The 54717-nt window shown below is 66.3% G+C and carries 60 protein-coding genes, 4 tRNA genes and 1 pseudogene (1 of these 65 only partly in view); 34 read left to right on the top strand and 31 right to left on the bottom strand.

The window, feature by feature from the left end:
* Positions 1 to 58 carry the start of a response regulator transcription factor gene (locus AB0C28_RS49150; protein WP_357861915.1) on the bottom strand. The gene continues 593 nt to the left of window position 1, outside the view, so only the first 58 of its 651 coding nucleotides appear in the window; the start codon lies at positions 56 to 58; its stop codon lies beyond the left edge, outside the window.
* Positions 59 to 77: 19 nt separating this feature from the next.
* Between AB0C28_RS49150 and AB0C28_RS49145 the strand changes: the two genes are divergently transcribed.
* Both AB0C28_RS49145 and lpdA read left to right on the top strand, forming a co-directional pair.
* Positions 78 to 452: a tautomerase family protein gene (locus AB0C28_RS49145; RefSeq protein WP_357861917.1), complete on the top strand. Its 375-nt coding sequence runs from the start codon at positions 78 to 80 to the stop codon at positions 450 to 452.
* Positions 453 to 491: 39 nt separating this feature from the next.
* Positions 492 to 1871 carry a dihydrolipoyl dehydrogenase gene (lpdA, locus tag AB0C28_RS49140; protein WP_358083362.1) on the top strand — a complete coding sequence of 460 codons (1380 nt, stop codon included), beginning with the start codon at positions 492 to 494 and terminating at the stop codon, positions 1869 to 1871.
* 61 nt (positions 1872 to 1932) lie between these two features.
* Here the strand turns inward: lpdA and AB0C28_RS49135 are convergent, their stop codons facing one another.
* Entirely contained in the window at positions 1933 to 3135 is a 1203-nt protein-coding gene (locus AB0C28_RS49135; protein WP_358083359.1) for a tyrosine-type recombinase/integrase, read from the bottom strand.
* A 2-nt stretch (positions 3136 to 3137) separates the two neighbouring features.
* On the bottom strand, positions 3138 to 3773 hold the full coding sequence (locus AB0C28_RS49130; protein ID WP_358083356.1) for a hypothetical protein: 636 nt from the start codon (positions 3771 to 3773) through the stop codon (positions 3138 to 3140).
* A 131-nt stretch (positions 3774 to 3904) separates the two neighbouring features.
* On the opposite strand from AB0C28_RS49130, the gene AB0C28_RS49125 reads away from it, so the two are divergent.
* The 9 genes from AB0C28_RS49125 to AB0C28_RS49085 all read left to right on the top strand — a co-directional run bounded on the left by AB0C28_RS49125 (position 3905) and on the right by AB0C28_RS49085 (position 12657).
* On the top strand, positions 3905 to 4060 hold the full coding sequence (locus tag AB0C28_RS49125) for a helix-turn-helix domain-containing protein (protein WP_358083429.1): 156 nt from the start codon (positions 3905 to 3907) through the stop codon (positions 4058 to 4060).
* 42 nt (positions 4061 to 4102) lie between these two features.
* Complete coding sequence (locus AB0C28_RS49120; protein ID WP_358083353.1) at positions 4103 to 4333, top strand: hypothetical protein; 231 nt, start codon at positions 4103 to 4105, stop codon at positions 4331 to 4333.
* Positions 4330 to 5868 (top strand): MarR family transcriptional regulator, encoded by a 1539-nt coding sequence (locus AB0C28_RS49115; RefSeq protein WP_358083350.1) that lies wholly within the window; start codon positions 4330 to 4332, stop codon positions 5866 to 5868. The genes AB0C28_RS49120 and AB0C28_RS49115 overlap by 4 nt, the downstream gene beginning before the upstream one ends.
* Positions 5869 to 6535: 667 nt before the next feature.
* Positions 6536 to 7693 carry an ISAs1 family transposase gene (locus AB0C28_RS49110; protein WP_358083346.1) on the top strand — a complete coding sequence of 386 codons (1158 nt, stop codon included), beginning with the start codon at positions 6536 to 6538 and terminating at the stop codon, positions 7691 to 7693.
* A gap of 209 nt (positions 7694 to 7902) precedes the next feature.
* Entirely contained in the window at positions 7903 to 8130 is a 228-nt protein-coding gene (locus tag AB0C28_RS49105; protein WP_358083342.1) for a hypothetical protein, read from the top strand.
* A gap of 61 nt (positions 8131 to 8191) precedes the next feature.
* Positions 8192 to 8695, top strand: a complete 504-nt coding sequence (locus tag AB0C28_RS49100) for a hypothetical protein (RefSeq protein ID WP_358083340.1) — start codon at positions 8192 to 8194, stop codon at positions 8693 to 8695.
* Positions 8696 to 8784: 89 nt separating this feature from the next.
* Positions 8785 to 9651: a hypothetical protein gene (locus AB0C28_RS49095; RefSeq protein WP_358083337.1), complete on the top strand. Its 867-nt coding sequence runs from the start codon at positions 8785 to 8787 to the stop codon at positions 9649 to 9651.
* A 373-nt stretch (positions 9652 to 10024) separates the two neighbouring features.
* Positions 10025 to 10492: a hypothetical protein gene (locus tag AB0C28_RS49090; RefSeq protein WP_358083334.1), complete on the top strand. Its 468-nt coding sequence runs from the start codon at positions 10025 to 10027 to the stop codon at positions 10490 to 10492.
* Positions 10493 to 10926: 434 nt separating this feature from the next.
* A complete protein-coding gene (locus tag AB0C28_RS49085) occupies positions 10927 to 12657 on the top strand; it encodes a DUF3987 domain-containing protein (protein ID WP_358083331.1) in 1731 nt (576 codons plus the stop codon).
* Between the two features lie 534 nt (positions 12658 to 13191).
* Here the strand turns inward: AB0C28_RS49085 and AB0C28_RS49080 are convergent.
* The gene (locus AB0C28_RS49080; protein ID WP_358083328.1) at positions 13192 to 13467 is read right to left on the bottom strand and encodes a hypothetical protein; all 276 of its coding nucleotides are present in this window, start codon (positions 13465 to 13467) and stop codon (positions 13192 to 13194) included.
* A gap of 119 nt (positions 13468 to 13586) precedes the next feature.
* The gene (locus AB0C28_RS49075; RefSeq protein WP_358083325.1) at positions 13587 to 13742 is read right to left on the bottom strand and encodes a hypothetical protein; all 156 of its coding nucleotides are present in this window, start codon (positions 13740 to 13742) and stop codon (positions 13587 to 13589) included.
* Positions 13743 to 13837: 95 nt separating this feature from the next.
* On the opposite strand from AB0C28_RS49075, the gene AB0C28_RS49070 reads away from it, so the two are divergent.
* The gene (locus AB0C28_RS49070) at positions 13838 to 14083 is read left to right on the top strand and encodes a winged helix-turn-helix domain-containing protein (protein WP_358083322.1); all 246 of its coding nucleotides are present in this window, start codon (positions 13838 to 13840) and stop codon (positions 14081 to 14083) included.
* Positions 14084 to 14129: 46 nt separating this feature from the next.
* On the opposite strand, the gene AB0C28_RS49065 is transcribed toward AB0C28_RS49070, so the two are convergent.
* The 3 genes from AB0C28_RS49065 to AB0C28_RS49055 all read right to left on the bottom strand — a co-directional run bounded on the left by AB0C28_RS49065 (position 14130) and on the right by AB0C28_RS49055 (position 16183).
* Positions 14130 to 14318 (bottom strand): helix-turn-helix domain-containing protein, encoded by a 189-nt coding sequence (locus tag AB0C28_RS49065; RefSeq protein WP_358083319.1) that lies wholly within the window; start codon positions 14316 to 14318, stop codon positions 14130 to 14132.
* A gap of 352 nt (positions 14319 to 14670) precedes the next feature.
* Positions 14671 to 15477, bottom strand: coding sequence for a hypothetical protein (locus AB0C28_RS49060; protein WP_358083317.1), 807 nt, complete (start codon positions 15475 to 15477; stop codon positions 14671 to 14673).
* Entirely contained in the window at positions 15461 to 16183 is a 723-nt protein-coding gene (locus AB0C28_RS49055) for a methyltransferase (protein WP_358083314.1), read from the bottom strand. Before AB0C28_RS49055 ends, AB0C28_RS49060 begins: the two co-directional genes overlap by 17 nt.
* A gap of 250 nt (positions 16184 to 16433) precedes the next feature.
* Between AB0C28_RS49055 and AB0C28_RS49050 the strand changes: the two genes are divergently transcribed.
* From AB0C28_RS49050 to AB0C28_RS49040, 3 genes are all read left to right on the top strand, one after another.
* Positions 16434 to 16928 carry a hypothetical protein gene (locus AB0C28_RS49050; RefSeq protein WP_357861925.1) on the top strand — a complete coding sequence of 165 codons (495 nt, stop codon included), beginning with the start codon at positions 16434 to 16436 and terminating at the stop codon, positions 16926 to 16928.
* Between the two features lie 169 nt (positions 16929 to 17097).
* Positions 17098 to 17889 carry a hypothetical protein gene (locus tag AB0C28_RS49045; RefSeq protein WP_358083312.1) on the top strand — a complete coding sequence of 264 codons (792 nt, stop codon included), beginning with the start codon at positions 17098 to 17100 and terminating at the stop codon, positions 17887 to 17889.
* Positions 17890 to 18011: 122 nt separating this feature from the next.
* Positions 18012 to 21614 carry a S8 family peptidase gene (locus tag AB0C28_RS49040; protein ID WP_358083309.1) on the top strand — a complete coding sequence of 1201 codons (3603 nt, stop codon included), beginning with the start codon at positions 18012 to 18014 and terminating at the stop codon, positions 21612 to 21614.
* Between the two features lie 9 nt (positions 21615 to 21623).
* Here the strand turns inward: AB0C28_RS49040 and AB0C28_RS49035 are convergent, their stop codons facing one another.
* Positions 21624 to 22601, bottom strand: coding sequence for a helix-turn-helix domain-containing protein (locus AB0C28_RS49035; RefSeq protein WP_357861931.1), 978 nt, complete (start codon positions 22599 to 22601; stop codon positions 21624 to 21626).
* 142 nt (positions 22602 to 22743) lie between these two features.
* Between AB0C28_RS49035 and AB0C28_RS49030 the strand changes: the two genes are divergently transcribed.
* From AB0C28_RS49030 to AB0C28_RS49015, 4 genes are all read left to right on the top strand, one after another.
* On the top strand, positions 22744 to 24771 hold the full coding sequence (locus AB0C28_RS49030; RefSeq protein ID WP_358083306.1) for a cellulose binding domain-containing protein: 2028 nt from the start codon (positions 22744 to 22746) through the stop codon (positions 24769 to 24771).
* Between the two features lie 101 nt (positions 24772 to 24872).
* Positions 24873 to 25091, top strand: coding sequence for a type II toxin-antitoxin system VapB family antitoxin (locus AB0C28_RS49025; RefSeq protein WP_358083303.1), 219 nt, complete (start codon positions 24873 to 24875; stop codon positions 25089 to 25091).
* A 191-nt stretch (positions 25092 to 25282) separates the two neighbouring features.
* On the top strand, positions 25283 to 26434 hold the full coding sequence (locus AB0C28_RS49020) for a sensor histidine kinase (RefSeq protein ID WP_357861936.1): 1152 nt from the start codon (positions 25283 to 25285) through the stop codon (positions 26432 to 26434).
* Between the two features lie 41 nt (positions 26435 to 26475).
* Positions 26476 to 27114 (top strand): response regulator transcription factor, encoded by a 639-nt coding sequence (locus AB0C28_RS49015; RefSeq protein ID WP_357861938.1) that lies wholly within the window; start codon positions 26476 to 26478, stop codon positions 27112 to 27114.
* A gap of 15 nt (positions 27115 to 27129) precedes the next feature.
* Here the strand turns inward: AB0C28_RS49015 and AB0C28_RS49010 are convergent, their stop codons facing one another.
* On the bottom strand, positions 27130 to 27702 hold the full coding sequence (locus AB0C28_RS49010) for a helix-turn-helix domain-containing protein (protein WP_358083300.1): 573 nt from the start codon (positions 27700 to 27702) through the stop codon (positions 27130 to 27132).
* Between the two features lie 93 nt (positions 27703 to 27795).
* Between AB0C28_RS49010 and AB0C28_RS49005 the strand changes: the two genes are divergently transcribed.
* The 3 genes from AB0C28_RS49005 to AB0C28_RS48995 all read left to right on the top strand — a co-directional run bounded on the left by AB0C28_RS49005 (position 27796) and on the right by AB0C28_RS48995 (position 30245).
* Positions 27796 to 28737, top strand: a complete 942-nt coding sequence (locus AB0C28_RS49005) for an SDR family NAD(P)-dependent oxidoreductase (RefSeq protein WP_358083297.1) — start codon at positions 27796 to 27798, stop codon at positions 28735 to 28737.
* A gap of 593 nt (positions 28738 to 29330) precedes the next feature.
* The gene (locus AB0C28_RS49000) at positions 29331 to 29501 is read left to right on the top strand and encodes a hypothetical protein (RefSeq protein ID WP_358083295.1); all 171 of its coding nucleotides are present in this window, start codon (positions 29331 to 29333) and stop codon (positions 29499 to 29501) included.
* A 78-nt stretch (positions 29502 to 29579) separates the two neighbouring features.
* Complete coding sequence (locus AB0C28_RS48995) at positions 29580 to 30245, top strand: DUF6000 family protein (RefSeq protein WP_358083293.1); 666 nt, start codon at positions 29580 to 29582, stop codon at positions 30243 to 30245.
* A gap of 214 nt (positions 30246 to 30459) precedes the next feature.
* On the opposite strand, the gene AB0C28_RS48990 is transcribed toward AB0C28_RS48995, so the two are convergent.
* Positions 30460 to 30888: a hypothetical protein gene (locus AB0C28_RS48990; protein ID WP_358083291.1), complete on the bottom strand. Its 429-nt coding sequence runs from the start codon at positions 30886 to 30888 to the stop codon at positions 30460 to 30462.
* Between the two features lie 331 nt (positions 30889 to 31219).
* Between AB0C28_RS48990 and AB0C28_RS48985 the strand changes: the two genes are divergently transcribed.
* The gene (locus tag AB0C28_RS48985; RefSeq protein WP_358083288.1) at positions 31220 to 31729 is read left to right on the top strand and encodes a hypothetical protein; all 510 of its coding nucleotides are present in this window, start codon (positions 31220 to 31222) and stop codon (positions 31727 to 31729) included.
* Between the two features lie 128 nt (positions 31730 to 31857).
* On the opposite strand, the gene AB0C28_RS48980 is transcribed toward AB0C28_RS48985, so the two are convergent.
* The 4 genes from AB0C28_RS48980 to AB0C28_RS48965 all read right to left on the bottom strand — a co-directional run bounded on the left by AB0C28_RS48980 (position 31858) and on the right by AB0C28_RS48965 (position 34186).
* On the bottom strand, positions 31858 to 32265 hold the full coding sequence (locus tag AB0C28_RS48980) for a PIN domain-containing protein (RefSeq protein WP_358083285.1): 408 nt from the start codon (positions 32263 to 32265) through the stop codon (positions 31858 to 31860).
* Positions 32250 to 32501 (bottom strand): type II toxin-antitoxin system prevent-host-death family antitoxin, encoded by a 252-nt coding sequence (locus AB0C28_RS48975; RefSeq protein WP_357862018.1) that lies wholly within the window; start codon positions 32499 to 32501, stop codon positions 32250 to 32252. Before AB0C28_RS48975 ends, AB0C28_RS48980 begins: the two co-directional genes overlap by 16 nt.
* Positions 32502 to 33290: 789 nt before the next feature.
* Entirely contained in the window at positions 33291 to 33602 is a 312-nt protein-coding gene (locus tag AB0C28_RS48970; protein ID WP_358083282.1) for an ankyrin repeat domain-containing protein, read from the bottom strand.
* A gap of 302 nt (positions 33603 to 33904) precedes the next feature.
* The gene (locus AB0C28_RS48965; protein WP_357861950.1) at positions 33905 to 34186 is read right to left on the bottom strand and encodes a hypothetical protein; all 282 of its coding nucleotides are present in this window, start codon (positions 34184 to 34186) and stop codon (positions 33905 to 33907) included.
* 645 nt (positions 34187 to 34831) lie between these two features.
* Between AB0C28_RS48965 and AB0C28_RS48960 the strand changes: the two genes are divergently transcribed.
* On the top strand, positions 34832 to 35374 hold the full coding sequence (locus AB0C28_RS48960; protein WP_219532519.1) for a hypothetical protein: 543 nt from the start codon (positions 34832 to 34834) through the stop codon (positions 35372 to 35374).
* Between the two features lie 789 nt (positions 35375 to 36163).
* On the opposite strand, the gene AB0C28_RS48955 is transcribed toward AB0C28_RS48960, so the two are convergent.
* The 4 genes from AB0C28_RS48955 to AB0C28_RS48940 all read right to left on the bottom strand — a co-directional run bounded on the left by AB0C28_RS48955 (position 36164) and on the right by AB0C28_RS48940 (position 37989).
* Positions 36164 to 36237, bottom strand: a tRNA-Phe gene (locus AB0C28_RS48955).
* Positions 36238 to 36242: 5 nt separating this feature from the next.
* Positions 36243 to 36317 (bottom strand) — tRNA-Asp (locus AB0C28_RS48950).
* A 99-nt stretch (positions 36318 to 36416) separates the two neighbouring features.
* Positions 36417 to 36489 (bottom strand) — tRNA-Glu (locus AB0C28_RS48945).
* Positions 36490 to 37989: a metallophosphoesterase gene (locus AB0C28_RS48940; RefSeq protein ID WP_358083279.1), complete on the bottom strand. Its 1500-nt coding sequence runs from the start codon at positions 37987 to 37989 to the stop codon at positions 36490 to 36492. It abuts the tRNA gene before it with no gap.
* Positions 37990 to 38103: 114 nt separating this feature from the next.
* On the opposite strand from AB0C28_RS48940, the gene AB0C28_RS48935 reads away from it, so the two are divergent.
* Together AB0C28_RS48935 and AB0C28_RS48930 are read left to right on the top strand one after the other, a co-directional pair.
* Positions 38104 to 38445 carry a metallopeptidase family protein gene (locus AB0C28_RS48935; RefSeq protein WP_346105549.1) on the top strand — a complete coding sequence of 114 codons (342 nt, stop codon included), beginning with the start codon at positions 38104 to 38106 and terminating at the stop codon, positions 38443 to 38445.
* Positions 38446 to 38554: 109 nt separating this feature from the next.
* Positions 38555 to 39838, top strand: a complete 1284-nt coding sequence (locus AB0C28_RS48930) for an MFS transporter (RefSeq protein WP_358083276.1) — start codon at positions 38555 to 38557, stop codon at positions 39836 to 39838.
* Here AB0C28_RS48930 and AB0C28_RS48925 read toward each other — a convergent pair whose 3' ends face one another.
* On the bottom strand, positions 39839 to 40126 hold the full coding sequence (locus tag AB0C28_RS48925) for a PspC domain-containing protein (protein ID WP_357861956.1): 288 nt from the start codon (positions 40124 to 40126) through the stop codon (positions 39839 to 39841). It abuts the gene before it with no gap.
* Between the two features lie 94 nt (positions 40127 to 40220).
* On the opposite strand from AB0C28_RS48925, the gene AB0C28_RS48920 reads away from it, so the two are divergent.
* The 4 genes and pseudogenes from AB0C28_RS48920 (at position 40221) to AB0C28_RS48905 (ending at position 44347) form a co-directional block, all read left to right on the top strand.
* Complete coding sequence (locus tag AB0C28_RS48920; RefSeq protein ID WP_357861958.1) at positions 40221 to 41375, top strand: acyl-CoA dehydrogenase family protein; 1155 nt, start codon at positions 40221 to 40223, stop codon at positions 41373 to 41375.
* A 49-nt stretch (positions 41376 to 41424) separates the two neighbouring features.
* Positions 41425 to 41500: transfer RNA gene (locus tag AB0C28_RS48915), tRNA-Lys, on the top strand.
* Positions 41501 to 41928: 428 nt separating this feature from the next.
* Positions 41929 to 42843, top strand: a pseudogene (locus AB0C28_RS48910) (DUF5996 family protein); the annotation flags it as partial.
* Between the two features lie 337 nt (positions 42844 to 43180).
* Positions 43181 to 44347: a low temperature requirement protein A gene (locus AB0C28_RS48905; protein WP_358083274.1), complete on the top strand. Its 1167-nt coding sequence runs from the start codon at positions 43181 to 43183 to the stop codon at positions 44345 to 44347.
* 241 nt (positions 44348 to 44588) lie between these two features.
* Here AB0C28_RS48905 and AB0C28_RS48900 read toward each other — a convergent pair whose 3' ends face one another.
* From AB0C28_RS48900 to AB0C28_RS48885, 4 genes are all read right to left on the bottom strand, one after another.
* On the bottom strand, positions 44589 to 44888 hold the full coding sequence (locus AB0C28_RS48900) for a GNAT family N-acetyltransferase (protein WP_358083271.1): 300 nt from the start codon (positions 44886 to 44888) through the stop codon (positions 44589 to 44591).
* 348 nt (positions 44889 to 45236) lie between these two features.
* Entirely contained in the window at positions 45237 to 46079 is an 843-nt protein-coding gene (locus tag AB0C28_RS48895; protein WP_357861978.1) for an alpha/beta hydrolase, read from the bottom strand.
* A gap of 379 nt (positions 46080 to 46458) precedes the next feature.
* Positions 46459 to 47226: a pirin family protein gene (locus tag AB0C28_RS48890; protein ID WP_357861980.1), complete on the bottom strand. Its 768-nt coding sequence runs from the start codon at positions 47224 to 47226 to the stop codon at positions 46459 to 46461.
* Positions 47227 to 47265: 39 nt separating this feature from the next.
* Positions 47266 to 47472 carry a YceI family protein gene (locus AB0C28_RS48885; protein ID WP_358083426.1) on the bottom strand — a complete coding sequence of 69 codons (207 nt, stop codon included), beginning with the start codon at positions 47470 to 47472 and terminating at the stop codon, positions 47266 to 47268.
* 326 nt (positions 47473 to 47798) lie between these two features.
* Between AB0C28_RS48885 and AB0C28_RS48880 the strand changes: the two genes are divergently transcribed.
* A complete protein-coding gene (locus AB0C28_RS48880) occupies positions 47799 to 48320 on the top strand; it encodes a MarR family transcriptional regulator (protein ID WP_358083268.1) in 522 nt (173 codons plus the stop codon).
* Here the strand turns inward: AB0C28_RS48880 and AB0C28_RS48875 are convergent.
* The 3 genes from AB0C28_RS48875 to AB0C28_RS48865 all read right to left on the bottom strand — a co-directional run bounded on the left by AB0C28_RS48875 (position 48317) and on the right by AB0C28_RS48865 (position 50368).
* Positions 48317 to 48781, bottom strand: a complete 465-nt coding sequence (locus AB0C28_RS48875) for a hypothetical protein (RefSeq protein WP_358083265.1) — start codon at positions 48779 to 48781, stop codon at positions 48317 to 48319. The genes AB0C28_RS48880 and AB0C28_RS48875 overlap by 4 nt on opposite strands.
* Positions 48782 to 48958: 177 nt before the next feature.
* Positions 48959 to 49741, bottom strand: coding sequence for an IS21-like element helper ATPase IstB (istB, locus tag AB0C28_RS48870; protein WP_358083261.1), 783 nt, complete (start codon positions 49739 to 49741; stop codon positions 48959 to 48961).
* A gap of 54 nt (positions 49742 to 49795) precedes the next feature.
* Complete coding sequence (locus AB0C28_RS48865; protein WP_357861989.1) at positions 49796 to 50368, bottom strand: hypothetical protein; 573 nt, start codon at positions 50366 to 50368, stop codon at positions 49796 to 49798.
* Here AB0C28_RS48865 and AB0C28_RS48860 point away from each other — a divergent pair.
* The gene (locus tag AB0C28_RS48860) at positions 50337 to 50693 is read left to right on the top strand and encodes a hypothetical protein (protein WP_358083258.1); all 357 of its coding nucleotides are present in this window, start codon (positions 50337 to 50339) and stop codon (positions 50691 to 50693) included. The genes AB0C28_RS48865 and AB0C28_RS48860 overlap by 32 nt on opposite strands.
* Here AB0C28_RS48860 and AB0C28_RS48855 read toward each other — a convergent pair.
* From AB0C28_RS48855 to AB0C28_RS48840, 4 genes are all read right to left on the bottom strand, one after another.
* Entirely contained in the window at positions 50665 to 51219 is a 555-nt protein-coding gene (locus AB0C28_RS48855) for a hypothetical protein (protein ID WP_358083255.1), read from the bottom strand. The genes AB0C28_RS48860 and AB0C28_RS48855 overlap by 29 nt on opposite strands.
* 655 nt (positions 51220 to 51874) lie before the next feature.
* Complete coding sequence (locus AB0C28_RS48850) at positions 51875 to 52111, bottom strand: alpha/beta hydrolase (RefSeq protein ID WP_357861994.1); 237 nt, start codon at positions 52109 to 52111, stop codon at positions 51875 to 51877.
* Positions 52108 to 52506, bottom strand: a complete 399-nt coding sequence (locus tag AB0C28_RS48845; protein ID WP_357861996.1) for a hypothetical protein — start codon at positions 52504 to 52506, stop codon at positions 52108 to 52110. Before AB0C28_RS48845 ends, AB0C28_RS48850 begins: the two co-directional genes overlap by 4 nt.
* Positions 52507 to 52769: 263 nt before the next feature.
* A complete protein-coding gene (locus AB0C28_RS48840) occupies positions 52770 to 53222 on the bottom strand; it encodes a VOC family protein (RefSeq protein ID WP_346114098.1) in 453 nt (150 codons plus the stop codon).
* A gap of 342 nt (positions 53223 to 53564) precedes the next feature.
* Here AB0C28_RS48840 and AB0C28_RS48835 point away from each other — a divergent pair, with 342 nt between their 5' ends.
* Together AB0C28_RS48835 and AB0C28_RS48830 are read left to right on the top strand one after the other, a co-directional pair.
* Positions 53565 to 54254 (top strand): hypothetical protein, encoded by a 690-nt coding sequence (locus AB0C28_RS48835; RefSeq protein ID WP_358083252.1) that lies wholly within the window; start codon positions 53565 to 53567, stop codon positions 54252 to 54254.
* Positions 54211 to 54717: transposase (locus AB0C28_RS48830; protein ID WP_358083249.1), on the top strand; the 507-nt coding region annotated here is incomplete at its 3' end. The genes AB0C28_RS48835 and AB0C28_RS48830, both read left to right, overlap by 44 nt.

Genomic DNA, 54717 nt, shown 5'->3' with positions numbered 1-54717 from the left:
TCGCCCGGACCCCCGCTCTGATCATGGCCTCGTCGTCGGCCAGCAGTATGCGGATCACGCCCTCTATATTGGCCGACATGGCTCAGGTGAAGGTGTACGGGCGCAGGGACGTGTGGGCCGGCCGGCAGCGGGAGGTCTCCGACCTCCTCCAGTCGTGCCTGGTGAGCGCGTGGGGGCTGCCGGAGGACAAGCGGTTCCACCGGTTCCTGCTGCTGGACGCCGACGACTTCGTCTGCCCTGCGCGCAGTGAGCGCTACTTGATCATCGAGGTCATCTGCTTCACCGGCCGCACCGAGGCCGCCAAGCGGGCGCTGATCAGGGAGATCTACGCCACTTCCGGCTATGATCCCCAGGACGTCGAGATCACGATCATCGAGATGCCCCGGGTGAACTGGGGGATCAGGGGTGTCCCCGCCGACGAGCTCGACCTGTCGTACAAGGTAGAGGTCTGAGGTCGGGGTCAGGTACGGCCTGGCGGTATGGTCCGACTCATGAGCACTCACTATGACGTCGTCGTTCTCGGCGCGGGTCCGGGAGGATACACGGCCGCCGTCCGCGCCGCCCAGCTCGGACTGCGCACCGCGGTCGTCGAGGAGAAGTACTGGGGTGGCGTCTGCCTGAACGTGGGCTGCATCCCGTCCAAGGCGCTCCTGCGCAACGCCGAGCTGGCCCACATCTTCCACAGCGAGGCCAAGACCTTCGGCATCAGCGGCGAGGTCACCTTCGACTACGGCGCGGCCTTCCAGCGCAGCCGCAAGGTGGCCGACGGGCGGGTCAAGGGCGTTCACTACCTGATGAAGAAGAACGCCATCACCGAGTACGACGGCCGGGGCACCTTCCTCGACGCCAACACGCTCCAGGTGAACGGCGAGACGATCACGTTCTCCAACTGCATCATCGCCGCGGGCGCCACCACCAGGCTGATCCCGGGCACGCAGCTCTCCGAGCGGGTGGTGACGTACGAGGAGCAGATCCTCACCGAGGAACTGCCGTCCAGCATCATCATCGCGGGCGCCGGCGCGATCGGGGTCGAGTTCGCGTACGTGCTGCACAACTACGGCGTCAAGGTGACGATCGTCGAGTTCCTCGACCGGGTCGTGCCGCTGGAGGACGAGGAGGTGTCGGCCGAGCTGGCCAAGCGTTACAAGCGGCTCGGCATCGAGGTGCTGACCTCCACCCGCGTGGACGGCATCGAGGACACCGGCTCCTCCGTCAAGGTCACCGTCACCCGGGGCGACCAGACGCAGGTGCTGGAGGCCGACAAGGTCATGCAGGCCATCGGGTTCCAGCCGCGCGTCGACGGTTACGGGCTGGAGAAGACCGGCGTGGAGCTGACCGACCGGGGCGCCATCGCGGTCGACGGGCGCTGCCGTACGAGCGTGCCGCACATCTACGCCATCGGCGACGTGACGGCCAAGCTGATGCTGGCCCACGCGGCCGAGTCCATGGGCATCATCGCCGCCGAGACGATCGCCGACGCGGAGACCATGGAGCTCGACTACGTGATGATCCCGCGCGCGACGTACTGCCAGCCCCAGGTGGCCAGCTTCGGCTACACCGAGACGCAGGCGCGCGAGCTGGGCTACGACGTGAAGGTGGCGAAGTTCCCGTTCACGGCGAACGGCAAGGCGCACGGGCTGGGCGACTCGGCCGGCTTCGTCAAGATCATCAGTGACAACACGCACGGTGAGCTGCTCGGGGCCCACCTGCTCGGGCCCGAGGTCACCGAGCTGCTGCCGGAGCTGACCCTGGCGCAGCAGTGGGACCTGACGGTGCACGAGGTGGCCCGCAACGTGCACGCGCACCCGACGCTCGGCGAAGCGGTCAAGGAGGCCGTCCACGGCCTCGCCGGCCACATGATCAACATGTGATCGACGGGAGCAAAAGTCCGAGGTAGACAGGCATTTCCGAGTCTCCGTGGTCAGCACGAAGTCAGCACGCGGCTACGGCGGCTTCGGCGGTGCCTGTCTGGTAGGCGGCTTGCATCACGTCGAGCGCTCTATCCCACGCCTCGTCCACGAGGTGGCCGTACGTTCGGAATGTGATCCCGATGTCTTGGTGACCCAGCCATCGGGATACGTCCGTGATGGGGATGCCCTGAGCTAGTTGCATGGATGCGTAGGCGTGGCGGAGGCCGTGAGGTGTGAAGTCCTCGGGAAGACCCGCCGCCTTGACTGCGGCGGCGAAGGCCACTCGGAAGGTGTCGTACCGGATCCAACCGCCCCTGGCCGCCTGGAACAGGTACCCATCTGCGGTCCCGTGAGTTTCGATGTGCGCGGTGATGGCGGCGTGGACGAACGGGGGCAGTGGCATGTCTCGGTAGTCGCCTTCCTCTCTGTGCTTGAGAGGGCCTAGCAGGCGCTTCCGGGTCACCTGCTCGTGGATGCGCAGTCTCCGGCCGCCGAACATCAAGCACCCCTCGGCGACTGCAAACGCCTCGGACACTCTGAGGCCGCACCCTGCCATGAGCCATACCATCGCTGCCCATTGGGCTGGCATGGAGTCGGCGAGGTTCTTGATCTGTGTCCAGGAGGGAACCAGGAACTCCTGTTTCTGAGCCGTGCTGGGCAGTTCGATGTCCGTGCAAGGCGACTCGGGGATGAGCTTGTCCTTGACCGCTTCGCCGAAGATCGCGCTAACCACCGTGAAGGCGCTGTGAATGGTGTTTGGCGCATACCCGGTCTTGATCAGCGCCGAGACGAAGTTCTTGATCGTCTGCCGTGTGATGGCGTTGAGGCGGAGGTGCCCGAAGACTGGATTGATTTGGTTCTTCAGTGCCCCGCCATAGATCTCCAGGCTCTTACCCGACAGTCCGACGCGCCCGGTTAACCACTTGTCCGCGTAGTCGGCGAAGGCGACCGCTCCCGCCTTGGGATCGATCGTGCGGCGTAGACCGCTGACCTTGTCGGACTTGATCTCCAGGATGAACGCTTCGGCGTCGCGCTTCATGTCGTGGGGGTAGGACTGCTCCTGCTGCTTGGTGCCATGCCCACCGAGCCGATAGCGGACAACCCAGGAGTGTTGACACTTGCCCCAGAGTCGTTCGGCGGTCTTGCGGTCGTCGGCGGTCCGGAGGTTGAGCGTGCGTCCGGCCTTGTGTTCGGCGCACTCGCATTTCTTGATCAGGCTGGCCATCTTTATTTGTTTCCTTCCCGTAGCTCAGTCAGGAGGGCCGCAGCTTTGGGAGTAAGTTCGCCGCCCGGCTTACCCGGGCCGTAGGTGACGAGGAGACCCATCTCTCGGGCACGTCGGATGCGTGCGCTCATGGTGTCGCGCCCTACGCCTGCGGCTTCGGCCATGGCTTGTACGGGCTTGCGCTCTCCCCTGTGAGTGAGCTGGACGTAGGCCCCCGCCACGAGGGCGTAATCGTGCTCGCTCTCGACTCTCGACGGGATCGGCAGTGGGAGGAGTTCAGGGTAGAAGCGCTCGCGGATGCGATCACCCCATTCGCCGATGATGCGCCGTGCTTCCCCCAAGGGAACGGAGCGGAGGACTTGCACAGTGATGCCGTCTGTGTCGAGGGCGCGTTCCGCTGATTCGGTGTCGTAGGGCGTGATGTCGAGAGTGACGCGAAGCGGCCCGTTGGTGATCCAGCGGGGTTGCGCCATGAAGGTGACCTCTACGCCATCGATGAAGTAGGTGGCGCGGATCTCGGTGGGGATGCCGTCAGGGGTGTCGGCGTAGAGCGTCCAGCGCTCAGGGAGTGTCCAGCCATAGCGGCCTGGGTCGATCTGGTACGGCCCGCGCTGAGCGGGCGTGTCGGTTGATGTCATGCATTCACGGTACCACGCTGCACATGGCTTGCGCCAAGGTCTGCGTGCTGTACGGTTGAGGCACCGGCTCGAAACGAGCGACGCCAGCGACGGAGGGAGTGCTCTTGACCAGTGGAGGAAGCAACCGGCTGATGTCGGTACAAGAGGTGGCCGACCATCTGGGTGTGCCCAAGGCCACGGTGTACGACCGGTGGCGCGCATGGGGCCTGAAGGCGCACCGAGTAGGCCGAACACTCAGGTTCCGTGAACGCAACGTGGAGTCCTGGCTTGAATGCCAGGAAGCGTGACGGCGTACTGGAACAACAACATGACGAAAGCAGGAGAGCGCAATGCATGAAAACTTGATGGACACTCGCACCGTTATTTTTGATTTGGATGATGTCCAGGTTGCACGGACCGAAAATGTGAATGGGGTTCTTTGGGAATTGACGTATTCGCTAGGCGCGGGCGAGGACGTGCTCGCTCAGGCAAGGGCCTGCATGCCATCGAGAGGTGAATATCTAGAAGTCATAGTGGAAGACAGTGTGAACTACATCCGCTTCTTGGAAGTCACGCGGTGAACTCAAGTGATGTCCTGTCGCTGGCCTTGGCCGTTGCCAAGGTCGGCGGTGGGGCTCTTATTATCAACTCCGACAACGATAAGGACGGCTGGGTACGAATCCCCGATGCTGTCGAATCGGGATATGCGTTCGCGGTTGATCCCAAACCGCATATCGTCCCATTGGACTTGGACGGGTCAGAGCTTTTCGAGTTAGGGCGGAAGGTCAAAAAGTGGGCTGAGGAGCGGCTAGGGGCTCGCTGTGTGCTCACTCAGTCAGGCCGTGAGGGTCACGGGCATCTGTGGGTCGTGCTTCCCCCGGACGTATCGGCCAATGAGTTTCATGCCGAGTTGATCGCTAACTATGACTTCCCTTCGGGGAGCATCCGGAGGAGCCAGGGCACCGGACGGATCATGACCACACGGCCGCCGCTTTCTCCCCACAGGCTTGGGCTTCCCGTGGCTCTGGTTGAGCCGCAGACTGTCTCGGAAGCCCTGGAAATATTTAATTCGTACGAGAGTCGCAACGGGCTCACACCTTGGTACACCCGACTACTGCGAGAGGGAGACTTCCAGGGCCGGTATGTGATGCCTGACGGCACGCCAGCACGTCACAAGCTCGCTGCCGCTATCGCGGTCGGAGCGATCCATGGCGGCCTATCTCGGGATTCTTACGTGACCCTCATGCTCGATCCGAGAAACAAAGGAGGTGAGAAGTATCAGGAGATTGAGGAGCGACACAGCAGGGGACTGGCAGCAAGAGCGCTAGAGGACACTTACGACAACGTGCAACGGTGGATCGATGCGAACGGAGTAAAGCCGGGGTTCGATACGGAAAAAGTCGTCCTGCAACTTAGCGAATTTTTAGATGTAGCAGAATGGTTTCCGTGGCCCGGTAGAACGGGCTCATCTGACAGGGCGATACTCATGGGCCTGATTGAGATCAGCATCAGGTATACCACCATTGCCCCATTGGCCAGCATTAGAGATCTACACCTTGCCACAGGCAAGGCTAAAACCACGGTTTCCAATGCCCTCAAAAGGCTTAGAGACAATGGATGGATTGAGACGAAGTTCAAGGGCTCTCCCGAGGATGGGAGAGCTTCAATCTACTGGTTGAACCTCCAGAAGTGTAACGAGATTAGGACACACTCTTTCTGTCCCCCCAGGAATGAGTATGTCCTAGTTAACTCACGCATCTTGCAAGACCATGAGCTATTCAGGTCTAGTAAGGGCCTCTCGGGGAGGCCCAGTGAGATCTATTGGAAGTTGGAAAGGGACTGGTTGTCCATCTCCGATGCAGCCAAGGTTACGGGGCTGCCTAGACACTCGGTGAGGGCCGCCCTCAAGCGGCTGGCTGGGTTCGGCCTGGCTGAAGTTGAGAGGGGCTCCGGCCCTAAGGGCGGAGATCTGTACCGGTGTCTTGACGTTAATCGGGAGTACCTGGACCAGCTAGCCCAAGAGTTGGGCGTGTTTGTTGAGAGCGAGATTAGGCGTGAACGCGTGAAGCGTGAACGGCAAGGCTTTGTTCCGAGGTCTGGTTCGCTTGCCGCTTAAGTGACCTAAGGAAATGGGTTTGCCGGCTGCTGCTTCATCCCAGCTCAGAAGGGGGATGACCGCATGGAAGGATTTGCAGAGAAGGGGTTTTGATTGCCAATTATCACGCTCACTTGCAAGCGCTCATCATGTGGGCAAACGATCGTTTATGAGTACAAAGGTTGGGGTCGTAAACGGTCCTACTGCACGCCTCAATGTTCCCGGGCCGCCAAGAAGGCTCAGGATGCTTCTAGAGACCGGCGTGGGGAACGGCAGCGCCTACGGGCCTCCCGGCAGGCTCGACGCTGTAGAAACGCCCTGAGGGGCATGAGCGATCACGAGGTAGCCGAGAGCGGCCTGAGCGTACATGGCCGTGAGTCGAGTCTTAGGACAGGGCAGACAGGCCCATCTGAAGGACGCACGGGGAACCTTGCCTATCGTGACCTCTCATCCGATATGGAAGCGGCAGGGCCACGGCGAGGTATCGGTAACGGCCTGAGTGTCTGTTTCGCGGAGTGATTGTGCCGGGGCTGCAAGAGGGGCCCGGAGACGTGCCCAGGGACGAGAGCAGGCACGACCTTCGAGATCATGAGGTTCTCGACGCCTATGATCACCAGAGAAGACCGTGCCTGTCCCCTCATCATTGCCGATCAGTGCTGCCCTTGGCCAACTGGCCGAGCATGGGCCGGTGGCCGCCTCCGCTGCTGATTGCCTCAGCCTGCTGGAGTGTTTCCAGCGCCTTCCCGACCCCCGTGATCCGCGTGGTGTCCGGCATGCGCTGGCGTCGTTACTGGCCGGTGCCGCGGCTGCGGTGCTGGCCGGCGCGCGCTCGTTCACCGCGATCGGTGAGTGGATCGCTGATGCCCCTGCCCAGGTGATGGCCGTCCTCGGCGTCCGGTGGGATCCGCTGAGCCGGGCGTGGCAGCCGCCGGATGAGTCCACCGTGCGGCGGCTGTTCGAGCAGGTCGACACCGATGCCCTGGATGCGGCGGTCTGCTCCTGGCTGGCCGGGCGAGCCGCCACGGCCGGCACCACTATGGACGGCCCGGCTCGTGCGCGTCGCCAGGCCGTGGCCGTGGACGGCAAGGCACTGCGCGGTGCACGCAACAGCGGCGGTGAGCCCGTGCATCTGCTGGCCGCCTTCGACCACGTCAGCGGCCTGGTGCTCGCGCAGACCGACGTGGACGGCAAGACCAACGAGATCACCCGCTTCCAGCCTCTGCTGGAGCGCCTCGATCTGGACGATCGCGTGGTCACCGCCGATGCCCTGCACACCCAGCGCGAGCACGCCGCCTTCCTCATCGAGCAGAAACGGGCCCACTACGTGCTGATCGTCAAGAAGAACCAGCCCAGCCTGTACGCGCAGGTCAAGCGGCTGTCCTGGAAACAGATCCCCGTCCAGCACCGCGAACGTGACCGCGGGCACGGACGTGAAGAGCGCCGCACCCTCAAGGTCGTCACCGTCACCACCGGCCTGCTGTTCCCCCATGCCGTCCAGGCGATGCAGATCAAACGCCAGGTCAGAGACGGCAGCACGGGCAGATGGCGGACCGTGACCGTGTATGCGATCACCAATCTTCCCGCCTGGCAGGCGCCTCCCGCGGACCTGGCCGCCTGGATCCGCGGCCATTGGAGCATCGAGAACCGACTGCATTACGTCCGCGACGTCACCTACGCCGAAGACCACAGCCGAGTCCGCACCGGCAACGCTCCACGCGCCATGGCCAGCCTGCGCAACCTCGCCATCGGTGCCCTACGCCTGACCGGCGCCGACAACATCGCCCAAGCCATCCGCCACATCTCCCGCGACACCACCCGGACCCTCACGGTCCTCGACCTCCCATGATCGAGAAACAGGACATAACTCCACTACGCCGGAGCCCTGATGGAAGCGGTTGAGTGGTTCAAGAACAATCCCGATTGGGATAAGGACCTGTGACACTTCCCCTGTGGCGAAATAACTACTAGTGATGATGCCGCTGTTGCCGCCTTCAAGGGAAGGGGCCAGGCAACCGGCCCTTTCATTTGCTTATATACTTCAATAGGAGCCTAGCCATGACTTTCAACACCTTTGAGGACCTGTATCGGTCGAACCTCGATCCGGCGGAGGTTGCCGCCAGGGCCATTCTCGGAGAGTTTGACCATCTCATTGATCCTGATTCTCTCCAGGTTGCTTGGGATGAGGATGGCCCGTTTGTAGCCTTCTCTCCTCGTCGGCCTGCGAAGCCAGCCGATGCACAGATGCACAGCACGGAGCGCCCTGAAGCCCTGCGATGTGACTAATTCACAACTTAGACTCCATCGACAGCCCGACAGGGCATAGCACTACGAAATGAGATCCGGAATGGACAATGGCATTACCCCTGTCGCCTCTGGAGCTGAACCCGCAATGGATGGCCAGAGCAACGCCGTAACGGCTGATGCGACGAACGAGACTGAACCCGCGTTTGAGAATGACGCTGACCGCTGGAAGCACTTTTCCAGGCTCAATGAGAACAAGTGGAAAGCCGCCACTGAGGAGCTGGAAGCCCAGAGGGCTAAGGCTACCGAGCTAGAGAACGCAGTCGCTCAAATGCGTCAGGAACACAGTCTCAATCTTGCCTCCATCGAGCTTTCCCATCAGGCATCACTGAGGGGCATTGACCTTGATTCAGAGGCTATGACAGCCGTCAACATGTCGTCGTTCATTGGAGAAGACGGCACCGTTGATGCCAAAAAGATCGATAACTTTCTCGACCGATTCGGCTCGCCTAAGCATGCATTTCCTAGCGGTGCTGATTTGGGCATTGGCCGCGCTGGGGGCAAGCCCACGACGGAATTCCCCCTAGACGTTAGGCATCGCCGATAAGGTCACTACTTTGAAAGGACCATGCCTAAATGGCCATTACTCCAGCCCCTAGTTATGCTAACGCCGGTACTCACGAGTTCGTTCCCACCATGTGGAGTGACGAGCTTCTTCGGCAGTTTGACCCCAACCTTGTGTGGGCATCGCGCTTCGTGTGCAACAATGCATACGACGGTGTGATTCGGGAGATGGGCGACCAGGTTGTAATTAACGGCCTGACCCGCCCCACCGTTGGTGCCTATAACGCCACTACCGGGATGACCGTCGAAAACCTGGAAACCGTTGCGCAGAACCTGCGCATCTCCCAGGCTGATTACGTCGCTTTCTACGTCACCGATATTGACCGGCATCAGACGGCCGGGGTTCTCAGTGAACCTGCGACTCAGGAGACCATTGCCGGTATCGCCTTTTCGGCTGACACGTTCGTAAGTGGCGTCATTTCTGCTTCCGCTTCAACCATCCCCGCGATTGATGTTAGTGGCCTGACCACGTCTGCTGCTAAGGGCGAAGCTCTGCTAGAAGGCATCTTCGACATGATGGAAGATCTGGACACCAATAAGGTTCCAGGTGGCCGCTACGTCATTGTGTCTCCGAAGGTGAAGCGTCACCTCCTGCGCGCTTCGGATATTGCTAACGCCTCCATCCTTGGCCAGGGTGACGCTACTGCGAATGGTGTTGTTGCCAGCCTCGCTGGCTTCACTGTTCTCAGCACCACGGCAATGCCTACCGGCGTTGATATTTTTGCGGGTCACCCTGCCTTCACCACGTTCGCGAGCCAGTTTACTGGTTTCCGTACGCAGCCTTCCGAGAAGTTTCGCGCGGATCAGATTGACTGCCTGCACCTGTACGGCGCTCGCGTTCTTTCCTTCCCCGGTGGCGCTCAGCCTGCTAACGCTGATGCTGTCGTCCTCAATTCCGAGGGTCTGATTAAGACCTCCGTTGTCTGGCAGACGCCGTAATTAAGAAGGCGCAGGGCACAGAAACGTGATTAAATTTCTTCGGTATGGGCAATGCCGGAGATGGCCCCATACGGGGCATGTAAGTAACCTCCTCCAAGCCCCCGTCTGTCTGGGTTCCCTTCCCCCAGATGGATGGAGGTCTTTTTTTGTGCCCGAACCAGGTGAGCGGAGTGAGGTCATGCGGTCCACGCCACCTCACAGGAAGGATGCTTCGGCTGTCCGGCCGAGCAACTGGGTCTGCGCATTGTGCCTGGTAGCTCGATGCCGGCCGCAGGCACTCGTGATCGTTTTGCTTGGCGGGAGCAGCACGGCCTCACGAGTCGTTAGAATCTGAAGTCTCATTGGGTAGCCTGTCTTGGCCTTTGGGGGCCGCATGACACAGGGGTCTTCCAGACCACGATGGCTCACGGTTTTTGCTGAAGCTGCGGCCGTCCTGGCGCTGCTGGTCGCAGTTGTGGGTGTAGTCATCGCCGCGTTCGCTTACGAGCACGACAAGGATGTGGCCGGAGAAAAGGCAGAGGCCGTTCCCGTCATTACGGTCACCCGCTATGTATCTGATACCCCTGAGACGGGGCGGCAGGCCGACCAGACTACCGAGCCGTCGTTCGTGATCTTCCTTAAGATCGTCGGGATTGTGGTCCTCGCCATACTTTCCGCGAAACTGGTCCACTGGATCTGGGATGAAGCCATCGGCCCTTTCTTTATGTGCGTGATTAGTTCCTTTGCTGCTGGAGCGACCTTGGCATATCTGTCATGGATCCTGATAGTACCTCTGGGCTGGGCAATACTCATCGGCATAGTTGCAGTTGTAACCGGCTTTTATTTTGGCATTAGTTCATAGTGAATCTAGTTGCATCAACTAGCTGCAGACTTGCGCGCACAGCGAGCGACCCCGCCTGCCGGGGTCCGAGCAATTCAATAAAGGGGTCCCCCCAGGGCATCCGCCAGGGGAAATAATTAATCAATGGCGTGCGGGCCGGTTTTCATTTCGCTATTCAGCGGCTCAAGAGTCAGCTAGACCTGGTCGATCTGAGGTCAATCATCGCTCTGACCTTTGGCTCAATTCGCGATGGACGAATTCAATTAACTAAATCAGTCCATTGGATTAAATTCGGGTTGACAACTTATTCCGAAGAATGGTACAACTGTGTTCGCTCACCTCATCGATACCGCGCCACTCAGAGCGCACAGTGAGCCCAGACATAGACCAGCCCCAAGGTGTCCATCCGACCAAGAACAGCACCCTGGGGCCAGCACAGAGAGGCTATCAGCCCCATGTCTCAGCACGTCGTCTCCGCACGTCCCCAGGTCTCCCCGATCGTCTTCTCTGGCTTCCTGGGCAAGGCCGTCCTTACCCTCATCCCCCACTCTGAGGCCGACCCTGTCGGCATCCTGGCAAGCCTCCTGTCCGCGTTCTCTGCGGCAATCGACAACGGGCCGCGCGTCCACTACGGGACGCAGACTCAGACCCTCAGCACGTGGACTGTCCTTGTCGGCAACACGGGCCAGGGTAGGAAGGGCACCGCTACGCGGGCAGCTCTGGACATCGTTCGTACGGCACTGCCGGACTGGTCTAAGGCCACGATCCTTGAGGGATGCCCGCAGAGCGGGCCTGCGTACGTCTCGACTCTCGCCGACATGAACGGCACGGCTCTCATGCTTGAGGAGGAGTTCGCCGACCTTCTGAAGGTAAGCGCCCGGTACAAGAGCATGGGCAAGGCTCTCCGGCGTAGCTGGGAAGGTGCCTCTATCTCCAACAGGACGAAGGAAGCCGTTATCCAGGTGGACGCCCCCCACGTTGCAATAGTGGGCAACGTGACCCCCACAGAGTGGGCAAGCTCCATCGGAAAGGCCGACAAGGCCGGTGGCACCCTGAACCGCTTCCTTCCGCTCTACGTCGAGCGCTCCAAGAAAATTAAGCTGTCTGAGCAGATCTCGGCTGATGATTGGGCCGCCCTCATTCGCCCGTTGGCTCGGGAATTCCGTCAGGCCGTCATGACGGCTCGCAACACGGATGAAGTCACGGTTTCCCCTACGGCTCTCAAGCTGTGGGACGACAAGCTCAGTGAGCTGATCGACGGCCTCTCTATCGGCCGTGAGGCAATGGAACAGTTCGCAGCTAGGGCCGCTGACTACGTGTGGCGCTTGAGCGCCCTCTATGCGCTGGCAGACCAGCGCGACGAAATCACCACTCAGGACCTTGAGGCCGCTGTTGGCCTGGTCGCGTACATGTGTGACTCGGTTACCTACCTCACGCCGGAACTGTCCGGCGGACAGTCTCAGGAATCCCTTGCCCTGAAGATTGAGCAGTTCGTGAAGGGGGCCGGTGAGGAGGGCGTACCGGCAACGCTGCTCTACCGGAAATTCAGTCTCCGTGCCTCTGAGCTTCAGGCCGCTGTGGCTGGCCTACCCACGATCGAAGTAACAAAGTCTCAGGGAGGCCGGGGCCGTCCGGCCCTCATCTACCGGTACGTGACTCCGATCACGAATGAAGAAATGGTTGATGAGTCGGCAGACATCGAAGCCCCGGAGTTGGTTACGCCGGAGATCGAAGAAATCAGCGAGCCCGTTTCTGTGCTCGCTCCGCTCACGGATGATGAGTGGGAAGTGATCGACACTCCTACGGTTTTCCGCGAGTCGGTACACCCGACCGTCGTCCCTGTCCTGAGCGATGACGAGTGGGAGGAGATCGACGCCGCTCTGAGTGTCACGCCTGAGCCTGAGACGCTTCCTGAGCCTGAGCCGGTGGCCGTGGCCACCGAAGGACCTGCCGTCACTAAGGAGGCGGTGTTGGCCTACCTGGGCTCGCCCGAAGGAGCGAAACTGCTTCATGGAATCCTCGCGAACATGCTCACCGGTAAGACCCCGAGCGCTCCGCAGAGCGCCCCTGAGAACCCCGTTAGGACGGCTCAAGCCGTCACGGTTGGGCAGGCCGGTAAGAAGGTCGCTCCCGTCCCCGTGGTCACCTTCCAGCCCCCTACGGTCGAGCTGGTGAGTGCCGCCTAGGGCGGCTTATAGCCCCCGGCTTCGGCCGGGGGCTATCCCTTTTCTTTGTCCTTCCAGTAGTGCACGACGATCACGCCGTCTAGCGCCTCCTCCTCATCTAGCTCTCCCTCGAAAGGGACCAGTTCAACGCCAGAGGGTAGGAGATCGGCCAGCACCCCGGACACCCGCCAAAGGGCCGATAGGGTACTGATGTGTAGCTCATAAAGGTTCCAAACGTTCCGATCATGGCCGCAAGGTATAAGCCGTCTTCGACGTGAAGATCTTCACAACGGCCCCAAAGCTCGGCTTCGATGATGCGGCTCGGTGACACCATGGCTACTCCCGACTTCCTGTTTACGTGAGATGATCATAGTGTGCCGTTTGGCGGTGGTTTACATCGGTCGGGGAGCTTCGACACAGGGCATGAGAAAGCCCCCATCTGTATTTAGACGGGGGCATCTTGGTTGTATCAGTATGAATCATCTCAAAAGTGGCCTTGGTGCCCCCGGCTAGCGGGTGTGTGGGAAGGATGGGCCTACCAGCCGGGGGCTGTCTCTAGACGACTCCCGGAACGGCTCCGTAAGCCTTGGTCATCCATTGGCCGTACGCAGTGGCGAGCGGTACAGGTGGAAGTTCGTCGAACTTGCCAGCCTTGACTCCTGTGACGAATGACCGCCAGTTGTCGGCCGTTGTGATGACCATGGGGGCAACTCGGCGTAGGCGCTCATCGCTGATCATGAAGGCAACGAATTTACCCATGATCGCGGGCTTGTAACTGTCGCCCTTGATGTCGTCGAGAAACCCTTTCCATCCGTTGTCCGTGATTTGCACGATGTATTCCGGGTTGTCGGTCTCGCAGACTTGTACGTCTGTCGATCGCGCGACTCGTCGCGCGCCTACGCAGTTCCCACCCTGGGGACCACTTGTGATCGTCCATCCATCGGGAGTGATCATGATTCGCTGTCTTCCTGGTTGTTGATGTCGCGACCAGCCCTAGAGGGTTCCTGGTCGTCAAGCCACGCTTTGCGGGACTCGTCGGCAACGCGGCGCATGGTGAGCACCAGCATTCGCAGGTTCGGGGGCAGGTCCTCTAGGAACTGGTCCATGACAGTCATGGTAGCTATAGCTAGCTGCCCTTATCAGGGAAAGCGCGGCTAGCTGCCCGTATCTATGGTGGCTGTAGCTGCCTACGGTGTCTTCCATGGCTGATCTTGACCGGCGCAAGCCGCTCTGGCCTCAGATCTATGAGGACATCAAGGGGCAGATTGAACGCGGAGACCTTGTGCCCGGGGATCGAGTACCAGGCATTCACGCGATCATGACCAGCTACGGCGTGACCAACAGCACGGCGCAGAAGGCACTCAAGGCGTTGAAGGCTGACGGCCTGGTTGAGGTGTGGAGCGGTAGCGGCACGTTCGTAGCGAAGCGCGATCCCGACAACGAATGAAGCCCCCGGCGAACCGGGGGCTTTCCTCTACCGGTGTCAGCAGGACCTACCTGAGGTATTTGAGCGGAACGCCGCCTCTAGTGACCTCCAGCCACAGGTTCACCTCCGAGAGACGAAAGCGGTACTCCCTGCCGACCCGCATGTGCGGGATCTCGCGCGCATTGTCGTAGACCCATGACGTGGGCTTCTTGAGGTAGTCCGCTAGTTCGTTCACTGTCAGGAGCTGCTCGGTCATGCGTACCTCCGGGAGCGCTTCTCGCTGGAGAGAACGGTGACCAGGATGCATGAGACCTCGGCGGACTGTGCCTGGATCTGAGACAAGCATTCCCTGTCCACACCCCCCACACAGAGTCCCTAAACCTGAAAGCGATGTGGGTCGGTTCTGATCAACCAAGGCAACACCCATGGCATGTCCGCAGAGCTACCCCAACGGAGTCAGCACAAGGTCAGCACCGGTGCTGACAACAGCCGTGATCAACCCAGAACAACAAGAAACCCCAGACTCGGGAAACGTGTCCCGAGCTGGGGCTATTTCTCTTGTTTGACGAGATCCGAGGTGCTGTGCTAACGGAACCCGCACCACACGATCAACATGTAGCGGGGCCGTCCAGGTGCAGGGTGGTGGTCAACGCGGTGGCCTGGTCGGTGAGGGCGCGCAGGTCGGAGGTGTCGTCGGTGCGGGCCAGCAGGTCGAGGTACCTGTCGTCGCTCCTGCGCAGGTCGCCGGCGCGCAGCGCGGAGTCGGCCGCGCGGACCTTGGCCGCGTACGTCTCCAGCTCCCGCACCCGCTCGGTGACCGCGGCCACCGAGCGGCGCAGCGCCTCCTGCTGGGGGCGCAGCACGGCGGCCAGGCCGGGGGTCATCACCTCGCCGAGCGCCTCGGCCTGCTCGGCCCGCAGGTCGGCGTGGACGCGGACGAGGCAGGCGATCTCCCACAGGTGCCGGGGCAGCACGACGTCGTTGGCCACGGCGTCCAGCAGGCCCAGGCGGTGCGCGCGGGAGGCGGACACGTCCCTGACGGCCCGCCTGGCGCGGGCGAGCAGGTCGAGCGCGGGGTCGTCGAGGCCGGCGGGGATGACGTAGCGGCCGGCGTACCGCTGGGACAGCCGCGTCCCCTCGTGGGAGCGGGCGACGCCGGTGCAGACGATCGCGACGAACAGCACCATCAGGGCGGCCAACGTCGCACTCTGGCGGCCGGTCTCCACCGCCGCCAGCGCCAGCGTCACGGCGGCGGTCGCGGACAGGACCGCTCCGGCGGCGAACAGGCGGCGCACCCATCGGGGCGGCTCCGGGTCGGGCCGGCCGAGCAGCGCCGGCAGCGCGACGGCCATCCGCCGCCGGTCCCCCTCGGGGATCTCCGGATCGACGATCGGCTGCTCAATCCAGTTCTCCACCGGCGCCACTCACCTTCATCAGGAACGTGTAGTAATCGACCCGCCAGCCGTCCTTCTCAAGGTCCTGGTGGGCCACGACCTCGGCCTGGAACCCGGCCACGCGGGCCAGCGACTTCAGGTACGCGAGGTCCCCCGAGGTGCCGAAGAACACCAGCATCCGCCCGCCCGGCGCGAGGTGATCGCGGACGCCGCGGAAGAACGCGGTCATGGCCCGGTAGTCCTCGTCCGTGGTGGCGGCCTCGAACAGGTCCCTGGGCGCGAACCAGCGGAACGGCGGATCGAAGACGATCAGGTCGAACGTGCCTTCGACGGCGCTGAAGACGTCGCTCAGGCGCACCTCGACGTGGACGCCGTTGCGTTCGGCGTTGCGCCGGGCCGCCTCGACGGCGCGGGGGTTGATGTCCACCGCCAGCACCTCGGCGGCCCTCGACGCGGCCAGCACGGCGTTGACCCCGCTGCCCGTGCCCATGTCGAGCACCCGGTCGCCCGCCCTCACCTCGGCCAGCACCGCCTCGCCGAGCGGGTGGGACATTCCGGTGATCGGCTGCACGCCGGGCGGCACGACGATGGTCCTGCCCAGATACGAAAACGTCAGCTCGGCCGCGCCTTCCTCGGTCATGGCGCGGTAGGCGTTCTCGTGCCAGCGGCGGATGCGCTCGGCGTGCTCGGCGGGCATCATCGGGTGATGGCGGCGCTCCTTCGTCATGAGGTCACTCTCCGTCCGGCGCGAGCGGGCGTCGAGTGCACGTGACCTCCCTGGCGGCGTACGTTCCGAGCACACCGCGCGCGGCCGTTCCGTTCCACCAGGCCGGTGTGCGGATGTCGTGGAGATCTCGTGCAGCCGTACATGAAGGCGAGTTCTCACCAGATCTTCAGAATTCGCTGAGACTCTTCTGAGGATGCCTGGAGACGTTGGAGACGGACGAAGACCCCTCGCACGGACGGTGGTCCCGCACATGACCTCAACTCCCCCTGAAACGACCGAGCGGCCGACCCACCGCCGCGCTCCGGCCGGCGCCACGGTGCTGCGACTGGGGCTGCTGGCGCTGGTCGTGATCGGCGTTCTGGGCGCCGCTCTTGAGCTCGCCTTCGAGCGTCACTGGCAGAGCCCCACCCAACTGATCCCCTGGGTCGCCCTGGCACTGCTGGTGGTGGCGCTGATCCTGCTGGCCGTGCGCGACGCGGGCAGTGCGCTCACCGCGGCGCGCGTGCTGGCCGCCGTCGTGCTGGTGGCGTCGGCGTACGGCGTGTTCGTGCATGTGTCGGTCAACCACGGCATGGGTGCGATGGACGCCGCCTGGGACACCTACTCGCCGCTCACCCAGTGGTGGTACGCGCTGACGAAGTCGGTGGGGGCGGCGCCGCCGCTCGCGCCCGGCATGCTGGCCCAGAGCGCGCTGCTCCTGCTGCTGGCCAGTGTGACCCCGAAGAAGCAGCGGAACCTCACCTGAAAGCTCCCGTTCCGCGCCGGCGTCCCTCCCCGGGGGCGCAGGCGTGGCCTTTGATGAACATCTCCTAGATGATTTCGTCCGTTTTCTGAACTTCTCAGCTGTTATCCGCGTCACAATCAGGCAGGATTTTGTGACAAGTGAGGCTGGTGAAGTTGTGGCATTACGTCGCATGGTCATCGCCGCGGCCGTCATGGCGGCCACCGCGATCAGCGCCGACGGGGCCGCCGCCAAGGTGGCGGCCGGTCCGGTGATCCGGCAGGCCCCGGCGGTCCCGTCCGTCCAAACCGCTCCCCCAGTCGAAACCGCCGCGCCCGTCGCGGCCCCGGTGGCGAAGGCGGAGGCGGAGCCGGTGTGCGCGCGGCTCAAGGGGGTCAGGGCATGCGTGGGGCCCGACAGCAGCAGCCGTCCCGGGGTCACGGTCGAGGACACCCGGGACGACCACATGCATCCGGCGGTCGAGTACTACCTGAACGGCTACCTGGGCACCAAGTACGTCATCCACAACCTGGGCCGCAAGGGCGAGGTACGCGGCAGCAGGGAGATCGGCAAGGTCGTGACCTTCCGGGCCGCTCTCTACCGAGGTGACCGCAGGGTCAGCCACGGCCACTGGAAGACCGTACGAAATGTCGCGAAATATCCGGTCAAGCGCGACTCCCGCACCACCCCCGCGTCCGCCCGCGCCAAGTCCGAGGTGTGCACCTCGACCAAGGGCGCGGCGAGCCTGTGCTTCGCCGAGCGCCACACCTTCGTCTACGCCTGCGACACCGGCGCCGACCGCTACCAGGCCCGCGCCGAGTACTTCGTCGGCGGCGACCCGACCACCCGCTACGAGATCCACCAGCTCGCCGGCGTCGGCACGTGCGGCAAGGCCGAGCACGGTGACCTGTCCATCAGCATGTACCGGGCCTCGCTGTTCGACGAGAACCGCCGCAAGGGCACGCGTCTCTACCAGTACAACTGAGCGAACGGCGGCTGTCGTCTTCATGACATGTCGCCATTTGCCCAGGACAAAGGGCTCCTCCGCGCCCGCGTGATCCCCCATTCTCATGAGCGACTGAAGCAGCACGACAGATCGGTTCGCTCATGAGATGGATCCCCCGCCTCGCCGCCGCCGGCGTGGGCCTGGCGATGCTCGCCGTCCCGGTGCCCGCGCAGGCCGCGGAGCCAGGGCCCGCGCAAGGCGGAGAGCTGCACCGGGTCACGCTGATCACGGGTGACGTGGTGACCGTACAGGAGTTCGCCGGCGGAAAGCGCGCCGCGACCGTGGAGCCCGGAAAGGGAAGGGAGGCCGTCAGGTTCTTCACCAAGGAGGAGAACGGCGACCTGATGATCACGCCGGCCGACATGGTGCCCTACCTGTCGCGCGGCCTGATGGACGAGCGGCTGTTCTCCGTCGGTGAGCTGATCGAGCAGGGTTACGACGACGAGAGCAGCGACGTGCTGCCGCTCATCCTGGCCTACAAGGACAGGAGCGCCAAGGCCGTCACCCTGCACAGCGTCGGCGCGCGCGCCCTGCGCGCGGACAAGGACGCCCTGCCCACCCTGTGGAGCGAGAGCGGCGAGCCGAAGCTGCGCGACGGGCTGGCCAAGGTGTGGCTGGACGGCAAGGTGAGCGCCTCGCTGGAGCACAGCGTCCCGCAGGTGGGCGCGCCGCAGGCGTGGCAGGACGGCTACGACGGCAAGGGCGTCAAGGTCGCCGTCCTGGACACCGGCATCGACGAGACCCACCCCGACGTCGCGGGCAAGATCACCCAGACCAGGAACTTCACCGCCGACCCCTCGGCCAAGGACGAGCACGGCCACGGCACCCACGTCGCCGCCACCGTGGCGGGCACCGGCGCCGGCTCGAACGGCCTGCGCAAGGGCGTCGCCCCCGGCGCCGAGCTGCTGATCGGCAAGGTGCTGGACAAGCGGGGCAGCGGCTCGGAGTCGCAGGTGCTGGCCGGGATGGAGTGGGCGGCCCAGGAGAGTGGCGCCGACATCATCAGCATGAGCCTCGGCGGCGGCGCCACGGACGGCACCGACCCGCTCAGCGTCGCCGTGGACACGCTGACGGAGCAGACCGGCGCTCTGTTCGTCATCGCGGCGGGCAACGAGGGTGACGACTACACGGTCGGCTCTCCCGGCGCGGCCACCTCGGCGCTGACCGTCGGAGCGGTGGACGGCAACGACGCGCTCGCGTCCTTCTCCAGCCGCGGCCCCCGCCTGGACGAGGCGATCAAGCCGGACATCACCGCGCCCGGCGTCGGCATCGCGGCCGCCAGGGCCGCGGGCACCGGCATCGGCACGCCCGTGGACGACCGCTACACCAAGCTCAACGGCACCTCCATGGCCACCCCGCACGTGTCGGGCGCGGCGGCGATCCTGGCCCAGCGCCACCCCGACTGGACGGCAGGGCAGCTCAAGGACGCCCTGGTGTCCACGGCGAAGACGATCGGCGGTCAGACGCCGTTCCAGCAGGGCGGCGGACGTCTGGACGTGGTCCGGGCCCTGCGCCAGCCGGTCACGGCCACCGCCTCGATCAGCATGGGCGTGTACGAGGACGGCGACACCGGCACCCCCGGCGGCACGATCACGTACCGCAACTCCGGCGAGTCCCCCGTGACGCTCACCCTCGCCCCCGCCCTGACCAACCTGGACGGGACCGTCCCCGGCGAGGGCGCCGTGACGCTGTCGGCGACGACGCTGACGGTCGAGCCGGGAGCCCGTGCGACCACGCAGCTCAGCGTGGACCTCACCAAGCTGAGCCACGGCAGGCACGCCGGCTACGTCACCGCCACCACGGCCGACGGCACGGCCGTCGCGCACACCACGATCGCGCTGACGCGCCGCGGCCGGATGCACAAGGTGCACTTCACCGGCGTCGAGCGCGACGGCAGCGCCGCCCGGGTGCCGATCATCGCCCTGTACGGCGCCAGCGGCCTGGACGACGCCTACGGCTACATCCTCGAAGAGGACGAGGGCTGGACCGTGGAGGTGCCGGAGGGCACGTACCACATGCAGGCCATCATGGGAGAGACGCACGACGAGCTGCCCGTCGACTCCCTCGTCGTCATCCCCGAGCTGCAGGTCGGCAAGGACCTGGAGGTCGTCCTCGACGCCAGGACCGCCGTCCCGATCGAGATCAGGACCTCGCAGCCGGTGTCGCAGGACGGCATCGCCACCTACTTCACCTACCGCGAGTACGGCAACCGCAAGATCAGCCTCGGCGCCATGAACTTCCCCTCGGTCGAGCAGCTCGCGGTCACCCCCACCAAGCCGGTGACCAACGGCACCTTCGAGTTCGCCTCCCGCTGGCAGCTGGCCGCGCCCCGCGTGACGGCCAAGCTCGGGCGCGACACCCTCGTGGTGCGGCCGACGATCAGGTCGCCGCGGATCGAGGGCACCAAGCGCTGGCCGCTGGCGGATGGCACGGGCGGCACTGGCGGCAAGCTCAAGGGCAAGGCCGCGGTCATCACCAGCGAGTCCTTCGGCGACTGGACCGGCAAGCTCGACGCGCTGGCCGAGGCCGGCGCGGCGGCGGCGGTCGTGGTCGGTCCTGACGGCCGCGCGATGTGGCAGCCCTGGCTGCCGACCGGCGACCGGGACCCGCTGCCCACGCTGATGATCACGCACGACCGTGGCCAGGAGCTGCTGAAGCAGGCGCGGGCGGGCCGCGGCACGCTGGAGGTCAAGGGCGCGTTCGACACCCCGTACCTGTACGAGGTCATGCAGGTCTCCCAGGGCCGGGTGCCCGAGCGGATCGTGCACGAGGTGAACTGGCGCAACACCGCCCTGGTGAACTCCGGCTACCACGAGTCGGGCGGCGAGCGCTACGGCAAGGACCAGCGCTTCGGCTGGCGTCCGTGGCAGGGCTACGACCTGGGCGTGCAGATGGAGACCCAGCGCATCGTGCCGACACCGCTGAGCAGGGCCGAGTACGTCAGCTCCGGCGACACCCAGTGGCAGCACGTCGTCCAGCACACGCTGACCTGGGAGTCCAACAGCCGGCTACGCGGCGGCCTGACCGACGCGCCGCGGTCGTACCGGGCGGGCGAGGTCGTCAAGGAGTACTGGTTCGGCCCGGTCGTCCGTCCGGCCGCGCTGGAGTCCACCCGTACGGGCGACGTGCTCTCGCTGCACGTCCCCGAACACGTGGACAGGGACGGCCACTACGGCTACACCTACGGCAGCGACGACCCGGACACCAGCACGGCCCGCGTCTACCGTGACGGCGAACTGGTCGAGGAGCGCGCCAACCTGCGCGGCACGTTCGAGACCGTGGCGCAGAACGCCGAATACCGCCTGGAGCTCGCCACGACCAGGACCTCGGAGGAGTGGCGCTACGCCACCGCCACTCAGACGGCGTGGACGTTCAGGTCCGCCCGTTCCGAGGGCACCAAGGCGCTCCCCCTGCTCGGCGTGGACTACGACGTCCCCGCCGACCTGGAGGGCAGGGTGCACAGGACGCTGCCCGTACCGATCGGCTTCACCGCCCGCCAGGCGCGCAAGCTGACGGCCGAGCTGTCCTACGACGACGGGAAGTCCTGGCGCCGCCTGGCGCTCGTCCCACTCGGCCAGGGCCGCTACACGGCGCTGGTCGCGCACCGCGCCACCTCGGCCGGGGTGTCCCTGCGGGTCACCGCGACGGGCGCGTCGGGTGAGAAGTTCGAGCAGACCATCACCCGGGCGTACGGGGTCAAGTAGTCAGATAAGTCACAACCAGCGCTCGCGGGCCGCATGCCAGGCAAGTTGCATCCTGGTCTGCGCGCCCGCGAGCCGCATCAGGTGGTAGACGCGGCGCTGCACCGTACGGAGGCTGAGCCCGAGCTGGCTCGCGATCGTCTTCTCCGGCACGCCCGCCACCAGCAGCGACAGCAGATAGAGCTCGTCGGAGTCCAGCGGGCAGGGCGGAGCCTCCGTGACCCGGCCGTCCTCCAGGAACCTGATCGGCGTGGCCCGCTCCCACTGGGCCTCGAACAGCGCGATCAGCGCCTCCAGCAGGCTGCTGCCGCGCACCAGGGCGGCCGTGGGCTCGGTCACCCCGCCCGCGTGCTGGACCAGGGGCAGCAGCGCGGTGGCCCGGTCGGCGATCATCATCCGCACCGGCAGCACGCGTACGGCGCGGGCCTGCTCGCCTAACTGGATCCCGTAGGCGACGTTGGCCACCATCCCCGGCTGCTCCAGCAGGGCCCGCTCGTAGATGACGCGATAGCTCACGCCCCGGCCGAGCGCCTCCAGCTCCTCGGTGTTGTCCTCGGACGGCATCACCACGTGCCCGGCCCGGCAGAAGTACAGCACCTCCTCCTTGGCGCTGTCCTGGAGGTGCCTGACCTGCTCGCGCAGCGCCTCCCTGCTCGGCAGCACCTCGACCAGGCCGTCCGCGTCTCTCCTGCGGGCGCTGGCCCGGTATTCCTCGGCGAGCTGCTCCACGGCCTGCCTGGCCCAGTCGATCGTCTCCTGGCGGCGTACGAGCCTGGGGCCGAGCGCCACGTCCGGCGCCACCGGCGCGTACCTGCCGGGCGCCACCTCGCGGGCCAGGCCCGCGCTCCGCATGCCCGTCAGCGCCGCGTCCGCCGCTTCCTTGGTCAGGCCCAGTTCCTCGGCCAGGCCCGGGGCGTCCGCCTCGCCCGCCCGTACGAGCAGCCGGTACGCCCGCTCCTCCAGCTCACCCAGTCCGGCAACCTCCAGCATGCCGTCCATCATGACACCTGGGCTTTACCTGAAAGTTTCAGGCTTGATTGACGGTTTCGCGGTGCTCCCCTCAGGATCATGGTGCTTCGCACGAAATCCCCCGTTCCCCCCGTCCTTCATGCGTTCATGGTGAGGTGCGCCGATGCGTAGAACGTTCGTACGAGCCGTTTCCGCCGTCGTCCTGACGCTGGCCACCCTGAGCACCCCCACCGCGCACGCCTCCGGCGGCGCGCCCGTCGAGGTGACCGTGAACGCCCGGGCCGCGCTCGCCACCGTCCCCGAGACGAGCCTCGGCGCGAACCACGCGATCTGGGACGCGAACCTGGGCACCGACGACACCGCCGACCTGCTCAAGAACGCGGGCATGAAGCTGCTGCGCTACCCCGGCGGCTCCTACTCCGACATCTACCACTGGGCCGACCACACCGCTCCCGGCGGTTACGTGGCTCCCGGCACCGACTTCGACACGTTCATGAGCGGCGTACGGCGGACCGGGGCGCAGGCGATGGTGACCGCCAACTACGGCACCGGCACCGCCACGGAGGCCGCCGCCTGGGTGCGCGAGGCCAACATCGTCAAGAAGTACGGCGTCACGTACTGGGAGATCGGCAACGAGAACTACGGCAACGGCCACTACGGCACCGCCTGGGAGGCCGACGAGCACGCCGACAAGAGCCCGGCCGAGTACGCCCGCCACGTCGTGGCCTACGCCGACGCGATGAAGGCCGTCGACCCCACCATCAAGATCGGCGCGGTGCTGACCACCCCCGCGAACTGGCCCGACGCCATCGTCGCCGAGGGCGACAGCGGAAGCTGGAACGAGGTCGTCCTCTCCACCGCCGGCTCGAAGATCGACTTCGTCGTCCTGCACTGGTACCCCGGCGCCCTCGACCGGGCCGGCCACGTCCCCGACCTGATCCAGCTCACCCGCGAGCAGATCGCCAGGCACGCCGGCCCCGGCTCGGACCGGATCGGCATCGCGATGACCGAGTTCAACACCGGGAGCAGCAGCAACGGCAGCAACACCCAGCCCGGTGCCCTGGCCGCCGCCGATTCCTACGCCTCACTGCTGGCCGCCGGCGTCTTCACCGTCGACTGGTGGAACGTGCACAACGGCATCGGCGCCGTCACCGAGGTCGAGGGCCACACCGACTACGGCGACTTCGGCCTGCTGTCGAGCGCGGCCTGCACCTCGGACGGCAGCGTCTGCGAGCCTCCGCTCAACACCCCCTTCGCGCCGTACCACGCGCTCGGGATGATGAGCCGGTTCGCCCGTCCGGGTGACCGCTTCGTCCGCGCCGCGACCGACCGGCCGGAGGTCACCGCCCACGCCGTCCGCCGCCCTTCCGGCGACCTGGCGGTCCTGTTGATCAACACCTCGTCCGCCACCTCGTACCCCGTGGCGATCGACTACGCCGGCTTCACGCCCGCCGCCGGCGCCCCCACCGTCCTGACCCACACGAACGGCGCCACCTCGATCACCACCGCCACCACCGGCACCGCGACGAGCCAGACCCTACCGCCGCTCTCCCTCACCACCGTCGTCCTGCGCCCGGCCACACCCCAGACCGGCCTGCCCGGCACGCCGGGCAAACCGTCCGCCACCGCCGTCACGGACACGACCGCCACGATCACCTGGCCCGCCTTCAAGCCGGGCGTCAAGTACGAGCTCCACCGCCAGAACGGTGCCGTCACCGAGCAGCTCGGCGAGACCACAGGAACCACCCTCACGGTCCGCAACCTCAGACCCGGCACCCGCTACACCGTCAACGTGATCGCCAGGGACGCCGGCGGCGCCCAGTCGGAGCCCTCGCCCCCGCTCACCTTCACCACCGGCACCCCCGCCACCAGCACCTGCTCCGTCCGCCTGACCGTCCAGACGGACTGGGCCAGCGGCTACGTCGCCGCCATCGACCTCACCAACCACGGCGCCCCCGTCAGCGGCTGGACCCTGACGTTCGACTGGCCGAGATCGTGGCAGCGGCTGGGCAGCGGCTGGAGCGGGGTGTGGACGCAGACGGGGTCACAGGTCAAGGTCGTCAACGAGGCCGGGAACGGGACTCTGGCCACGGGCGGGACGACCACGATCGGCTATGTGGGCGAGTACACCGGCCCGAACGTCCTGCCCCGGGTCTTCACCCTGAACGGCGACACCTGCACCCTCCACTGACGGCCACCTTCGGGGCCTCACCTGCGGATACCGCCTAGTAGCGGTGTCCCCCACGGACACACTGCCTCGACTTCGCAGAGACGGACGAGTGAGGGGCCACCATGGCGCAAACCCTGATCGACCTCGACGACGAGGCCCTCGCCGAGGCCGCGCGTCTGCTCGGCACCTCGACCCGGAAGGACAGGATCAACACGACCCTGCGCGAAATCGTCGACCGGCGCGGCCGAGCGGAGGCCATGGCCCGGATGCGTGCCATGGTGGCGGAGGGCGAGATCGACCTGTCCCTCGTCGGGAAAGGCGCGGGCGGCTCACCGTCCTGACGCGTACGACACCATCGCCCGCCTGACCGGGCAGCCCGTGCGCCGGATCGGCTGAGTTCCCGCCGAGCACGTCAGCCGATCGGTGGATGCCCGGATCGCCGTCCGCCGACGACGCTCGACAGATGACGCACATCAACCCCTGTGGCCGTCCCGGATCCCCCGGCTACGCTGGAGATCATGAGGCTGCGGTGGTGAGGCGGTGGGACCGGGTCCAGGCCGCGCTGCCGTACGCGCTCATCCTGCTGCCCGCCCTGTTCTCCCTCCTGCGCGAGTGGCGGCCCGAGGTGCTGGCGCTGGCGCTGTTCGCGGCGGCGTGGCACTGGCTGCTCGTGACCGCGCACCCCGAGTGGATCGCCCGCCCCTGGGCGCTGGCCGGCTACTTCGCCGTGCTGCTGGCCGCCGTCGCGGCGCTGGTCAGGATCGACACGGTGTTCACGGTGACCGGCGTGGGGACGTTCCTGCAGTGTTTCGCCCTGCTGCCCGGCTTGTGGGCGTACGGCGGGGTGGCGGTGACCGTGGGCGTGCTGGTCGCCGCCCGTCCCATGGCGGGCCGTACGCCGGCCGAGCTGGTGACCTCCGCCGTCGTCGGGATGCTGATCGCGTCCATGACCGGACTGATCTTCCACACGATCAGCGACCAGAACCGCCGGCTGCAGGAGAACGGAGCCAGACTCGCGGCCCTCGCCGAGGAGAACGCGCACCTCCAGGCCCGGCTGCTGACCCAGGCCCGCGAGGCGGGAGTGCTCGGCGAGCGGCAGCGGATGGCCAGGGAGATCCACGACACCATCGCCCAGAGCCTGACCGCCATCCTCACCCAGCTGGAGGCGCTCGGCGACGTGCCGCAGGCGCGGGAGCGGCTGGAGACGGTACGCGCGCTGGCCAAGGAGAGCCTGACCGAGGCCCGCCGCTCGGTGCAGGCGCTGCGCCCGGCCCCGCTGGAGGAGGCCCAGCTCGGGGCGGCGCTGTCCGGCATCGTCGAGCGATGGTCACGGGTGTCCGGGGTGCCCGCCTCCGTGTCCGTCACCGGCGAGCCGCGACCCCTGCACGCGGAGGTGGAGAGCACGCTGCTGCGGGTGGCGCAGGAGGCGCTGGCCAACGTGGCCAAGCACGCCTCGGCGGGGCGGGTCGGGCTGACGTTGTCGTACATGGAGGACGTGGTGGCCCTGGACGTACGCGACGACGGGGCCGGCTTCACCCCCGGCCCGTCGGACGGCTTCGGCCTGGTCGGCATGCGCCAGCGCGTCACCCGGCTGGCGGGCACGTTCGACCTCGAAACCGCCCCCGGCCAGGGCACGGGCATCTCCGCCACCGTACCCGCCATCCCCGCCGACCCGAGGCCGTGACCCATGCCAGCCACCACGCATCGGACGGAGGACGTGACCCCATGCCCATCCGGCTGATCATCGTCGACGACCACCCCATCGTCCGCGACGGACTGCGCGGCATCCTCGACACCGATGACTTCGAGGTCGTCGGTGAGGCGGCCGACGGCACAGAAGCGCTCACGGTAGCCCTCCGCACCACCCCCGACGTGGTGCTCCTCGACCTCCGCATGCCGGGGATGAGCGGCGCCGAAGCCATCCGCCGCCTGCGCGAGCAGCAGCCCGGCGTCCACGTACTCGTCCTGACCACCTTCGACGACGACGCCGACGTCCTGCCCGCCATCGCGGAGGGCGCGACCGGCTACCTGCTCAAGGACACGCCCCGGGACGAGCTGCGCCGCGCGGTGCACGCGGCGGCCCGAGGCGAGACCGTCCTGTCCCCCACGGTGGCCGGCGTCCTGACCCGCAAAGCACGCGAGGCACGCGAGCCGGAGCCGCGCACGCTGAGCCCACGTGAGCTGGAGGTGCTGCGGCTCATCGCGCGAGGGGCGACCAACCGGGAGGTGGCGGGCAAACTGTTCATCACGGAGGCGACCGTGAAGACACACCTCCTGCACGTGTACGGGAAGCTCGCGGTCAACGACCGGGCGGCGGCCGTCGCGGCGGCGTACGACCTGGGCCTCCTCGACCGCCAACGCTGAGGACCCGCACCAGCACTACGCCTTGGACCAGCCGGATTCGAGCAGGTCGAAGATGGCGTTCATGGCGGCGAGCGGATCCGGCTCCGCGCCGGCGAGCTCGGGGATCTCCAGCACGTAACGGGCGAGCGCGCGAACCGCCATGTCGGAGGGATCGCGAGCGCTCTCGGCGGCGATGGTCTCGGCCAGCGCCGCCGCGCCGGCGATCCAGAGCTTGCGCGAGTATTCCCGCAGGGCGGGCGTACTGACGATCAGGTCGCGCTTACGGCGCTGGTCAGGCGGAAGATCGCCTGCGAAGGGCCCGCTGCCGGCCAGACAGCGGCGCAGCGCCTCCAGCACGGACTGCCCGCTGGGCCGCTCGCGGACGGCGGCGGCCAGCCAGACGTGCCGTTCGGCGCCGTCGTCGAAGATCAACGCCTCTTTGCCGTCCGGGACGTGCGCGAACAGGGTGGCGATCGAGACATCCGCCTCCTCGGCGATCTGCGCCACGGTGACGCCGTCATAGCCGCGTTCGCTGAACAGCCGCAGCGCGGCGTCGGACAACGCCCGCCGGGTCTGTGCCTTCTTGCGCTCACGCCGCCCCGTCGCCATGCGCCCCATACTAGCAGAACCTGAAACGACTCCAATTCTAAAGTGGTTATAGTTTCAGAGTCACTTCACCCATCTTCCGAGCAGGAACCACACATGCCTTCCCACCACCCCTGGGACGTACGACGCCTGCCCACGGCCGCCGGCAAGACCTTCCTCATCACCGGCGGCAACGCAGGCATCGGCTACTTCGTCGCGGAACAACTCGCCGGCACCGGCGCCACCGTCGTCCTGGGCAGCCGCGACCCCGCCAAGGCCGAGGCCGCGCGGGCCTCGATCCGCGCCCAGGTCCCCGGCGCACGCGTCCAGCACATCCGCCTCGACCTCGCCGACCTCTCCTCCCTCAGTACCTCGGCGCGGGCCCTGCGCCTGGACCGGCTCGACGCGGTCGTCTGCAACGCGGGCGTGCTGCTCGACCGGCCGCCCCGGCGCGAGACGAGGGACGGCCACGAGCTGATGTTCGCCACCAACCACCTCGGCCACTTCGCACTGATCTCCTGGCTGGCCCCCCTGCTCGCGGCCACGCCCGACAGCCGCGTCGTCACCACCGGCAGCTTCACGGCGAAGTCCGAGAGCCTCGATCTGGACGATCTCCAGAGCAGGCGCGGCTACCGTCCCAAGCGCACGTACGCGCGCTCCAAGCTCGCGCAGATGCTCTTCGGTTTCGAACTCGACCGCCGCCTGCGTGCCGCCGGCGGCACGACGCTGAGCGTAGTGACCCACCCGGGAGGCGCGCTCGACTCCCTCACACCCGCGCGCCCGGGGGTCCACCACCGCACCACCGCGGAACGACTGCGCGCCCTGCCCGCCGGCCTCCTCCTCCAGAGCAAGCAGTCCGCCGCCTGGCCCGCCGTCCGAGCCGTCCTCGACCCTTCGGTACGGGGCGGCCAGCTCTGGGGCCCGCGTACGTTCGGCATCCGCGGCCTGCCCACCCTCGAACCCGTCCGCGGCCACCTGGCGGACGCCGACCTGGCGGCACGCCTATGGTCCGCCAGCTCCACCCTCACCGGCGTAGACCCTTTCTCTCACCTCACATGAGCCCCGCTCGCCCCACCCCGTCCACGACCGGTCAGTGCACCCGCATCCCACCCCCGGCACCGGCCCGTCACGCTCCCCAACCCTCTTGCTCAACTCGTACGCCCGGCACCACGCGACACAGTCCCGGGTGCGCTCGGAGACCGGCCCGCCATCCCACCCCGCACCCCGAGCACCAGAGCCCGATGAGCACCGCCATCAGAACGGACACACACCACCGACCCACCCGACATCACCCCGCCCCACTCCATCGCAAATCCGTCACCACAACCGAACCGCCCCCAGGTTGCCCCGCACACCACTCACCATGCACGTCGAACCCCTCAAGCGAGGCTGCCACCACCGCCCCCGGCCCAAAATACGAAGGATCAAGCTCATACGTAACCAACGTCCCATCCCTCACCGAACCACCGACCACACCCGAGGCCACCTCCCGCGGAGCAGCCAGAGGCCGCATACCAGCCAACTCCTGCCGAAACCCCCGAAATATATGCCCGGCCGCTTGCGAACGGCCTCGTCCCAGCTCATCACGGTGAGGCCCGCGGCGGAGTAACGCCGTTCCCTCATACCTCTCACCTCCACCCGCAGGACCGAGCATGCGGCCGGTCCACCCCAAAAACAAGATCGCATCACATGGACCCGACCTACGCCGCCTCTACCACCCTTACGACGGCGGCGCCGATGTCATCCTGACCAACACCCAAGAACGCGACACACTGAAAGCCGCCCACACCGACTGGCTCTCCAAACACCCCTCCGGCCTCTGACCTCACCTTCGAACACCAAGCGGTTCAGGCCGGCTGGGGAGTATGGGCAGGCCCGTACGACGCCGCCATGATGAACTCATGCGCCTGCCGCTCTCACCCGACCTCAGGCAAATGCTCCTGGGACGCCGCTACGTCGCCAAGGGCAGAGGACCGGTACGCCGGTACCTGCTGTTGCATGGCAGCGGGTTCATGGTGCTGCTGCCGGATCGGCAGCTGGTGCGCTTCGGCAGGTCTCTGGCGAGGGACGCGCGTCGGATCACCGATCACGATCTCAAGCTGCTGCTGGACTATGAGTGGCGATCAGGATTGACCGCGGCATGGTTGATCGGCATGGATCGGCGCACCCGTTTCCGCGACCAGCTCGGCGGGATGCTCATGGAAAGCCAGGGCTCCTACGCGGCGGACGGCTACTGCTTCGCCCTGGCCCGATTCGGCGCGGACGAAGACGCGGCGATCCTGTCCGCCTACTTGGGCCGCTACTTCGCGCGGCCGTACCACGATCACCACCAGACCGATGCGATGGGCGCGCTTCTCCACCTCGATGCCCAGCGCGGCACCGACCACGCCGCTCGCTTCCTTGTTCCAGACGGCCCTTGGGCCCGATCCCCCATGCGCGACGGGGATCCCGCCGAGCAGAAGCTGTACATGGATGAGCGTTGCGCCTTCGCCGACGCCTGCATGTCCGGCCGGCCCAAGCAGTGGCTACCGCGACGACGGCGTTTCATGGATCACGTCTGGGGTTAGCCGACGTACGAGCTGCCCAGTTGGCCGAACCAACCCCGGCGTGATTTCGACGCGCTCCCATGACTTCCGAAAAGCATACTGCTGCGCTTTCCTGCAAAGCCGACAGGAGGAATAGCGCGCATTTCGAATACGCGATGAACGCTCGACGCGCGCCATTCCCCTAGCATTTCACCAGCCGAGAACCCCGTCTATGGCCGGCCACTTGTCGCTCCGGTCAGGTCCTTCCCCCGCTCTCTGTGTGGCAGACCCGCGTCGATGAGCTGGAGGTGCACACTTTTACCGAGACCGCCTTGCCTTCGTCGTAACTCTGGTCCCGGAGACCCGCGCTTTCGAACCTCGCCGTTCCCACGCCTGACACGGTCAGGTAGGCCACCACACCGTTGGGGTCGCTGCCGTGGTGGTCTTCGAGCTCCAGCGTCTCTTTGTACGCCCGGAAATACGCCCTCACCCACTCGTTGCCCTTATGGCACTCGGCCCAGACATCTCTGCCGCCGTTGTCCTGAGTCGAATCGCTGGAACCGCTGAGACTGGTGCAGTTCCATGCACTCGCCGACTGGGCTGCCGCCGGCGAGGCCGTCGACAGGAGTGGCCCGGCCATCGCGACAGCCGCCAGTGCAATAGTGGTTGATCTTGGTAGACTCATGAGCTGAATTCTCCCCCGTGATGCCGTTGTGAACTGTTGTCCTTTCGTGCGTGAACCACGGTAGCGGGCGTCGCTTTAGATTTGCTTTTGATCCGCTTTATCGCATTAACCGGCCGGCGCTTCGTCGTGGTTTGGACGCCATCGGCCACGACCGGGCTTGATGCGGAGTCTCTGCTCTGCTGGGCTTGCCCGGGCCGGCGGAAAGATCACCGCAAAAGCACCACGACCTACTATGAGACCCATGCCCTACCACGAATTACCAGGCTCGGCCCTGCCCGAACTCTCGGCTCTATGGCATTCCAGGTGGCCGGACTGCCCGCCCATCGGCCACATGCTGTTCGGTGACCCGGACCGCTGGGTGCGCTTCCACAGCCTGCCGAACTCCAAACGCTACGCGCATTCGGAAGCCGAATATCGGACGGCGCTCCACCGCTACAACACCGTCCTGACCGAATTGTTCGCCGGCCAAGAGGTGTACGTCACCACGATCACGTACGTCATGGACGAAGGTTTCACCGACCTCGCCCCCTTCGACGCCCACGCCCTGAATCCCGGCTCCCGTCCGTGGACCCGAGTCCGTGAAGACGACGACTCCGACCCCGGCTGCACCCTGCACATTCACGTCGGACGTCACCAGTGGAAGCCAGGCCTCCTCGACCCGCTGCTACGAGCGGTCGCCGACGACAAGTGCGGGGACGGCCTCATCATGGACACCGACCTACGCCGCCTCTACCACCCTTACGACGGCGGCGCCGATGTCATCCTGACCAACACCCAAGAACGCGACACACTGAAAGCCGCCCACACCGACTGGCTCTCCAAACACCCCTCCGGCCAGTAACCCACAGCACCCGTCAAACGAGGCCGAACGCGCTGCGCTGCGCCCACTGTCGTCAAGCCTACGAGAAACTCCCCGGCCGAAACCGAACCGAGGCGTTCTTGCCGGTCAAGTCTGGTGGCCGTCACCACTCAGCGCGGAACCACCTGCGCGCGGACACCCGGAAGATCATCAAAAGCGGCCGAGGCGTCCATGGTGATCACTGTTCTCGCAGTGGCCGCAGCCGTCGCGGCGATCAGCAGATCGTACGCTCCCCGAGACTTACCTTCTCGTCGGACATGCGCCATAAGACGAGCATGGACTCTGGCAACGTCCGTTGTGTACTCCTCGACCGGAATCAACGCCAGCACCTCATCCACGAAGGCCTGCCGATCAGGTCGCCGCATCGCATCGGCCATCTCCACACCGACGAGCAGTTCGGCCACCGTGATCGCCGCAATGGCCACATCATCGGCGTCCTCGATCACGGAGTCCACGGGTGCCCGGCCTCGCTCGGCGGCGATGAGCACACCCGTGTCCAGGATCAGGCGTCGGGCCACGTGCCCCTCATCTCGTCGTCGATCGCCTCCCTGGCCGCCAAGACATCAGCCTCGAAGTCCGCGTCCAGTCTCCCCACGCTTCTGGCCAGGAACGCCTTGACCATTCGCCCTGGCGCGGTGGGCGCAGGGCCGATCACGGCGATCTGCTTACCTCCGCGAGTCACCACGATCGTCTCCCCGCGCTCGGCTTCGTCGAGAACCGTCGCGAAGCTGCGAGACGCTTCAGTGGCAGTCATCACCTTCACAAAATCAGATTATCTGATTCAGTCTCACTTTGGGTGGCACCCGCCACGCTTGAGCTCCAGACGGACATGAAACGCCTCCGAGTGAGGCTCGCTTCAGGTCCCCTTGGTCTTCCACTGCCTTCAGTGCCCTCGGTTCCGGCGGCCTTTGAACGACCTCGTTCGTCGACCGTCTGCTCGTCAGCGGTCCCACTGAGTACAACTGAGAAGTGCGCGCTGGACGGCACTTCTCAGTTGCCGCTCAGTACGACCGCCCAGCCCAACGCGGCTCTCAAGGTTGCCGCGCCCCGGACAATGCCCTCCCCCGCAGATGAGAGCATCCCGTCAGGCGGTGTCGATAAAGTGGAGGATCGCATTTGCCAGTGCCTCCGGGGCCTCCATCGCGACGTCATGGCCCACGCCGTCGAACTGCACCGAGGTGATCTCGGTCGACGCTACCTAGGACAAGGTCTGTGCCATGAAGGAGCCGTCGCCCCCGACCGTCAGCACGGCCATTCGCAGCCCAGGAGACTCCGTGAGGCTCTGATCCGGGGGCTTTCCTGCAGCATCGACCGATAACGCCGCGCCAACCGGTCGGCCGTGCGTAAGCGCGGGTGAACTCGTCCAGATCAGCATCGGTGATTGCGCCCGGGGCTGCGTTCATGGCCGGGAACGCGTACTGACCGAGGAACTCGCGTTCACGGCTGCTTTGCGTCAGCCGGAGTCGGAGCCTGATCGACGATCACTTCGAGATGCCGGTTGCTCTCCTCAGCTACTCGGGATGATCCCGCAGCCATGCCTCTATCAGCCGGCCCCCAACCAGTGCCGGTTGACGAAGGCGAAGTGCTCCGCCGAGACTCCTGTGCCGCCGTGCGATCGCCGTCGTGGATCTGCTCCATTCACGAGAAGGAGCGCCGTCATGTCGACGTGGAGCCAATCGCCTGTCTGCACGTGACCGTCCACTTCCACCTCGATCGCGTGGTGGAGAAGCGTTAGCCCGTGGTGCTCCTCATGGACATCCACGCCTCCATCCAGAAGCGCCTGAAGCTTCTCGGCGTCCTCCATCTCGACCGCGAGATGCGCGGGACTCATACCGTGGTCCAACCCATGCTCCATCGCGACGTTGCTGTCACAGACACGAAAACGCCCCGGAGCGATTCCACGCTTCGGGGCATCTTGGCTGTTCGAAAAAGGTGGTCAGGGGCAGGGTCGAACTGCCGACCTTCCGCTTTTCAGGCGGACCAATCATCCTGGCCGGGCAGCGGAGATCATGGTCAGAGGGTGGTGGACGGTGGCCGAGGTGGGGTCTACGTGCGGGGACGTTGCTGTCAGCGCTGCTGTCGCCTGAACATCCGACAGACGATGGAGCGGCCCGAACAGGCCAAGCCATTCGGGACGCTCATTCGAGGCACCTGCGGTCAGGACAAAATCTCCGCACGTAGCACCTCGTCACGCAAAGCGCCGTGAACCTCGGCAAAGTCGGCGGTGTAGTTCGTCTGGCGTCGAAGCTCCTTGCGCACGGCATCGACCACCACTTCCGACAGAAGCACCTGTGCCAAGGACTTCGGCGACGTCGCGGCGCCGGCCCTCCACAGGTCACAAAGCGTCTCTTCACAGCCCTGGATCTGCGTGAGGATCTGCTCTTCGCATTGCTCACTACTGAATATCTTTTGGGCACGGAAGCGCGTAGTCGCTTCCATGACGCCAGCCAGAGTCGATGGGCTTTTTCGCAAGTCATCTAACACGGGTTCGAAGGTTGACTCATTTGCGACAGCGTGCTCTGCTCACAGTCACCTTCAAAGCTCTGCGCCGGGTCACCCTCGATCCCTGCCGCATCGGAAAATCCTCCAGGCAGCGCTCGTCCTGCTTCATCACGAGCATGACCGGACCATGTCGCCATCACATAACGTGACCTTCAGTTACGGAGAACAGCTTACTCCGATGATACGGAATTTCCACATCACAGGTTATGGTCTGAGATCAATGAATCCGGCCCTGACCTGCACCAATCTCGGCGCCGCGCCAAACTAGTGGCCAACCCTGATGAGCTGCGCCTTCTTTCGCAACCGTTCGATCTGGCCGAAACCAGCCAGGTACAGCGCATTCTTCCCAGGGCATTTCTGAGTTATCCTTGACCCCAGCAGCCGGATTTGAAGACACCCTTGCAGACTTCGTCATAAACCGTTTCTTGTGACTGCACACGAGGTCAGGAGTAAATAGAGCAGCGACTCTTGAAGTCGCTTACTCGCGCACATCCCGGCATGCTCAATCGACCGCGCGCTCCTGACTGGATCCCATTCAGAAACAGTCCGGCAAAAAGAACCCACTCACGCGAAGGGATCACAATGCATTTCCGAACGCGCGCCATGCGCTTGGCCGCCCTGGTGGCCATGAACTGCGCCCTGATCGCCGCTTTCACCACCAGCCCGGCCGACGCGGACCGTACCCCGTCCACGCCGTTCGCCACCGAGAACCAGAACACCCCCTGGAAGGGCTACAAGCGCTCGTACACCGTGACTCTCGTCCGGACGGCCGCCGCGGTGCCGACGAGCGGGCAGGCTCCGGCGGCCATCATCACCTGCAGTGGGGGCATCTCCAACCCGACCGTGGTCGGCGCCCAGGTGGTCGCCACCGCCTCCGCGCAGTGCGACGCCCTCGTCGACACGATCGACCTCGCCATGACTTTCGTCGTCAACGGCACCGGACTACCCTGGGAGATCACGACGGGGAGTAACGTCTCGCAAGTGGGGAACTCCAGATCCGTCGCGTGCCCGGGAGGAAGCGCCACCTACCAGTCTCTGGGAGCCGCGCGATTCACGAAGGCCGGCTACGCGAACTCACCCCTCGTGATGAGCGGCGGGTCCGCGACTTACACCCTCTCCTGCTGATCCCGCGAGCAGAAGTACGTCCATCCACCGCCGTCACCCGACCCTGCTGACGCCGCGCCCACGAAACCCTGAATCCGTCGGCGCCCCCAGGGACGGTCACATGACGGCCGAACGATCGAGGGCCTGACCGCCGTTACCAGCGATCAGGCCCTCGACCCGCGACCACCGCCTCGGGGTGGTGGGAGGGCCCGGGGACGGTTCAGCCGGAGGGGTACGGGCGCAACGCGTCATCCAGGGCCTTGAATCTCTAGTGAGGACAGGAAGCCGTCGAGCGAGAGCACGGCGTGCACGGTTCGGTGTCTGAGGAACATGGGAACCGGATCGTGCGCTAAGCGTTTGTCGTGGTGAGCATCGGTTTGACCGTCCATGATCGCTTCCGGGAACTTCGAGGGTCTTGTCGTAGACCCCATAAAGGTTCACGGTGCCGGTCGAGTTCTTGTCCGATGAGCAGGCGGCGGGGTTCGCCTCGTTTCAGGGGCCGCAAGACGGCTGATCGGCGACGAACGCCGCCACCGCCGAAGGTGCCTGCGACGGGCGCGGATCACCCGGCGCTTCTTCCGCTACCCGAGCTAGGCAGTCGGGGCGCTCCCGAGGGAGCACCTGGCCGTCGCCGTCAACCCACGTCAAAGGCTCATCGCGGGCAAGCAGTTGTACCACCTGCTCGCCGAGACGCCCGGGTCCGGCGACCTGCTGGGAGCTGGCTGAAGAAGACTGGTGACGTTGCTGTCACCAGAGATCAAAAGCCCCGAACGGTGATCCGTTCGGGGCATTCGTGCTGTTCAAAAAAGGTGGTCAGGGGCAGGGTCGAACTGCCGACCTTCCGCTTTTCAGGCGGACGCTCGTACCAACTGAGCTACCTGACCCAGAGCGGTCCTGACGGGACTTGAACCCGCGACCTCCACCTTGACAGGGTGGCGAGCACTCCAAACTGCTCTACAGGACCTTGCTTGGTGTTGCTGTCTTGCTGTTTGCGCTCGCTTAGCTTACCAGCTCTTCGGTGGCCTTAGACCATCCGTTTTGCGGGTGCGCCAGGCGCTCGCAGTGCCCCCAACGGGATTCGAACCCGTGCCGCCGCCTTGAAAGGGCGGTGTCCTAGGCCGCTAGACGATGGGGGCTCAGGATTCCCTGTCGCCTTCCGTCGGAGACCTCTGAAGCATAGGGGACGATCGCCCCTGATGCCAAAGTGGCGGACCGGCGGCCGGTGACCGGGTGCCAGTGATCGTTCCCGTTGGCGACGGGGCGGTCGTTGGCTCTGGGGAAATCATACGTTGTGGGTCGGGCTCCACGTGACGTTGAATGTAGACCGACTGCTCCCCGAGTCCGCCGAGCGTGATGTCGTCCCAGGCCTGCAGCCGTCTGGTCTCCTTGTCGAAGTACAGGACGGACGCCTGTACGGGGGTCGGCTGAGCGTGTTCGAGCGCGCGCAGGCCGGCTCCGCCGGTCGAGCCCTGGACGAGCATGCGGGTGCCGGTCGGGAACAGGTTCGTCCTGCGTTCGTGGGCGTGTCCGGCGAGGATCATGGGGGCCGCGCCCGAGAAGCCCTTGCCGATCTCCCCGTCGTGCACGGCGATCACGTCCGCCTTGTTGACCTTGGGCACGTGGGAGCGGCCGAAGTGGGCCAGTGCCTTCGGGTCGGAGTCGACGGTGACCGATTTGTCGGGGGTGAAGCGGGGGTCCCCGAGGCCGTAGATGGTCAGGCCGGCGACCTTCCTGGACCGGTCGTCGAGAACGATGGCGTTCTTCTGCTTCTCGACGGCCTTCTGGGTCGTCATCGAGTCGTGGTTGCCGCGGACGAACACGTACGGGACCTTCAGGGTGCCGATCTCGTCCACGAACTTGTTCTCCGCCTTCGTGCCATGGTCGGAGATGTCGCCCGTGTCGACGATCAGGTCTACGGCGAACTGGTCCTTGAGCGAGCGGATGACGTTCCAGGCGATGGGGTTGATGTGAATGTCGGAGACGTGCAGGACGCGGATGGTCTTGGGGTTGGCGTCGTACAGGGGCAGGTTCGAGACGGTGTCGTAGAGCTTGGAGACGTTCATGACGAGTTTGGTGAGCTGCGACCGGTACGACTCGAACTTGCTGACGATCGACTCCGCGCTGCCCACGAGCGAGGGGGCGGCGGCGATCAGGCCCGAGTAGCGCGGCTCGACGAGCGAGTTCGGGCGGAACGTGAGAGCGGCGAGGGCTCCGGTGGCGGCCAGGGCCACGGAAGCCGCCAGAAGGCCCATCAGAGCCACTTTCGGACGCCGGAACACCATCAGCACGGCGAGCAGCGCTCCGGCCCCGGCACAGAGCAGCGAGCGGATGACGAGGGCGCGCACGCCGTCGAGGAGGTCGTCCTCGATCACACCGGGCAGGCGGTCGGCCAGGCGCGGATCCTCCAGGAGGGATTTGGCACGTTCCTGGTCGATGTTCTCCAGCGTGATGCGCAGCCGCAGCGGAGCGGCGTGGGTGCGGAAGGTGAGGGTGCCGAGCGGGCTGGCGTCGACGACCGTCTCGCCGCCCCAGGCCGGCCGGAGCGACATTCCGGTCTCCACCGGACCAACCTGCGTGCGTACGGTGCCGCTGAGGAAGATGCCGAGCCAGGCACCCACGGCGGCCACGAGGAGCACGGCGGCGATCCTCGCCCCACGCGCTGCCCCTCGTGATCGAATAACTGTCTTTGCCCTGTGCGCGAACTTCATACAGATTCTTGCTTACCTGACCGGCGGGGCAGAATGGCAAGTGTGATCGAGGTTTCGCGGGAGAAGTTCGAGGAACTCGTGGCCGAGGCATTGGACACGATTCCTCCGGAGCTCACGCGCGCCATGAGCAATGTCGTGGTCACGGTCGTCGATGACCCGCCGGAGCCCCACCTGCTCGGCCTGTACACCGGTGTCCCCCTCACCGAACGCGGCGACTGGTACTCAGCTGTTCTGCCCGACCGGATCGAGATCTACCGCAATCCGATATGTCAAATTTGTGCCACCGAAGCGGACGTGATCGACGAGGTCCGCATCACGGTCGTGCATGAGGTCGGGCATCACTTCGGCATCGACGACGCGCGGCTTCACGAATTGGGCTGGTAACCCTTTGCTTTTGGTTGGCTGCTTTGGGTTGCGGCCGACCCTCCGTTCGGGCACCTTAGGTGACATAGCGAGCACCCTGAGTCAGGTACAGCGGAGTCCAATGGGGGCCATGCGGGCGAGACGGCCGCCGGGACGGCATCGCCGTGCCGGACAAGAACGACAAGTCACATATCGAGAGGTCATCGCCGTCAGGGAGTTCCGGGCGCTCTGGTACGGCCAGGGTCTCTCGCTCCTCGGCGACCAGCTCGCGCAGGTGGCGCTGGCCGTGCTCGTCTACGATCGCACGGGCTCACCCCTGGCCACGGCCGCCGTCTACGCGCTGACCTACCTGCCCAGTATCGTCGGCGGGCCGCTGCTGGCCGGCCTGGCCGACCGGTTCGCGCGCCGGGGTGTCATGGTGACCTGCGACCTGCTCAGGGCCGCGCTGGTGGGCGTGATGGCGGTGCCCGGCGTGCCGTTCTGGGCGCTGTGCGCGCTGGTCTTCCTGGTGGTGCTGCTCAGCGCACCCTTCTCGGCCGCGCGGGCGGCGCTGCTGCCGGAGGTGCTCGAAGGCGACGCGTACGTCATGGGCTCGGCCCTGCAGAACATGACCAACCAGGCCGTGCAGATGCTCGGTTTCGCGGCCGGCGGAGCGCTCATCGCCACGATGGGCCCGTACCGGGCGCTGGCCCTCGACGCGGCCACGTTCCTCGGATCGGCGCTGATCCTGGTCTCGGGCGTACGCCGCCGCCCCGCCGCCCAGCCCGACGGCGCCAAGCCGTCCATGTGGACGATGACCAAGGGCGGAGCCCGGCTGGTCTTCGGGTCGCGCAAGCTGCGCACGCTGGTGCTGTTCGCCTGGCTCTGCGGCTTCTACATCCTGCCCGAGGGCCTCGCCGCCCCCTACGCCGCCGCCCTGCACACCGGCGGCCTGCCCGTTCCCATGATCACCGGGCTGCTGATGGCGGCCATGCCGGCCGGGACGGTGGTGGGCGCGTTCCTGTTCAGCAGGTTCGTCTCGCCGCCGAGACGGCTGCGGCTCATGGGGTGGATGGCCATGCTGAGCTGCGCGCCCCTGATCGTCACCGCGATCCGGCCGCCGCTGGCCGTGGTGCTGGTGGCGTGGGTTCTGTCCGGGATCGGTGGGGCGTACCAGCTCGCGGCCAATGCGGCCTTCGTTCAGTCCGTACCGCCCGAACGTCGCGCGCAGGCGTTCGGCCTCGTGCAGTCGGGGCTGATGGCCGTACAGGGGATCGGCATCCTGGTGGGCGGTTTCGCGGCGGAGAGACTCGGCCCCGAGCCGGTGGTCGCGCTGGCGGGGATCGCCGGGGTGATCAGCGCGGCCGTGCTCGCCATGATCTGGACCGAGTCTCGTAACAAGACCGCCCGGGTGGGTGCCCAGGCCACCGCCTGATCACTGCTGGGGCTTCTGCTCGCCGCTCCAGTCCGTGGCCGCCCGGTTGGCCTGCTGCTTGTTGATCAGGTCCTGGACGATCGAGGTGTCGTGCTCCTCGTCCGGCATGAGGAGCCAGCCGATCGCGTAGACGCCGACGCCGATGCCGCCGAACAGGGTCGCGATCGCCAGCGCGATCCGGACCAGGTTGGCGTCGATCCCGACGTACTCCCCGATGCCCGCGCAGACACCCGCGATGATCCGGCCCTTGTGCGTCCGACGCAGCTTCTTGACGTTGTATTCGCTCATGCCTCAAGACTGCCCGCCGGGCCGGTGTTCGCACATCAGGATTGCCCCTGGTAGAACCCTGGTAGCCCCCTATGTACGAGGGAGAGGACCCACCATGGACGACCTGCTGCGCCTGGACGACCGCCTCGGCCCTGACCAGCGGCTCATCCGCGACACGGTCAGATCCTTCGTCGCCGACCGCGTCCTTCCGCACGTCGGGGACTGGTTCGAGGAGGCCGTCTTCCCCGCGCGCGAGCTGGCGCCCGAACTCGGCTCGCTCGGGCTCCTCGGCATGCACCTCCAAGGGTACGGCTGCGCGGGCACGGACGCGGTGTCGTACGGCGTGGCCTGCCGCGAACTGGAGGCCGGCGACTCGGGCCTGCGCTCCTTCGTGTCGGTCCAGGGCTCGCTGGCCATGTTCCCCATCTGGCGTTACGGCTCCGACGAGCAGAAGAACGAATGGCTGCCCCGCATGGCCGCCGGCCAGGCCATCGGCTGCTTCGGCCTCACCGAGCCCGACCACGGCTCCGACCCGGCCGGTATGCGGACGTACGCGAAGAAGGACGGCTCCGACTGGATCCTCAACGGCTCCAAGATGTGGATCACCAACGGCTCGATCGCCGACGTCGCTGTGGTCTGGGCGCAGACCGACGAGGGCGTACGCGGCTTCGTCGTCCCCACCTCCACCCCCGGCTTCTCCGCCCCTGAGATCCACAAGAAGCTGTCCCTGAGAGCCTCCGTCACCTCCTCCCTCTACTTCGACGACGTACGCCTGCCCGCCTCCGCCGCCCTCCCCGGCGTCGTGGGCCTGCGCGGCCCGCTCTCCTGCCTCTCCGAGGCCCGTTTCGGCATCATCTGGGGCGTCGTCGGCGCCGCCCGCGCCTGCCTGGAGGCGGCCGTCGACTACTCGAAGACGCGCGTCCAGTTCGACAAACCGATCGGGGCGTTCCAGCTGACGCAGGAGAAACTCGCCTGGATGTACGTCGGCATGACCCAGGCCGGCCTCACCGCCCTGCACCTCGGCGAACTCAAGGACGCCGGGAAGCTGGAGCCGCGGCAGATCAGCTTCGGCAAACTGGCCAACGTACGGGCCGCCCTCGACATCGCCCGCCAGGCACGCTCGATCTTGGGTGGCAACGGGATCACCCTGGAGTACCCTGTGATCAGGCACATGAACAACCTGGAGAGTGTGCTGACGTACGAAGGCACCCAGGAAGTGCACACTCTGGTGCTCGGGGAGGCGCTGACGGGGCTGGCGGCCTACCGGTGATGGAGGCGTCGCGGACGGGGCGGTAATCTCTGTACCCTTGCTGGTGCGAGGGGCGTTAGCTCAATTGGCAGAGCTGCGGACTTTTAATCCGTAGGTTCCGGGTTCGAGCCCCGGGCGCCCTACCACTCCATACCCCGTCCGACCTGCACTTTCTCGATTCTCGGCCCTCTTCTGCGAGGCGAAGATGGCCGAGTTCTTGCTCGTCACATGCTCTTCGGCACGCGTCCGGCACCTCGGCGGGCCGATGGCGTGATCGAAATGAGCCGATTTGCGCCGCCGGGCGTTGGACGCCTGAGACCGGATCATCAAGCCAGACCCGAGCGACACCCAACCGAAGGGCGCAGTGGACGGGTTGCTGGGCGGGACACGCCCGGCTTGGCCACAGACCCGTCCAAGCGGTGATCAAGCCCCCTTCGGCCGAGTTCACGCGCGGTCGACGTGGCGGCTGTCCATCTTGCATGGCTCGAAGCATCGATGCATGCGCCAACCAGCAACCACTGGCGGGCTTGCAGATCCCGAGCGGTTGCCCAAACGACTTGAGCGGCCCTAAACGGTCCCGCTCGCGGAGTGGGCCGAGGCCAAGGAGACCTTTCACCGGTTCACGCAGATTGTCGGCAAGATCCGGCTGTCGGTGAGCAACCGGCGCAACCACTGGTGGCACGTGCCCTTTCATCTGATCGGGCGCGGGCTGACCACCCGGCCGATGGGTGGGCTGGGTGAGCAGCCGCTGTTCAGTATCGACTTCGACCTCGTACGCCACCGCCTGGTGGTGGACGTGCTGGACGGCCGCAGTGCGGGGTTCAGCCTGATCGGCCGGTCGGTGGCGTCGTTCCACGAGCGGCTGTTCGAGACGCTGGCGGGGCTGGGGATCCGGCCGGAGATCTGGGCGGTGCCGTTCGACCTGAGCGACGACACGCCGTTCGCCGAGGACACCCTGCACGCGCGCTACGACCCGGTGCTCATCAACCGGTACTGGCGGATCCTGTCCCAGGTGGCGCAGCTCCTCGACCGGTTCGCGGCGGACTTCTCCGGCAAGATCAGCCCCGTGCACCACTTCTGGCACACGTTCGACATTGCCGTCACCCGGTACACCGGGCGCGCCGCGCCCATATCGCCGGAGACCGATCCGGTGACGCGCGAGGCGTACAGCTGGGAGGTCATCAGCTCAGGGTTCTGGTTCGGCGACGAGGAGCGGCCGTGGCCTGCGTTCTACTCCTACACCGCGCCGGAACCCGAGGGGCTGGAGCGGGAGCCGCTCCGTCCCGAGCAGGCCGAGTGGATCGCCGCGCGCGGCAGCCACCTGGCGGTACTCCGGTACGACGATGTCCGCGCGATGGGTAATCCGGTCGCCGCCGTGCTGGAGTTCCTTGACAGCGCCTATCAGGCGGGTGCCCGGCTGACGGGGCTCGATGTGCACGCGCTGGCCTGTCCGGGGGGCGTCACGGACCCGCATGACGCGAAGGCCTGAACACACGAGAGCGCCCGCCCTCCAGGGAGGGCGGGCGCTCAACGCGTGCGTACCGGTGCGCAGGTCGCCTCTCGGCGAAAGGGGCAACGCCCACCTCGCACGGTCGCATGGACGTCCTCTCCCAGTCCGACGACGGACGGTCCCTGGTCGCGGACTACCATGACGACACATGGGCACCGCCTCGATGTTCACCGTCGTCGGCGGGATGGCCGTCCGAATCGACACCGGTCAGGCGGACCGGGTACGCGGCCTCCGACTCTGACGATCGTAAGGGGAACGGATGACGCGCGATCGGCGGTCGGCGAACCCGACTCGGGCCAGGCGATGGCTCCGCACGATGCGGGCGCGGGATCCGCGCGAGGCACACCGCGCTGCTACCCCGCTGGAGCTGCTGTTCGACCTCTGTTTCGTGGTCGCGGTGGCGCAGGCGGCCGCCCAGTTGCACCACCACGTGACCGAAGCCCACCTCGGCGTCGGGCTGTTGGGCTATGCGATGGTTTTCTTCACGATCTGGTGGGCGTGGATGAACTTCACCTGGTTCGCCTCGGCCTACGACACCGATGACGTTGCCTATCGGCTGCTGACTCTGCTCCAGATGGCGGGTGCTCTGGTACTGGCGGCCGGGGTGCCCGCCGCGGCCACCTCCTATGACTTCACCGTGATCACTATTGGTTATGTGGTGATGCGCGTGGCGCTGGTCGCCCAGTGGCTGCGGGTAGCTCGGCAAGATGCCACCGGCCGCCCGGCGGGGATCCGGTATGCCGTTGGCATCATGGTGGTCCAGGCAGGCTGGCTTGTTCGGTTGGCGCTGCCGCATCCATGGGACTACACGGGGTTCGCGGTGCTCGTGGTCGCCGAACTACTGGTGCCGATGTGGGCCGAGTTCCGGGGCACGGCCACGTCGTGGCACCCTGGCCACATTTCTGAACGCTACGGGCTGTTCACCATCATCGTCCTCGGCGAGGTCATCTTCGCTAGCCTTGCCAGCATCCAATCCACATTGTCCGAACACGGCGTTTCCGGGCAAATGCTGCTGATAGCCGCCGGCGGCCTCATCCTGGTGTTGACAATGTGGTGGATCTACTTCATGGGTCCGGACGCCGCCCTGAGCACGCCGCGTATCGCATTGCTCTGGGGTTACGCCCATTACCTGCTGTTCGCCGCGGTCGCCGCACTCGGCGCAGGCCTACAGGTCGCCGTTGACGTGGCCGTGCATCGCGCCCACGTGGCCGCGACGACGGCGACGTTCGCCGTGGCGGTTCCCCTGGCCGGGTTCCTCCTGGTCATGTGCTGGCTGCGCCGACTGACACACACCGGCCTGGCACATCCGAGCCTGATGGTTACCGGGGCAGTCATCGTGCTGGTGCTGGCCTTGGCCACCCCCGTCCTGGGCGTCGGCGGGGTGATTCTGTCCATCGGCATCGCCGCTGCGGCCACGCTGACAGCAGCTCTTGTGGCCACGCACCGTGACGGGGTACCCCACCCTCCACCGGAGGCACGGTGACATGGTGCTCGATCTCCATCGACTGGCACACCTCATTGCCGCGGCGGAGGACGGCGGCATCGCCTCAGCCGCACGCGCCTGACGAGTCCCAGCAAGCATCGCGATCACGCTCATGCCGAGAGGATGCTCGATGGGTCAGCGTCCTGTCAGTCGCGCGCCGTGGTAGGCCTTCGCTCCCAGCGGCGGGAACGTGTCTTCGGCCGGACGGTCCATGGGTCGTCCCTTTCGCATGGCCTGGGATTCAGTCCGTGACCTTGTTGGCCGCCCGGTACTCCAGGTGCGCGTACTCGGGGTGCCGGGTCAGCCACCCCGCGATGAAGGGACAGACCGCGAGCACCCGCAGTCCCTCCGCCCGGACGGATTCGACGCCTTCGCGCGCCAGCATGGAACCCACACCTCGTCCTTCATAGGCCGGATCGACCTCGGTGTGGACGAAGGCGACAAGCTCCGCCGTGCGAATGTAGGCGGCGAACCCCGCGAGCGTCTCGCCGTCGTGGGCCTCGAATCGGTTGGCGGTGTGATTGTCGGTCACGATGATCATGTGGCGGTCTCCGAGGGTCGGGTGATGAAGCACAGGTAGGTTGACGGTGGAGCTTCGTTCCATGGTTCGGTCTGGGACCGGGTTGGCGCCGTGAGCGACCGGCGCCAACCCGCGTCCGGGCGTCGGGCAGGGTGGTGATGGGCTTGGAGCGGGGCAGCGCGGCCAACTCCTTGGCGCTGAACAGGGCGGCGTGACGCCAGGCGGGCAGGACAGCGATCCGCTGGGCCGTCTCCCCGCCCAGCTGGGCGTCGCGGACGCATCAGGTTGAGCTGGCCGGGTTTGATGACCTGTTCGGAACCGAGCTGTCGCTGGTGCAGCCAAGCCTGCCGCGCTCCCGGTTCATCCGGGTCATTTGCCGACGAAGGCCAGCAGCGCCTCGTTGACCTCGGCGGCGTGCGTCCACAGCAGACCGTGCGGCGCGCCCTGGATCTCGACGTACTCCGCCTCCGGGAACGCCTCGTGGAAGGGGCGTCCAGTGGAGTCGATCGGGAGGATGTTGTCCTTGGTGCCGTGCAAGATCAGTGACGGCTTGCCCGCCGCGCGGACTGCGGCCACGTCCTCGCGGAAGTCCTCGATCCAGGCGGACACCACCGCGTAGGCTGCGACAGGGGCGGAGATGGTGGCGGTGTTCCAGTTGGCAGTGACGACCTCCTGGCTGATTCTGCTGCCCAGGTTCTCATCCAGGTTGTAGAAGTCCTTGTAGAATTGGGTGAACCAGGCGTAGCGGTCGGTCCGTGCGGCCTCGGCGATACCGTCGAACACCGACTGCGGCACTCCGCTCGGGTTATCGTCGGCCGCAACCAGGTACGGCTCCAGCGACGCCAGGAACGCCAGCTTGGCGACCCGTTCGTGACCGTGGGTCTTCACGTAGCGAGCAAGCTCGCCGGTGCCCATAGAGAACCCGACGAGGATGACGCCGCGCAGGTCCAGCGTCTCCAGGAGGGTGTTCAGGTCGGCGGCGAATGTGTCGTAGTCGTAGCCGCTGCCGACCTTACTGGACTGGCCGAAGCCGCGGCGGTCGTAGGTGACGACCCGATAACCGGCGGCGAGCAGCTCGCGAGTCTGGAGTTCCCAGCTGTGCCCGTTCAAGGGATAGCCGTGGATCAGGACGACCGGCTGGCCGGATCCCTGGTCCTCGTAGTACAGCTCGATGGTGGTGCTGTTCTCGGTACCGACCCTCATGTAGCCCATGAAGCCGCTCCTTTTTTGGATCCAGAGAACTCTCGTTCTCGCGATTGGACGGTGTTGACCGTCTATGCCGGGCCTTCTCCGCGAAAGCGAGATTCGGGTCACGTTGACGCCGCGCCGGGGATCGGCTGTGCGCTGCCGACGGTCCCGTGCTCGGCATGCCCGGCGCCAGCGGGAACGATTCTCCGAACGCCATCCTCCCAAGTAATTTTTCAGGCCAGATTCTCCGCCCGACCGTCACCGCCCTGGCTCACCGCCAGGCCTGCGCACGCTTCTTGGGATGAGCTGTCGCCGGGGCATTGAGGGCCGCTCGGCCCAGGCGGCGTCTCGTCGGGTGTTGGACACCGTTCTCCCTGGTGATGCTGTCGGTGTGGGTGCCGGCTCAGGCCGCGATGGTGGCGTGCATCTCCCACACCAGGATCTCGGCCGGCTCCGTGGCGATCACCCGCTGGCCGCCGATGGCGGTGAACCGGGCCGCGTCGCCGGTCACCAGCTCCCCCGCCCCCTCCAGGCTGACGGCGCCGCGCGCGACGAACAGGTGCAGGTAAGGGGCCTCGGGGAGTTGGACGGCCTGACCGGGCTGGAGCCGGGCGGCGTACAGGGCGGCGTACTTGTTCCTGATGCGGATCGCCGCTTCGCCGTCGTGCTTGCTCATGCCCGAGGCGACCGGGACCAGGCCGCCGGAGAGCAGTTCGTGCTCGATCTCCAGTTGTTCGTAGCCGGGTGTGATGTTGTTCTCATCCGGTACGACCCACATCTGGATGAAGTGCACCGGGTCGCGGTGGGCTTCCCCGCCGAGTCGCCAGGAGTCGTTCTTCTCCGAGTGCAGGATGCCGCGGCCGGCGCTCATCCGCTGCGCCAGGCCGGGATAGATCACGCCGTTGTGGCCGGTGGAGTCCTGGTGGACCAGCGAGCCCTCCAGAACCCAGGTGACGATCTCCATGTCCCGGTGCGGGTGGGTGTCGAAACCGGTGCCGGCGTCGACGACGTCGTCGTTGTTGACCAGCAGCAGCCCGTGGTGAGTGTTGCGGTGGTCGTAGTGCTGGCCGAAGGAGAACGAGTGTTTGGAGTCCAGCCAGCCGAAGTCGCTCGTGAAGCGCTCCGCGGCGCGGCGAATGTCCACGCCGTCCGGAAGGATGATGTCGCTCATGGTGCCTGACCTCTCTATGGGTGGTGAACCGGGTGCGTTTCAGGCGGTCTTGATCGCCGAGACCTCGAACGGGATGGTGATCGAGTTGGTCACGCCCCTGATGGACAGGTCACCGGTCAGCTCCAGGCTCGTCTCGCCGGTCTGGCGCACGCCGGTGGTGACGAACGTGATCTGCGGGTGCTCGTCCATGGCGAGGAAGTCGTTGCTGCGCAGGTGCGCGTCCCGCTGCTCGTTGCGGGTGTTGATGCTGGCGGCCTGGATGGTGACGTTCGCGCTGGACCGGCTCGGGTCGGCGCCCGTCGGCGGTGAAGCGGCCCTCGAACTCGTTGAACGAGCCGCGGACCTTGGTCACCATCGCGTGCCGGGCGACGAACCCGATCCGGGTGTGCGCCGCGTCGATGACGTAGACGCCGGACAGGTCGGCCAGCGCGGGGGGACGGCGTGGGCGGTGGTCATGGCTCTGTTCCTTCTGGTCAAGTGGGCGTAACCCCATTTAGGTGACACGTCACGTACTGTACTTGACGCATCCAACCTAGGTGATGTGTCAACTATTCCCGGGTAGGCTTCTGTCCATGGACGCAGCGAGCCCGTGGCTGACCGAGCAGCAGCAGCATGTCTGGCGCAGGTGGTTGGCGTTGAACGCGCGGCTGCCGGCGGCCCTCCACCGTGAGCTGCAGGCAGACGCCGGTCTGTCCCTGCAGGACTACGACGTGCTGGTCCGGCTCACTGACACGGCCGAGGGCCGCATGCGGGTCTCCGACCTCGCCCGCGCCCTGCAGTGGGAGCGCAGCAGGCTGTCGCACCATGTCACCCGTATGGCGAGCCGCGGACTCGTCGAGCGCGAGGAGTGCTCCGACGACGGGCGCGGCGCCTTCATCGTGCTGACACCGGCAGGGCGTGCGACCATCGAGCAGGCGGCACCGGCTCACGTGGGCACCGTGCGCAGACTCGTCTTCGACTCGCTCTCCGAAGAGGAGCTCGACAGCCTCGCCGCCATCACCGACAAGGTGCTCACCCAGTTGGAGCAGGACGCGATGTCGGCGTACTCATCGGCGTGCAGAGGTGCGTACGAGTATTCGTGCAGAGGAGATTAGGGGTAGGCGAAGAGGGTGAGTGCGCAGCTGGAAGCGACGGCCAGGGTGTGGCCAGTCGGCGAGAAGCCTGCTGCGCGGATCTCGCAGCTTTCTTCGCGGTGGATGTGCCACCAGGTTGATCCGGTTTCGTCGTGGTAGGGATCGCCCTTTTCGGACAGCAGGACGCTTTCGTTGGGCCAGTCGGGCGTGACCACGTCGAGGGACCATCCGTTGGGGGTAGTTGTGTGCAGGCCGCCGCCCAGGAGTCCGGAAATGGGAATGGCGATGCCTGCGAGGGGGCCTATTCCTTGGCAGGTGAGGGTGTAGTCGTTTGGCCAGGCCGGGTCTGGATCGCGGTCGCGCGCTATGCGCTGGCCGGTGACGCAGTTGACGAGGCCACGTCCCTGGTGAGATGTCACGAGGATGAGGTCTTCGCCTGATTCGGGGTGCGGGCCGAACCCGACGCCGGTCAGGCCGCCCACCGGTAAGGGTGGCAAGGGCCGCCATGGGGCGGGTGGTGGTTGGAGCGGAGCGTTCCGGAACCGGGCGCGGAGGCGTTCGTGATGGGCGTTCAAGGCGCCGGGTCCTGTCCTCTGGTCGGATGTGATGCAGGGCTGGAGCATCGTATGCCGGGCAAGTTGGGGCCAGAGTTTGCCTGGTCAGCCGGTGGCGGCGATGTCGGTGGCGACTGCGGCCAGCCGGTTCTTGAGCCGGTAGCTGGGGCCGTTGATCGCGATGACTTCGCAGTGGTGCAGCAGCCGGTCGAGGATGGCGGTGGCCAGGACCTCGTCGCCGAAGACCTGGCCCCATTCGCTGAAGGCTTTGTTGCTGGTCAGCAAGATCGAGCCCTTTTCATACCTCTTTGAGATCATCTGGAAGACCAGGTTGGCCTCGTCGCGGGCCAGGGGCAGGTAGCCGACCTCGTCCAGGACCAGGACGTGCGGGCGCAGGTAGGCGCGCAGTTTGGAGGCGAGCCGGCCGATGGTGTCGGCGGCCTTGAGCTGGCGGACCATGTCATCCAGGGTGGTGAAGTAGACGCTGAAGCCGGCTCGGCAGGCGGCGACGGCCAGCGCGACGGCGATGTGTGTCTTGCCCACCCCAGGCGGGCCGAGCAGGGCGGCGTTGGCCTTGGCCTCGGCGAAGGCCAGGCTGGCCAGGTCACGCACCTTGCGGGCGTCCAGCTCCGGTTGGTAGGAGAAGTCGTAGTCGTCGAGCGTCTTGTGGTGGGGCATCTTGGAGATGCGCAGGGCGTGCCGGATGCGGCGTTCCTCGCGGACGGCGTGTTCTTCTTCCAGTACCAGGTCCAGGAAGTCCAGGAAGTCCAGGTAGCCGAGCTGGGCGGCATCGGCGCGGCCGACGTGGTCGTTCAGCTGCTCGGCTAGGTGCGGCAGGCCCAGTTTGGTGGCGGTGGCGCGGATGCGGGCGGTGACCAGCTCACTCAACGTCAGATATCCCTTGCGGCTCGCGGAAGGTTGGCTCGTGGCGGTGGGGCGCGATCAGGAGAACGGGCCGGTGCCGGTGATCTGGTCATAGACCGACAGCGGCCGGCGGCCGACCTTGACGTTGGCGGCGTCGGCCCGGCTGAGCAGGAAGCGCAGCGCTCCGGTCGGTTCGGGGGTGGTTCGGCGTGCTGCCAGCTCATCCGCCGATGCCGATCTGGATGCTGGCGTCGGATCGGTTTCGCCGCTGGTCGTGGTGGCGCGGGTGTGCCCGTCGGGCAGGGCGCGCCAGTGCTCAGGATCAACCACCCGGGCGCCGCGGCCGATCGCGCGTGGGTGCACGGCCAGTAGCGTGATGCCGTGCTCGTCGGGCACCGTGGTGTGCAGGCTGACGGTGGCCGAGGAGGCGCGCACCTCCACCAGTTGCCGGGCTGTCACCTTGGTGGCCGGAACCGAATACAGGTTGGCCTCGAAGGCGACCAGGCAATCCTTGCCGACATGGCGCAGATACCGGTTGGCCACGATGTAGGGCCGCGACGGGATCGGGCGCAGCGCGGCGTGGTCGCGGCGGGCCCGCACCCCGATCACCTCGCCGTGGGTGCGATGGGTCAGGCGGCGGCGCAGCGGCATCCAGGCCTTCTGGGCCTGCCATCGGCGGGCGTTCGAGCATTTCGGCGGCGTGCCTGGCTCGATCGTCTATGACCGCACCAAAACGGTGGTGCGCCGGCACGTGGCGCCGGGCAAGGCGGTGCCGCTGCACCCCGAAGCGGTGGCATTTGCCGGGCATTACGACTTCGACATCGACGTGCTGGCCGCCTACCGGCCCACCGGCAAGGGCCGAGTGGAGCGTCAGGTGTCCATCGTGCGCGACCATGTGCTGGCCGGCCGCTCGTTCGCCTCGCTGGACGAGCTCGACCACGCGTTCCTCAGGTGGCCAGATCCTGGCTGGTGGTGAAGCAGCAAAACGGATCGCGCGAGTACGACAGCACCATGTGGAAGGAGTAGACCTTGGCGATCCCGACATGGGCGAGGATGGCGCCCTCATCGCCCCAGTCGACCTGGGCCTGGGCACCGGGCACCACCTCGAAGCGGCGGTGCAGCCGCGCCAGCTCCTTGGGGCTATAGCCCAACTCCGCAGCGATGCGTGGCCGCGCCTGCTGCAGATAGAGCTTGACCCGCTGATAGTTGCCGGTGAAGCCGTACTCCTCAACCAGCCGCTCGTGGATCACCGTGCCCTTCAACAGCAACTCGGCCCGCAACCACGCATCGACCACCGGCGCATACGCGTCGATCACCTGGTTGCGCCGGCTCGGCCGCCTCGCCGCCACCGGAGGCGCCACCGGGCCCTCATGCTCCAGGTACTTGCGGACCGTGCGCCAGTTCAGTCCGGTCTCCCGGGCGATCTCCGAGATGCTCGCCCCGGACTCCCGCAGCACCCGGAACCGGCGCAGCTCCAGCCACCGCTCGGCCTCCAGCACCATCGCCCGCCCCCGCCAAGATGATCGACATCATCTGGCAGGTTCCCTCAACGCCGCCCACCCCAGCCGCAGACACGCCGCTCACCTCTGTACGTTTACCCGTACCTGACCTTGCACCTGGCCCCGTACGCCGACACGCGACGCCTTGAACGCGGCAGATCCCCGCGTTGGCGCACCCGGTGTTGGGCGCCGAGGTGGAGTTCGAGCGTGTCGCGGTCACCGCCGAGCCTGTCGTGATCTATGTTGACTGCCCGCCTTCGGCCACCGAGTGCGGGCTGTCGTTGGTCGTGGCCCATGGTGGCTCAGCGGGTGTCGCGGGCCGCGCGCTTGATGAGGTCGGTGACCGCGGCGGGTTCGGAGATGGAGACCGCGTGGGAGGCGTCTTCCACGGTGACGGTGCGGGCGCCGGCGCGTTCGGCCATCCACTGCTGGGGCCTTGGGCGGGATGTTGTAGTCCTGTCCGGCGATCAGAGCGTAGGAGCGGATGTCCTTCCAGGCGGCCTTGGCGGCCTTCTCCTCCAGGGCCAGGATGGAGACCGGCCGCTGGGTGGCGGCCATGATCGCGGCGGTGGTGGCGGGCACGTCGGCGGCGAACTGCTTTGCGGAACTTGTCCTGCTTGATGGTCAGCTCGGTGCCGGTGCGGCCACCGGGCAGGGGTTAGAAGGCGGTGTTGAGGGTCTCGGCCAGGGTGCTGCCGGGGAACTTGGCGGCCAGCTCGCCCGCGCTCTCGCCTGCGTCGGGGATGAACGCGGCGATGTAGACCAGGGCCTTGACGTCGGGATCGCCAGCGGCGGCCTGGGTGATGACCGAGCCGCCGTAGGAGTGGCCGATCAGGACCACGGGCCCTTGCACGGAGTCCAGGACGCTGCGCAGGTAGGCGGCGTCGCTGCTCAAGGAACGGCACATGTCACGTCCCCCTCTCGTGGGCCGCGCATAGCGGCCAAGGCTCGCCAGATGCTGGTGGCGGCTCTCTTGGCCTGAAGCTTGGGTGCGGTGCGTCCGGCTTGCGCGAGATGCTGCAGCGCCGAGTGCCGGAGCTGATGCAGGGTCCAGCTCTGGCGGTGCGGGTCGAGTTCGGCGGAGGCGGTCTTGAACAGGTACTCGGCGCGAGGGTAGGACAGCCGCCCCCGGCCGGTGGTGGGGTCGATGTCGGCTGTGGCCGGCGCTCGGCGTCCGGAGGCAGGGGCGCGCCGGTCGGCCAGGAACACCGGCCCCGAGGTGCGGCCGGTCAGCAGGCGGGGCAGGATCCGGGCGGTGGGTGGGCCGGTGCACGTATTGAATGGCGCCACCCTTGGAGACGACGCGGGTCCGACGGAACTCCAGATACGTCCGCCTGGGTGAGGAGACCTCCGCGTGTATCACCACCGAAGCCGACCCCGTCCAGCGCCGCCGTCCCCGCTGAGCTCGACCCTTCAGCCGGATGAACTCACCAGGTCACGTGATCGGCCACACTCGCAGCACCTGATCGTCGTCGGGATCGAGCGCGACCCGGTAGCCGACCGCGTGCAGCGCCTCCTCATGCGCCGCTCACGCCCGTCCCGGCCGGACGGGATCAGGCGGGCGGGTCTGCGTAGACGTCGTGCAGCATGCCGGTGGCTTGGCCGACCTCGATGAGGTGCCCGTCCGGGTCGCGCATGTAGCAGCGGATCTCGGCCTTGCGGTCGATCGGCTCGGTGAGGAACCGGGCGCCGAGCGACGTCGCGTGCGTGTGGAAGGCCGCGATGTCGGCGACGCGGACGTTCATGAAGGCGGTCACCGGGTCGCCGGGCTCGGGCGCCCGCAGCGTAACGTCCGGTTTGTCCGGGGTGGGGCCGCCGCCGGGGTTCATGATGATCCACGTGTTGGCGACCTTCACGATCGCCGGGTTCTCTTCAAGGACGACCTCGCCGCCCAGGACGTCTGCGTAGAACGCGCGCGAGCGGGCCACGTCCCGGACAGTCAGAAAGTGCGTGACTACGAGCCCCTCGACGGGCGCGGGCAGTTGTTCGCGGTCGACCATGCTCATCCCCTCACAGGTTGTGGTGCGCTTTGTGCGCCCAGCGGGCGGGGTCGGCTCCAGGGCGTCCCGATCCCAGCGGGCGACCTCGGCAGCGGGCCTCACTGCAAGGTGTCACGGGTCTCGTGCGAGTCGGCCACGCGCAGCCGCGGCCAGACCTGCCGCCCCATCGCCGTCCCCCCTCGGCCGGATGTCGTGCGCCGTTCTCGCGCAAGGGGGTCATGCCCGGCCGGACGGGGGTTAGTCAGGCAACGAACGTCACATCTGGCCGACGTCTTGGTCTGCTTCGCGACGTAGTCGACCACCTCGTCAGGAAACTCCGCCCGCCCGCGCGGGAACCGCCCGTGCTGCGTGAAGTACCTCAAGGCTCCGGGCAACCACGGCCGGCCTCTGCTGACCCATGCCGACCGTGTTCTGGTCACCGTCATCTACCTGCGTCAGGTCTGCCCGCAAAAAGTCCTGGCTGCTCTGCTCGGCACCAACGCTGTCACCATCGGCGAGGCGATCCGGGAAACCCGCGCCCTCATGGACGAACAGAAGATCACGCCGGACCAGACGACGCACTACTTCTCCCAGGCCCAGGACCTGCATGACTGGCTCGACCACGGCGCAGTTACCAGCCAGATGCACATCTTCCAGGCGCTGACTCACCCCCAGCTGACCGGCATGCCTCGCCGCGACTTCCACACCCTGGCCGAGCGGCTCGCCATTCCCTACCAGGCCCTCCTCGAACAGCGCCGCCACCATCGCCGCGGCGGCGACCGACGACCGGGAACACGCCGCGGCGTCTTCCCCCAGAAGATCACCGACATTGACCGCATCCTGGCCACCGTCCTGGCCCAGCGCCACCTATGCAACCAACAGACCCTGGCCGATCTGTTCGGTGTCAGCCGGGGCACCATCCGCAACGCCGTCGATGATGTCCTTCCCCTGCTCAAACAGGAGGGGCATCTGCCCGAACCAGCCACCCGTCACTTCGCCACGGCTGCAGACGTTCTTGCGTTCGTCACCGGCGCTTCCGTCGACGAAACGCCAAGTTGAATTTTCACAACTCCACTACCTGCGCAACTTTCTGACCTGCGTGAACAAGAGTTCCCAGCCGTTCGTGGCCACTCTGGTCCGCACCATCTTCGACCAGCCGGACGCTGCCTCGGTGCGCACCCAGCACGCCTGGGTCGTGCAAACCCTGGAGGCCAAACACCCCGCCGCGGCTGAGCATCTGGACGCTGCCCGCGAGGACCTGATCGCCTTCGCGGTCAAGGTCCGCGACAACCACAGCGTCCAGGCCGAACCCGCCTACCTTGCCGTCGGCATCGACGCCGACGGTGACAAGCACGTGCTGGGCATCTGGCTGGCCAAGACCCCGCTCGATGCCGCCACCGCCGGCGAATCCGCCCGGTTCTGGACCACGGTGATGAACGACCTGCGCAACCGGGGCGTGCGCGACATCCTCATCGCCTGCACCGACGCCCTGGCCGACTTCTCCGCCTCCACCTGGGGCCAG

Origin of the sequence: Nonomuraea sp. NPDC048892 (assembly GCF_040649735.1) — a bacterium.
Classification (GTDB): Bacteria; Actinomycetota; Actinomycetes; order Streptosporangiales; family Streptosporangiaceae; genus Nonomuraea; species Nonomuraea maheshkhaliensis.
The sequence above is the reverse complement of the archived record's forward strand: the minus strand, read 5'-3'. Positions and strand labels throughout refer to the sequence as shown.

Bases quoted from the DNA above. Each gene is read 5' to 3' on its own strand.
- AB0C28_RS49010 (WP_358083300.1), bottom strand. From the start codon at position 27,702: ATGGCGACGGGGCGGCGTGAGCGCAAGAAGGCACAGACCCGGCGGGCG.
- AB0C28_RS49050 (WP_357861925.1), top strand. From the start codon at position 16,434: ATGACCTCAACTCCCCCTGAAACGACCGAGCGGCCGACCCACCGCCGC.
- AB0C28_RS49045 (WP_358083312.1), top strand. From the start codon at position 17,098: ATGGTCATCGCCGCGGCCGTCATGGCGGCCACCGCGATCAGCGCCGAC.
- AB0C28_RS48905 (WP_358083274.1), top strand. From the start codon at position 43,181: ATGCGGGCGCGGGATCCGCGCGAGGCACACCGCGCTGCTACCCCGCTG.
- AB0C28_RS49145 (WP_357861917.1), top strand. From the start codon at position 78: ATGGCTCAGGTGAAGGTGTACGGGCGCAGGGACGTGTGGGCCGGCCGG.
- AB0C28_RS48900 (WP_358083271.1), bottom strand. From the start codon at position 44,888: ATGATCATCGTGACCGACAATCACACCGCCAACCGATTCGAGGCCCAC.
- AB0C28_RS48985 (WP_358083288.1), top strand. From the start codon at position 31,220: ATGCTGTTCGGTGACCCGGACCGCTGGGTGCGCTTCCACAGCCTGCCG.
- lpdA (WP_358083362.1), top strand. From the start codon at position 492: ATGAGCACTCACTATGACGTCGTCGTTCTCGGCGCGGGTCCGGGAGGA.
- AB0C28_RS48890 (WP_357861980.1), bottom strand. From the start codon at position 47,226: ATGAGCGACATCATCCTTCCGGACGGCGTGGACATTCGCCGCGCCGCG.
- AB0C28_RS49085 (WP_358083331.1), top strand. From the start codon at position 10,927: ATGTCTCAGCACGTCGTCTCCGCACGTCCCCAGGTCTCCCCGATCGTC.
- AB0C28_RS49090 (WP_358083334.1), top strand. From the start codon at position 10,025: ATGACACAGGGGTCTTCCAGACCACGATGGCTCACGGTTTTTGCTGAA.
- AB0C28_RS49065 (WP_358083319.1), bottom strand. From the start codon at position 14,318: ATGACCGAGCAGCTCCTGACAGTGAACGAACTAGCGGACTACCTCAAG.
- AB0C28_RS48855 (WP_358083255.1), bottom strand. From the start codon at position 51,219: ATGGTGCTGGAGGCCGAGCGGTGGCTGGAGCTGCGCCGGTTCCGGGTG.
- AB0C28_RS49135 (WP_358083359.1), bottom strand. From the start codon at position 3,135: ATGGCCAGCCTGATCAAGAAATGCGAGTGCGCCGAACACAAGGCCGGA.
- AB0C28_RS48865 (WP_357861989.1), bottom strand. From the start codon at position 50,368: ATGCCGCTGCGCCGCCGCCTGACCCATCGCACCCACGGCGAGGTGATC.
- AB0C28_RS48920 (WP_357861958.1), top strand. From the start codon at position 40,221: ATGGACGACCTGCTGCGCCTGGACGACCGCCTCGGCCCTGACCAGCGG.
- AB0C28_RS49030 (WP_358083306.1), top strand. From the start codon at position 22,744: ATGCGTAGAACGTTCGTACGAGCCGTTTCCGCCGTCGTCCTGACGCTG.
- AB0C28_RS49040 (WP_358083309.1), top strand. From the start codon at position 18,012: ATGAGATGGATCCCCCGCCTCGCCGCCGCCGGCGTGGGCCTGGCGATG.
- AB0C28_RS48990 (WP_358083291.1), bottom strand. From the start codon at position 30,888: ATGAGTCTACCAAGATCAACCACTATTGCACTGGCGGCTGTCGCGATG.
- AB0C28_RS48965 (WP_357861950.1), bottom strand. From the start codon at position 34,186: ATGGAAGCGACTACGCGCTTCCGTGCCCAAAAGATATTCAGTAGTGAG.
- AB0C28_RS49100 (WP_358083340.1), top strand. From the start codon at position 8,192: ATGGACAATGGCATTACCCCTGTCGCCTCTGGAGCTGAACCCGCAATG.
- AB0C28_RS49105 (WP_358083342.1), top strand. From the start codon at position 7,903: ATGACTTTCAACACCTTTGAGGACCTGTATCGGTCGAACCTCGATCCG.
- AB0C28_RS48925 (WP_357861956.1), bottom strand. From the start codon at position 40,126: ATGAGCGAATACAACGTCAAGAAGCTGCGTCGGACGCACAAGGGCCGG.
- AB0C28_RS49075 (WP_358083325.1), bottom strand. From the start codon at position 13,742: ATGGACCAGTTCCTAGAGGACCTGCCCCCGAACCTGCGAATGCTGGTG.
- AB0C28_RS49055 (WP_358083314.1), bottom strand. From the start codon at position 16,183: ATGACGAAGGAGCGCCGCCATCACCCGATGATGCCCGCCGAGCACGCC.
- AB0C28_RS48880 (WP_358083268.1), top strand. From the start codon at position 47,799: ATGGACGCAGCGAGCCCGTGGCTGACCGAGCAGCAGCAGCATGTCTGG.
- AB0C28_RS48895 (WP_357861978.1), bottom strand. From the start codon at position 46,079: ATGGGCTACATGAGGGTCGGTACCGAGAACAGCACCACCATCGAGCTG.
- AB0C28_RS49120 (WP_358083353.1), top strand. From the start codon at position 4,103: ATGCATGAAAACTTGATGGACACTCGCACCGTTATTTTTGATTTGGAT.
- AB0C28_RS48960 (WP_219532519.1), top strand. From the start codon at position 34,832: ATGCATTTCCGAACGCGCGCCATGCGCTTGGCCGCCCTGGTGGCCATG.
- AB0C28_RS49025 (WP_358083303.1), top strand. From the start codon at position 24,873: ATGGCGCAAACCCTGATCGACCTCGACGACGAGGCCCTCGCCGAGGCC.
- AB0C28_RS48840 (WP_346114098.1), bottom strand. From the start codon at position 53,222: ATGAGCATGGTCGACCGCGAACAACTGCCCGCGCCCGTCGAGGGGCTC.
- AB0C28_RS49035 (WP_357861931.1), bottom strand. From the start codon at position 22,601: ATGCTGGAGGTTGCCGGACTGGGTGAGCTGGAGGAGCGGGCGTACCGG.
- AB0C28_RS49125 (WP_358083429.1), top strand. From the start codon at position 3,905: ATGTCGGTACAAGAGGTGGCCGACCATCTGGGTGTGCCCAAGGCCACG.
- AB0C28_RS49005 (WP_358083297.1), top strand. From the start codon at position 27,796: ATGCCTTCCCACCACCCCTGGGACGTACGACGCCTGCCCACGGCCGCC.
- AB0C28_RS49130 (WP_358083356.1), bottom strand. From the start codon at position 3,773: ATGACATCAACCGACACGCCCGCTCAGCGCGGGCCGTACCAGATCGAC.
- AB0C28_RS48975 (WP_357862018.1), bottom strand. From the start codon at position 32,501: ATGACTGCCACTGAAGCGTCTCGCAGCTTCGCGACGGTTCTCGACGAA.
- AB0C28_RS49095 (WP_358083337.1), top strand. From the start codon at position 8,785: ATGTGGAGTGACGAGCTTCTTCGGCAGTTTGACCCCAACCTTGTGTGG.
- AB0C28_RS48970 (WP_358083282.1), bottom strand. From the start codon at position 33,602: ATGGAGCATGGGTTGGACCACGGTATGAGTCCCGCGCATCTCGCGGTC.
- AB0C28_RS49000 (WP_358083295.1), top strand. From the start codon at position 29,331: ATGCGGCCGGTCCACCCCAAAAACAAGATCGCATCACATGGACCCGAC.
- AB0C28_RS49015 (WP_357861938.1), top strand. From the start codon at position 26,476: ATGCCCATCCGGCTGATCATCGTCGACGACCACCCCATCGTCCGCGAC.
- AB0C28_RS48995 (WP_358083293.1), top strand. From the start codon at position 29,580: ATGCGCCTGCCGCTCTCACCCGACCTCAGGCAAATGCTCCTGGGACGC.
- AB0C28_RS48930 (WP_358083276.1), top strand. From the start codon at position 38,555: ATGCGGGCGAGACGGCCGCCGGGACGGCATCGCCGTGCCGGACAAGAA.
- AB0C28_RS49070 (WP_358083322.1), top strand. From the start codon at position 13,838: ATGGCTGATCTTGACCGGCGCAAGCCGCTCTGGCCTCAGATCTATGAG.